Genomic DNA, 49242 nt, shown 5'->3' with positions numbered 1-49242 from the left:
GAGGGTGGAGGCAATGGTCAGGGTCTTGGTCAGCGTGTTCATGATCTTCACTCCTGTTTGAGTGAGGACATATTAGTTTTCATGCAGCTCAAGTTTAATTCTACAGAGGTTTTTTCTTGTAACTCCTGGTTTACTTTGGGCTATCCTAAGGTATGGGATTGATGCGGCTAGGGTGCTGTTGGCCTTGCAGGACGGATCGCATCGGCCTGAGGCCCTGGAAAACGACACCGCGCGCGCGCTCACCGGGACCCGATTATCTCTGGGACCGGCGACCGATGGCCAGGAGAGCCGCTGCGAAGGCGAGCACAGCCAGCATCGCCCACGCCTCATTGATCGACAGGACGAGCGCAGCCTTTTCAACCAGCGGCCTCACCAGTGCCTCGACATCTGGGCTGACGGGAGTCTGCATAGGCGCCTGCACGAGGTCTGGCGGGAGCCCGACCAGGATTGCGGCACCCGCATCGCCGGCGAGCAGCCGTTGCCGGAGCGCCTCCGCATGGATCGGCACGCGCGTGAAGAGCACAGTATCTATCAGGGCGATGCCGATAGCGCCGCCGAGGTTGCGCATGAGGTTGAACAGACTGCTGGCGTCGGGAATGACCTCGGGCCGCAGGGTCCCCAGTGCAAGACGAGTCGGCGGGAGCAGACACAGCATGATTGCTGCGCCCCGTACCACCTGGGGCCAAAACATGCCGGCAAAATCGGTGTCGACGGTCGCAAAGGCGCTCATGGCAAGGCCGACGCCGAACAGGCAGAACCCGCAAACGGAAAGCAGCCGGGTGGAAACCCGCCGCTCAAGAGCAACCGCGACCGGGGACGTGAGCAACTGCGTCACCCCCGTCACCAGCATCACCATCCCGATGCCAAGCGGATTCTTTCCGCTCACAAGCCCGAGAAACGCCGGCATCAGATAGACCGAGCCGTAAAGCCCCATGCCCAGAACGAAGCTGAGGGCGCACCCGGTGGCAAAATCGGCATCGCGAAACGTGTCGAGCCGGAGCACCGGAGCACGCGCTAAAGTGGCCGGCCGCGCCGAGCCGAGCACGAACAGCGCTCCGCAGAGCGCGCTGATTGCGAACAGAGCGAGCACGAGGATGGACAGCCATCCCCGCTCCGGCGCCTCCTTCAAGCCGATTTCCAGCGCAACCAGGCTGAGGAACAACAAGCCAAGCCCGAGCCCATCGAGCGTGCGCAACACCTGGGGCGTCCATTTTTCCCGGTCCAGCAGCGCAAGGCCCAGACCGCAAGCGAAGACCCCTGGGAGCACGTTGATGAGGAACAACCAGTGCCAGGAGTATCGCGCCGTCAGCCATCCTCCGACCACCGGCCCCGCGACCGGGCCGAGAACCGCCAGCATGCCGGCCAGCGTCGTCGCCGGACCCTGGAGCCGATCGGGGAAAAGCAGAAAGACGGTGGAGAAGACCAAGGGGATCAGCATGCCGCCCGAAAACCCCTGCACCACGCGTGAGATGATCAGCATCTCAAAGCCGCCGCTGGCGGCGCAGGCGATGGAAGCGAGCGTGAATACCCCCACGGCGGCGGCGAACAACACCCGAACGCCGAACGCGCGCGTGAACAGGCCGGTAATGGCGATGGCTAGGATTTCGGCGGTGAGATAGGCGGTCTGGATCCAGCTGATCTGTTCGGGGTCGATGGCCAGTGCATCGCGAATGGCGAAAAGAGACGTGCTGACCACCTGAATGTCCAGGATGGCCATGAACATGCCGGTGCACATGGCGGCGAAACCGAGCCATGTGCGAAGCGTCGCGCTGCGTTCCCCGGACGCCGAGGGCCCGCTCACAAAGATGCCTCTACCGGAGCCGCGCCGGCGAGTGCCTCATTCTCCGAGCGGATGCGTACGAAGAGGACAGCCGCATTCGCCAAGGAAAAGAGCAGCGCAAACCAAGGGAGCCCGAAGGCGAGCGGCAGCAGCGCGATCTCGGCGACCACCACGACATAATTGGGGTGTGAGATGAACCGATAGGGGCCGTGCCGCACCAGCGGGGCGCCCGGCAGGATAATGATCCGCGTCGTCCAACGCGGACCGAGCGTCGCCAAGATCCACAACCGCATCGGCTGAAGCAGCAGGTAAGCAACCAACGGCACGGCAAAGACCGACCGTCCGGGCGCCAGGACCCAGAGTCCCGCCAGCCAAGCCGCGTGCATGACCACCATGACGGGATAATGGCCGTGCGCCATTTCCTTAGCACCCATCGCGAGGAGCCGAGACGTGTTGCGCTTCGCCAGCAGAAGCTCGCTCAGCCGCTGCAGCGTGACGAGGGCGAGAATGAGAACGGTAATCACCACGTACCTCAATGGCTGCTGCGGGCGAGGGACAGGACCGACGCGGTGAACCCCGGTCCCATCGAGACCAGCGTTGCTCGGTCCGGCAGGCCTTGCTCGATCACACGTTGGAGAATGAACAGCACCGTCGGGGCGGACATGTTGCCGAAATCGGCCAGCACGCCGCGCTCGTGGTCTAGCGCGCCCTGCTCGAGGCCGAAGGAGCGCTCGATCGCCGTCACAACCTTGGCGCCGCCGGGATGACAGACGAAGCGCCCGACCTCTGCGGTGGAGAGGTCCATGCGGGCAAGGATGCCCTCGACTGCCGGACGCAGCTTGGTGGCGGCGAAGGACGGTACATTCGGGTCCAGAATGACGCCGAAGCCCACGGGGTCGATGCTCCAGCCCATGATACCGAGAGATTCCGGCCAGAGGTGCTCGCCCGCCCCTTCCACAACGGCCAGCCCCTGCTCGCCGGCCCGCAGCACGCAGGCCGCAGCACCATCGCCAAAGAGGGCCGCCGAAATGAGATTGACCTTGTCGGGTCGATCCAAGCGAAACGCGAGGCTGGTCAACTCGACGGTCACCAGCAGCACCGTGGCGCCCGGCCGCGCCTGCGCCAGCCGCGAGGCTACGGCAAGCCCGGTGACCCCGCCTGCGCAGCCGAGCCCGAAGACCGGAAGCCGCTCGATATCGGGACGGAAACCCATGCGCTTGTGAACCACGGCATCGAGGCTCGGCGTGGCGATCCCGGTGGTGGAGACGAACACCACTGCATCCACGTCCTGCGCGGTGCAGCCGGCATCGGCGAGCGCCCGGTTCGCAACCTCAATGAAGAGCCTGCTTCCCTCTTCCGCATAGGCCGCGGTTCGCTCGGCCCAGTCGCGCGGCTGCAGATACCACTCCAGGGGGCGCGCCGTATATCTCCGCTGAATGCCGGTGCGTGCAAACACGCCGGCCATGGACTCCGAGCGTGTGAAGACATCGGCGAAAACATGGCGCATCGCCTCAGCCACATCTCGCTGCGTCACCATATTGGGGGGCACCGACGTAGCCAAGGACAGAAGACCTGGACGCGACCTGGTATCGCCTGCCGCGCGCCAATCACCTGGCCAATACCGCGGCTGAGGAGTGTGCAACATGATATACTCTTTCTGATACACCCCATCGCAAGATTTTCCGGAGAGAAGCCGGAGCTACGGGGGGTCGATTCAAGACGACAAATGCCGCGTGCACGGGCTTGCGGCCGCATATGGGTCGAAGGCGGCCGAGGTGCTCGCCACCCCACCGGCGGGAGGTGCGCCCGTTTCGAACGGCCTGCTGAAAATTAAAGTCAGTATCCGCCCTCAAAATCGCGCAAAAATATTTGGTGCGGCTCTGCGTTTTCTTTGGGTGAGTAGACACCGGCAAGGGCGCTGTGCAGCACCCCGACACCGAGGAAGATCAGCGTGGAGAGCGAGATCAGGATCTTAAGGTGCGCCTTCATGTCGAACCTCCAGCGTTACTAGCTGGGATATTATGAGAGAGCGGAGAACATCGATAAATTGTATCGAGATATTTTTTCAGAATATAATAGTTTAGGTGTAGAAAACCTTCGTATACCGTCTGTTTTTGCCACTGGGAAAGCTGTGGCAGGCGGGCCGAAAGGAAGGCATCGAGAACACTTTCGGAGGCAGCGGGCAAACCCGGAACGTCGGCGTGCAGGCCGGCCCGTGGCAAGCCGTTAAAGCCGAGTGGTAAGCACTCCCCCCGATTGCGCCTAAACTCGGGCAAACCACCGTATGATTCAAATCAAGGGCTTTTCGCTTCATGGTGAGGATAAATACGGGAACCCGAGGTGGAATCGGGCCTCCCCCAACGCAAAGGATCTCCTCCGTGTCCAAGTATCCATTGATCACCATTGTCGATGACGACGATGCCGTGCGCACGGCGATAGAAAGTCTGGTGCGCTCGCTCGGTCTGCGGACCAGCTCGTTCGCGTCAGCAGATGCATTCTTGCATTCGGATCGGGTGGAAGACACTGCCTGCATCATCACCGATGTGCAGATGCCGGGCATGTCGGGCGTGGAGTTGCAGTCACATCTGCGTCACATCGGCAATTCCGTGCCGCTTATCTTCATCACCGCATTTCCCGAGGACCGCATTCGTCGGCAGGTGATGGCGGCGGGCGCCGTTGGATTTTTAAGCAAGCCATTCGACGGCAGCGCCATGATCGACTGCATCGATCTCGCTCTGTCGACGGCCTCGTGACCACCCGCGGCTCCCTCGGTGCCTCAGGCAGCGAGGCCGACATGCCGAGTGCCGCCTTACCCTGTCGTTGCGTCATACCTCCCAGCGCAACGATGCACGTCCGCAATAGCCTCAGTCAACGAACAGAATAAACTAAACAATTTCTTCATTCTATATAATAAACCACTCTGGGGCCATACCAGAATGTCAAATATGTGGCCCGCCCAATTCATATACTTCTGTATATATTTCTTATCCAAATATGCGGCAGATGAATACTGCTGAATAATATCGAGGGTCGACGACCCGCCGCATGATTAGCGGCATAACAACCCCTCGGAGACACTCCAGTGAACAAATATGCACTTGCTCTTTCCGCAGCTCTTATCGGCGTGGTCGGAGCCACCAGCCTCGCCTCGGCACAGCCCATGTCCTACGGCGCAGCCGCGGCCGCCCACCAGCGTCAGGCTCAGCGAGCCCAGCAGGCGCCTCAGGATAATGCAACGGCCAATTACAGCACCGACGAATACTCTTTGCTGCGCGGCACACCGATGGACCACGATCCCCACTGGGGCCCGGCTCAGGACGCTAACCAGTACTGACCTGACGTCCTGACCCGAGCAGAGGCCCATCAGGCTGAGAACGAGGCGTCTCGTTCTCAGCCTGATTTTTTGCGCCACAATAATCGATATTATTCGCGAATCATTTCAAGAATTAAAAGTACGACACACTTGAATGTGAGCTGATTTTTGGAACGAATAATGCGGTAATATTAGTATATATATAGTACATCCACCTGCAAAAATATAACCGGTCCGCAGGGCGCCGGATCGCGCGACGCGACCTACGCATGTCACTGAACGCACATGCCACTGGAGAAGGAGACGCAAGATGGCCGAGCAGGACGGCGCACAGCGCTACCGATTGTGGCCGCTCAGAGGTCGCCTGCTGGCCGGTGTCGCAGCAATTGGCCTCCTCACCGCGGGCCTCGTCGCGGGCTTTGGCTATGTCGGCGGCTATTTTTCCCCGCGCCGCCTGACCCAGACCAAGATCATCGACACGTTCGAGACGGTAAACGGCGTCAATCCCGGATTCCGACGCAATCACGCGAAGGGCGTGTGCTTCGAGGGGCATTTCGACAGCAACGGCGCGGGAGCGGCACTCTCCAAGGCGACGGTCTTCGCCGGTGGCAGCGTGCCTGTGATCGGACGGTTTGCTGTCGCCGTGGGACGCCCGTTCGTGCCCGATAACGAGACCCAGGTCCGCAGCATGGCCGTGAGCTTCCGCCCGCCCGGCGCAGAAGAATGGCGCACCGGGATGAACGACATCCCGGTCTTTTCCGTCAAGGATGCCGAGGGCTTCTACCAGCAATTGGCCGCCGCTGAGCCGGATTCAGTCACCGGCAAGCCTGATCCCGAGAAGATGAAGGCGTTCCTTACCGCGCATCCCGAGACGGTGCGTGCGGTAAAACTGATCCGCGCAAGACCTTTTTCTACCGGGTTTGAGAATGCCAGCTATAATAGCCTTGATGCATTTCGCTTCGTGAACGCCGATGGCGTATCTACACCGGTGCGCTGGGCAATGGTCGCCGTCGATCCTTTCGTCCCCGAAACGCAGCACCCGCAGGCGACCGCCGACAAGAACTTTCTCTTCGATGGATTGATCGCCCGCCTGATGCGCGGTCCCCTCCAATGGCATCTGGTGGTCACGGTCGGCCAGCCGGGGGACCCCACCAACGACGCGACCCTGCCCTGGCCGAACGAGCGGCAACGCATCGACGTAGGAACCCTGAGCGTCGATCACCTTGAGGCCGAAGGCCCAGGCAATTGCCGCGATGTGAATTTCGACCCCCTGGTTCTGCCCTCCGGCATCGAACCGTCTGATGATCCGCTGCTGAGCGCCCGGTCGGCGGCCTATTCCACGTCCTTCACGCGGCGAGCCGGCGAGGCGAAGACACCGAGCGAAGTCCATGTTCCCTCGCAGCAGAAAGGCAGCTGACCATGGAGCAGATGCGGTTTTCAATTCCCTCGCGGATCCTGCACTGGGCGATGGCAGCGATGATCCTGGCCATGCTCTTCATCGGCATTGGCATGGTCGCCTCGCTGGCGGATTATCATTGGCTGGTTTCGATCCATCGCCCGCTCGGGATCGCGATCCTCATCCTCGTCACCATCCGCCTGGTGAATCGGCAGGTCAACCGGCCGCCGCCGCTGCCGCAGGACATGCCCGCCTTTCTGCGCATCGCCGCGCACGGCTCGCATGTTCTGCTGTACGGGCTGATGTTCGCCGTCCCGCTGGTCGGCTGGGGCATGCTGTCGGCGGCGCGCTATCCGATCGTGCTGTACGGAGCCTTCGAGCTACCGCCGATCCTGCCGCAGAGCGATCTGCTCTTCGCCTGGCTGAGGACCGCCCACACCGTGCTCGCCCTGGCGCTGTTTGTGACCTTCCTGGTCCATCTCGGCGCAGCGCTCATGCACGCCCTGGTGTTCCGCGACGGCGTGTTCGGGAGCATGTCTCCGCTTGCCTCGCGGGAAGCGGCCGGCGCGGAACCGCGCGTCCAGCAGTCCCAGGGCGGGTAAATGCATGACATTTGCGGCGTCTTGCTGCCGCAAGGACGCGCCGAGACGGGCATGAGACGCGGCACCGACGCTCTCCGGAAGGACCTCAATCAGCTGTTGCAGGCGACGACATGATTGGCGCGGTTGGCACACCGCCACTGATAGGGTGTATCGCCGACAAAACGGCGAAAGACGGTCGTGAAATGCGCCTGGGTCTGAAACCCGACGCTGAGTGCGATCTCGACCAGAGAGGTCGAAGTTTCGGTCAGCATCTCCTGCGCCCGCTCGATACGGCAGCGCAGGAGGAATTCGTGCGGACGCATCCCGGTGGTCGCGCGGAACTGAGCCGCAAAATGCATGCGACTGAGGCCCGAGGCGGCTGCCATATCGGAGAGGGTGACGGTTTCGGACAGATGTTCGTCAACAAACGTGGAGACACGCTTGAGCCGCCATTTCGGCAGGCCCGTCTTGGGCCGGCACGACGGCTCCGCCGGCGGGTCTTGCAGATCGCTTCTCGCCTCTCCCTGCGCCTCAAGGAGGCGGGTCAGGATGGAAAAACGAATAGCCTCGGCATAGGTACCGGCGAACTCCCCATCGCTGTGCTCGGCAGCTTCAAGGGCGCGCGAAAGGCGCTGCAGGGTTGGGTCGGTCGCTGCAAGGCGGACCGAATTCAGGTTGTCGGCAGGAAAGTCCAATGGCTTCGGGACGCCGTTGAAGGAAACGGAACCTTCGGCATTGGCCCAATCCAGGCGATCCGCGAACGACGACAAGATATCAAGCGACATAGCAGCGGGCCTCTATTCTCGGAGTTCAAGAAGCCGCTGCCTGATATCGTCGCACGCCTCCCGTTGCGTGAGCGAGCTGAAAGTATTCGCCCCCATTCGCATTGGGCCGCATGGTGAATCGACGCACCAAGGCATCGGCCGGCTGTACAAAGGAGTTTAATCGCCCGCCCGACAGGCTCCATTCTACCTGAGTTTGCGGGGTCATATGCTGGGGTCGGCCCGCACATACCTTCGTATATGAGCCGCTTCTTGGCATTCCTGCGCGGTGAAGAAGCAAACATCCGGCTTTCCTGAAAGAGAAGGCTGCGAACCTGTGGCAATGAAGATCAAACGTTCCTCCCCTGAAGGCTCGTCAACCATGTCGAACGCAAAAGCGCGGCGGCTCACACTCACGATCCTGGCCGCGGCGGGCATCGCTGCCGCGGCCTATGCCGGCCTATGGCGTACCGACCTGCAGGGCGCGACACCCAAGGGCCCTCCCCCGGCGCCGCCGGCGGTGCCGGCCGAGGTTTCCACCGCGCAATTGCGCTCCGTTCCGATCTATCTGACCGGGATCGGAACGGTCGAACCGTTCAACACCGTCACCGTCCATTCGCGCGTCGACGGCGAGCTCCAACAGGTGCTGTTCCATGAAGGACAGGACCTGAAGAAGGGCGACCTGCTGGTGGTGATCGATCCACGCACCTTCGAAGCAGCCCTGGACCAGGCAAAGGCTCGCCTGGAGCAGGACACCGCCTCGCTCGACAATGCGCAATTGGACCTCACCCGGGACGTTCGGCTCGGGAAGAGCGATTTCGTGAGCGAGCAGACCACTGACAGCCAGCGCAGTACCGTTGCGCAACTCACCGCACAGATCGCCCAGGATCGGGCCATGATCAGCACGGCCCAGACGCAACTCTCTTACACTCAGATCGCCTCGCCCATCGACGGGCGCGCAGGCCTGCGCCTCATCGACCAAGGGAACATCGTCCACGCCACCGACACGACCGGCCTCGTGGTCATCAACCAGCTTCATCCCATCACGGTAATCTCGACCCTTCCCCAGGCTCAGGTCCCGGCGATCCGGGCGGCGCTCGCCGCCGGCAAGGTGGAGGCCCAGGCCATCTCGCGCGAGGATCGCACGGTCCTCGACGTGGGCATCGCCGAACTCACCGACAATCAGATCGACCCGCAAAGCGGGACATTGCGCGTGAAATCGGTATTTCCAAACAAGACGGATCGGCTGTGGCCGGGGCAGTTCGTGGACGTCAAGTTGCGTGTCGCGACGCTCGCCGATGCCCTGACCGTGCCTTCGGATGCAATCCAACGCGGCCCCGACGGAGAATTCGTCTTCGTCGTCGACAAGGATGAAAAGGTCACCGACGTGCCGGTGAAAGTCGCAAACATCTCCGACGGCATCGCGGTCATAGACAGCGGGTTGAAAGCTGGGCAGCGGGTCGTCGTTCGCGGGCAGTACCGGCTCGCTCGGGGTACGCGCATCGCCCCGACACCGATGGCCGGGGGCTGATCGCCATGTCACTCTCTTCCTGGTTCATCCGCCACCCCATCGGAACCTCGCTGCTGATGGCCGCGCTCTTGGCGGTGGGTGCGACCTGCTTTCCCCGCTTGCCCGTGGCTCCCCTGCCCTCCGTCGACTTTCCCACCCTGCAGGTTTCCACGCAGTTGCCCGGCGCCAGCCCGGACATCATCGCATCGTCCGTGACCCAGCCGCTTGAGCGTCAGTTCGGCGAGATCCCCGGCGTCTCGCAGATGACCTCGGTCAGCACCCTCGGCAACAGCTCCATCACCCTGCAATTCAACCTGGACGTGAATATTGATGGTGCCGCCCAGGACGTGCAGACGGCGATCAACGCGGCAGGCGGCCAGTTGCCAACCAATCTCCCTGCTCCCCCTACTTACCGTAAGGTTAATCCCGCTGATCCGCCGATTCTCGTACTGGCACTGACCTCGCGCACGCTGCCGATCACCGAGGTGGACGATTTCGCGGAGAACGTGTTGGAGCAGCATATCAGCCAGGTCGACGGCGTCGGCCAGGTCCTGGTATTCGGCCAGCAGAAACCCTCGGTCCGAATTCAGGTGGACCCGGCCAAGGTGGCCAATCTCGGCCTGTCGCTGGAAGATCTGCGGCAGGCCATCATCTCGACCACCGTGAATGACCCGAAGGGCTCGATTCAGGGCGCCCACCGAACTTTCACGCTGTTCGACAATGATCAGATCACCGCAGCCGGTCCCTGGCTCGATACCATCCTTGCGTTTCGCAACGGCGGTCCCGTGCGGGTCCGCGACATCGGCACCGCCGTCGATGCCCCGGAAAACGAACAGGTGGAAGCCTGGGCCAACGGCAAGCAAGCTATCGTGCTGCCGGTATTCAAGCTCCCGGGGGCCAACGTCATCGACACGGTGGACCAGATCAAGGCGCAATTGCCCGCTTTGCTCGCCAACGCGCCGGCGGGCATCGACCTGCAAGTCCTGAGCGACCGCACCGAAACCATCCGGGCATCGGTTAGCGATGTGGAGATGACCCTGGTCATCACCGTCGTGCTCGTGGTCGCCGTGATCTTCGTGTTCCTGCGCAATCTCATGGCGACCCTGATCCCCGGCATCGCGGTGCCGCTCGCCGTGGTCGGCACCTTCGGGGCCATGTATGTGCTCGGCTACAGCCTCGACAATCTCTCGCTCATGGGGCTCTCGATCGCGGTCGGCTTCGTCGTCGACGACGCCATCGTCATGCTTGAAAACATCGAGCGGCACCTGGAGATGGGGAAGACGCCGCTCCAGGCCGCGCTCGACGGCTCGGCGGAAATCGGCTTCACCATCCTGTCTATCAGCCTGTCCCTGATCGCGGTCTTCATCCCGCTGCTGCTGATGGGGGGCATCGTCGGTCGACTGTTCCGCGAGTTCGCGATCACGGTAACGATCACCATCGCCGTGTCGGCAGTGGTCTCGCTAACGCTGACACCGATGCTGTGCGCTCTGTTCCTGAAGCCGAAGAGCGCCGAGCGGCACGGGCGGCTGTATCGGTGGTCCGAACGGGGCTTCGACGCGCTGCTGGCGGGTTACCGCACCACGCTCGATGTCGCCCTCGACCACCGACGGACCACGCTCGCCATCTTTATCGCCGCGATCGCAGCCACCGGCTGGCTGTTCTACACCATACCGAAGGGCTTCTTTCCCCAGCAGGACACCGGGCTGATCGTCGGTGTCTCGGAAGCGGCGCAGGACATTTCCTTCGCCGACATGGTGAAGCGACAACTCGCACTCGGCAAAATCGTCCAGGCGGACCCCGATGTCGCGACCGTGGGCATGGCGGTCGGCTCAAGCGGGGGCCAGACGGTCAACAATGGCCGGATGTTCATCACGCTGAAGCCGCGCGAGCAGCGCACCGCCTCTGCATTCCAGATTATCGATCGGCTGAACGCCAAGCTCGCGAGCGTCGAGGGAGCCGCGCTGTTCCTCCAGGCCTCGCAAGACCTCAATGTGGGCGGGCGGATCTCGCGCACCCAGTTCCAATACACGCTGCAGGACGGCAATATCGACGAATTGAATACCTGGGCGCCGAAGATGCTGGCGAAGCTTAAAACACTGCCGGAGCTGACCGGGCTCGCCAGCGACCAGCAGACCGGCGGAGCAACGCTGACCCTTACGATCGACCGCGACCAGGCGTCCCGGCTCGGCATCAGCCCGACGGACATCGACAACACGCTTGAAGACGCCTTCGGCCAGCGACAGGTGACCCAATACTTCTCCCAGCTCAACAGCTACCATGTCATCCTGGAACTTCTGCCGGAACTGCAGAATTCGCCGAAGGCGCTGGACGAAATCTATCTGCGGTCACCGCTCACGGGACAGCAGGTGCCGCTACGGGTGTTGGCAAAATGGACGTCGCAGCCCACCACCTTCCTGTCGATCAATCACCAGTCGCAGTTTCCCGCCGTCACCCTTTCGTTCAATCTCGCGAGCGGAGTTGCGCTCGGTGATGCGGTGGCGGCCATCCACACCGCAGAGACGCAGATCGGGAAGCCGCCAACGTTGACGGGGACGTTCCAGGGCAATGCGCAGGCATTCCAGGACTCCCTCGCCAGCGAGCCCTACCTCGTCGCGGCGGCGCTGCTGGTGATCTATGTCATCCTCGGGGTCCTCTACGAGAGTTATGTCCACCCCCTGACCATCCTCTCGACTTTGCCCTCGGCCGGCCTCGGCGCATTGATCATGTTGTGGATGTTCGGCTTCGACTTCTCGATCATCGCGTTGATCGGAGTGATCCTTTTGATCGGGATCGTGAAGAAGAACGGCATCATGATCGTCGACTTCGCCATCGAGCGGGAGCGCAACGAGGGGATGTCGGCCCACGATGCTATTCGCGAAGCCTGCCTGCTGCGCTTCCGGCCGATCCTGATGACAACCTTCGCCGCGCTGCTGGCCGGCATTCCGCTGATGGTCGGGCATGGCACCGGCTCGGAGCTACGCCAGCCGCTGGGCTATGCCATCGTCGGGGGGCTGGTGGTGAGCCAGCTGCTGACCCTCTACACCACGCCGGTAATCTATCTCTTCCTCGACAAGCTCGGCCAACGCCGCCGCACCCCGCCCGCCGAGGCAAGGCCGGCCCCCGAGGCTTCATGACGCCCGCGAGGCGAGCCTGCGTTTGGGAAACCAGCGTGGCGATGGAAAATACCTGCGCCCTCCTTGGGGGCATGCTCGATCCCACATGATCGGCCATGCCCCGAGGGCGAAATGAACATCACGACGGATCCTGCAAAGCTCAAGTCTTCGCCCCTCCCCTCCCCCGCGGAGCCGGCGCTGCCCATTCCCAAACGGCAGGGTCGACTTCGGCTCGCGTTAAAGCTGCTTGCAGCGGCGGGGCTCGTCGTCGGCGTGACTTATGCCGGATACGAATATTGGACGTCCTGGCGCTTCGAGGTATCGACCGACGATGCCTATGTGCAGGCTGACATCGTCTCCATCGCCCCTCAAGTCGCCGGATATCTCAGGACGGTCGAGGTCACCGACAACCAGCCTGTGAAGCAAGGACAGGTTCTCGCCACCATCGATCCGCGCGACTATCAGGCGGCGGTCGATCAGGCCGAGGCGGACGTAGCGGAGGCGAAGGCCTCGATCGAAGATCACCGCGCGCAGATCAGCGAGCAGCAGGCGCAGATCGGCGAAGCCCGCGCCCAGATTGATGCCGACCAAGCCACCCTGACATTCGCGCAGCAGAACGAGCAGCGGTTCGGTACGCTGGCGCACGACGGTTATGGCTCGGTGCAGACGGCCCAGCAGGCGACCTCCCAGATCGGCCAGGCGCAGGCGCAGGTGGCGCACGACAAGGCGGCCCTCGATGCCGCCCAGAAGCAAGTGGACATCCTGCAGGCTCAACTCGCCGAGGCGCAGGCGACGCTTGGCCATAACCAGGCCGTTCTGGAAAAGGCCAAGCTCGATCTCGGCTATACCGTGCTGCGCGCGCCCGCCGATGGTGTGGTGGGCGCACGCACGCTGAGGGTCGGCCAATTCGTCCAGCCAGGCACGCAATTGCTTGCGGTGGTGCCGCTCCAGGCGACCTATATCGTGGCCAATTACAAGGAAACGCAGCTCACGCACGTTGGTGCCGGCCAAAAGGTCGCCATCTCGGTGGACACTTTCCCCGGCACGCTCGTACACGGCTCTGTGCAGAGCCTCGCACCAGCCAGCGGCCAGGAATTCGCCCTGCTTCCGCCCGACAATGCCACCGGCAATTTCACCAAGATCGTCCAGCGCATCCCGGTCCGGATCGCGATCGACCCCACCGATCCGCTCGCCGGCCTGCTGAGGCCCGGCATGTCGGTCACCACGACCATCACGCTCGACGCGCAGCACCGCCGCGCCGTCTCAGCCGCGCAATGAGTGCGGCCGTGGACACCCCTCAAAACGCGGCCCAGCCGGAGCTTGAAGAGGGCGCGAGCCTGCACACCTGGATCATCGTATGCGGCTGCATGCTCGGCGCGCTGATCGCGGTGCTGGATATCCAGATCACCAATTCGTCGCTGCCGGAGATCGAGGGCGGCATCGGCACGGGCATCGACAACGGCACCTGGATCTCGACCTCCTACCTGATCGGCGAGATCATCATGATCCCACTGACGGATTATTTCAGCCGCGTGTTCGGCTTCCGCCGCTTCATCCTCGGCTCGATCACGCTTTTCCTCCTGTTCTCGGTCGGCTGCGCATTCGCGACCAACCTCACCCAGATGATCGTCACGCGTGGACTCCAGGGGTTTTTCGCAGGCTGCCTGATCCCGCTCGCATTCACCACCGTGCTGACCCGGCTGCCGCGGCGCCAGCAGCCGATCGGCCTTGCAGCATTCGCGCTGACGGCAACTTTCGGCCCCTCCATCGGTCCCACCATCGGCGGCTATCTGACCGAGCATTACGGATGGCCCTATATCTTTTTCGTAAACCTGATCCCCGGCGCGATCATGCTCTCGCTGCTGTTCGCGACCCTGGAACGCAGTCCGCTGCGGCTGGACCTGCTGAAGGAAGGCGACTGGTGGGGCATCGGCTTCATGACGGTCGGGCTCGCGAGCCTGCAGACCGTGCTGGACGAAGGCAACAAGGACGACTGGTTTGGCTCAAGCTACATCGTGCACCTCAGCCTCGTCGCCGTGGTGTGCCTTACGATCTTCATCGCGATCGAGCTGAAGGTCGAAAAGCCGGCCGTGCAGCTCAGGCTGCTCACGCGCCGCAACTTCGCGCTCGGCACCCTCGCCAATACGTTGGTGGGCTTTGCCCTGTACGGGTCGGTCTACGTGCTGCCGGCCTATCTCGATGAAGTGCAGGGCTATAATGCCGAGCAAATCGGCACGGTGCTGGCATGGGTGGGCCTGCCCCAGTTGCTCATCATTCCATTCATGCCGGCGCTGATGAAGCGCTTCGACGCGCGCGTGCTGGTCTGCGTCGGCCTCGCCATCTTCGCCGCGAGCTGCTTCTTGAACACCCACCTGAGCCTTGATGTCTCGGGTGACCAGCTCATGATGACCAACATCGTGCGCGCGATCGGACAAGCCATCGTCATCTCGCCGCTGGTCAGCCTGACCATGGTGGGTACGCCGCCCGCCCTCTCCGGGCAGGCATCCGGCCTGTTCAACATGATGCGCAGCCTCGGGGGCGCGATCGGCACCGCAGCCCTCGCCACCACCATTTCAAAGCGCGAGCAGTTTCACTCCAACATCATCGGCCAATCGGTTACGCCATTCGGCGAGACGGTGCGTGGCTTCCTTGCTACCATGCAGCAGTATTTCATGGCGCATGGCATCCCGGACGCGTCGCGGGCCTACCACCAATCCGAAATCCTCCTTGGTCAGCTCGTGGCGCAGCAATCGCTTATCATGGGGTTTTCCGACACGTTCGCGCTGCTCGGCGTCATGCTGATTTTGGCTGCATTCTCTGTCGCCCTCATGCGACGCAGCGCCTAGCCGCAGCGCCTCGCTTAGCGACCGAGGGCAAACCTGGCCTCCGAGTGCCGTCTCGGTCGTCGGCCGGCGTGCGATTTGGCAAGGCCCCGGAAAACCGGAAAGACATGACAAGGCGCTTACTCCCACCTTCGCGCAGCTGGGCAATGCGCCTATTGTGCGTGGATATGCGCAGCTCGGCCGCCCTCTCGAAAGGCCCGAGGCCGTATGTTTGATCGATGGAGAACCGTCTTGGAGGAGACCGGTACGGAACCGCAGCCGAAGCGGCTGTTCATGCTCGCGATGGCGATTGCGCTCGCGACGGTGATCTTCGTCCTCGACACCTTTTCGCCGCTCGATATGGCGATCGCCGTGCTGTACGTCGTCGTCGTGCTGTTCACGGCCAATTACGTAGGGCGGCGCGGACTGCTGCTGATCGGCTGGGCCTGTATCGGCCTGACCGTGCTGAGCTTCACGATCATGCACAGCGAAAACTACAATCTTTCCTCCACCATGCGCGGCATGGTGAGTATCGCCGCCATCAGCGTGACGATGCTGCTCTCGCTCAAGAACCAGCGCGCGACCCGCGCCCTGCGCGAGCAAGCGGATCTGCTGGATCTCACCCATGACGCGATCTTCGTGCGCGGGGCTTCGGACAAGATCACCTATTGGAACCACGGCGCGGAACGGCTCTATGGCTGGACCCGCGGCGAGGCACTCGGGCGGAACGCCGCCGAGTTGCTGCACACGGTGTTTCCCGACACCCAGCAGGAGATCGGCGCGAAACTTCACAGCACCGGCCGATGGGAAGGCGAACTGGTTCATACAGCGCGCGAGGGAAGACAGGTCGTGGTCATGAGCCGATGGTCACTCCAGCGCGGCGAGCCCGGGCGTCCAATGGCCATCATGGTGACCAACAGCGACATCAGCGAACGCAAGCGGACCGAGAATGCGCTGCATCAGACCCAGGGGGAACTCGCCCATGTGACCCGGATCACAACCATGGGTGAGCTGACAGCCTCCATTGCCCATGAGATCAACCAGCCGCTCGCGGCGGTTGTGACCAACGGCGAGGCGTGCCTGCGCTGGTTGAACCGCGATGTGCCCGACCTCGATGAGGCAAGATCCGCGGTCGAGCACATGATCCGCAACGGACGGCGGGCAAGTGATGTGGTCGCCCGCCTCCGGTCCCTGGCACGGCGTGGCGAATCGCTTCACACACCGGTCGACGTCAACGAATCCATGAACGAGGCCCTGCTCCTGTTGGAGCGGGAGCTGTCCACTCATCGTGTGGTGCTCGACCTCTCGCTCGATTCCAAGCTTGCGCCGATACTCGGAGATCGGGTGCAGTTGCAGCAGGTCATCATCAATCTGGCGCTCAATGCGGTGCAGGCGATGGATGCGGTCCCCTCCGGAAAGCGGCGCTTGCGGATTTCAACCCGCGCGGCCGATGACCGCCGCGCAGTGCTGATCGAGATCAAAGATTCTGGGCCGGGTGTCGATCCGCAGAGTATTCCGTTGCTATTCAACGCTTTCTACAGCACCAAGAAAGAAGGGATGGGCATGGGCCTGTCCATTTCCCGTTCCATCGTCGAAGCCCATAATGGCGCCGTCTCCGCGACGCTGAATGATGCAAGCGGCATGTGCTTCAGCATCACGCTCCCTGTGCTTGAGGAAACCCCGTCGTGAGCACCCGTTCGCAACTCAGCCCCGCACCTTCCGTTGAACCGCTCGTGATCGTCGTCGACGACGATGCGGCGCTGCGCGACGCGCTCTCCAGCCTGTTCCGCTCGGTCGGAATGCGGGTGGAGCTTTTCGCGTCCGCAGGCGACCTGCTCGCGGCAAAGCTGCCAGACGTGCCGCGCTGCCTTGTGCTCGACATCAGGCTTCCGGGTGTCAGCGGCCTCGACTTCCAGGCCCAGCTGTCAAAATCCACGGTGGAAATGCCGATCATCTTCATGACCGGGCACGGCGACATCCCGATGTCGGTCCGGGCCATGAAGGCAGGTGCCATCGACTTCCTCACCAAACCGTTCCGCGACCAGGATATGCTGGACGCCGTGGCAGCAGCCCTGGAGGCCGACCGCACCCGGCGAGAGGCGCACAAGGCCGTCTCCAATGTCCAGACGCTGTATGAAACGCTCACGACCCGCGAGAAGCAGATCATGGCTCTGGTGACCTCCGGGCTCATGAACAAGCAGGTCGCGGCCGAGGTGGGACTGAGCGAAATCACCGTCAAGATTCACCGTGGCCACGTGATGCGAAAGATGGAAGCAAAATCACTCGCGGATCTTGTGCGGATGGCGGAAACGCTTGGCCTCGCTAAGGACAAGGCCTGACCCGAACCGGGGCCATGGCGCCAACACTGTGCACACGCCTCCCGGCCGTTTGGAAAAATTTGTGCGGGCTCGAAAGACCTGACGGTGCCTTCGCGCTCATGATCCAGACAACGGGCGAAGATTGCGCCTTGCGAAACATCGCCCCGTTCACGAGATCGGAGATCAGCGATGCAAGACCTTTCCCGCCGCAAACTGCTCGCACTAGGGGCAGCCGGTACCGCCGCAGTCGCGGCGACGGCGGCCCATGCGGCGAGCTTTGGCAATCCGGACCAGCCGCCACAGGGCGCGGTCAATTCCTCGCCGGGGGCGCTGTCCAATCCCGGTCCGCGAAATCCGGCGCTGGAAGCCCAGTTCCCCTCGTTCCAGAATCCGCCCGCGACCGATGTCGGCGGCATGCCGATGATGTGGTCCTCGTTCAACAATGCCTCTCGGCGCGTGCAGGCGGGCGGCTGGGCGAGGCAGGTGACCGCGGAAGACTTTCCCATCTCCACCTCGGTGTCGGGCGTCAACATGCGCCTCGGCCCCGGCGGCATCCGCGAACTCCATTGGCACCTCGCGGCCGAATGGGCTCTGATGACCAACGGGCGCTGTCGCGTCACGGTGCTCGACCCGCTTGGCCGACCCTATGTGCGCGACGTCGGCCCGGGTGATTTGTGGTACTTTCCCGCCGGCTACCCGCATTCGCTCCAGGGCCTGGAGGATGGGTGCGAGTTCCTGATCGTGTTCGACAATGCCTTCCAGTCGGAATTCAACACGCTTCTGGTGACCGACTGGCTCGCCCACACGCCTCCCGAAATCCTCGCGCAGAATTTCGGTGTCCCGGCGGAGACCTTCAAGAACATCCCGCTGCAGGATCTCTGGATCTTCCAGGGAAAGGTGCCCCCACCGCTCGCCATCGACCAGCAGTCGGTCGAGGGCGCGGGCGTGCCGCCCGACCCGTTCACGTTCTCCCTGACCGGCACCAAGCCGGTGAAGGAATCGTCGGCGGGCAAGGTACAACTCGCCGACAGCCGGGCCTTCAAGGTGTCGACCACCATTGCGGCCGCCATCGAGACCATCAAGCCGGGCGCGCTGCGGCAGATGCACTGGCACCCCAACGCCGACGAGTGGCAATATTGGATGGCCGGCCAGGGCCGCATGACGGTGTTCAATGCGGGGCCGCGCGCTCAGACTGTGGACTTCAAGGCCGGCGACATCGGCTATGTCCCGAAGAGCCAGGGCCATTACATCTTGAACACCGGGACCGAAGACCTCCAGGTGCTCGCGGTCTTCAAGGCGCCGGAATACCAGGAAGTGGACCTGTCCGACTGGCTGGCTCGCACCCCGCCCGAACTGGTCGCGCAGCATCTGAACATTGACCCTGCCGTGGTCGCCAAATTCCCGAAGGGTCAGGTCGGCATCCAGGGGGCCTGACCCGCCCGGCGCCAAGACGAGGCCGGCTTGCTCCCGTTCGCGGGATGTGAAGCCGGCCGGCCTTTTTGTGCGGTTTGGCGCGTGTGACGCCTTTCAGTTTTCCTCAGCCCCAGGCGGCACACAGGGCCCGCATCTCGCGCGCGGGATCCTGCGCGCGCATCACCCCACCCATGACGGCGATGCCCGCCACTCCGGCGGCCCGGCATTCCGCAATTTTGTGGCAATCGATGCCTCCGAGCGCGAGCAGCGGCACGCGGCACGCGGCCCTCAGGCGGACCAGCCCCGCGCCGCGAAGCGCCGGCCCATAGCCGGGCTTCGAGGCGGTGTCGAAAGCAGGTCCGGCCACCACATAATCGACCAGGAGCGGGTCGGCGGCGGCCGCCTCGACGTCGCTGTGGATCGACTGGCCGATGAGTGCCGAAGGCCCAAGCGCGGCGCGCGCGGCGCCCGGCACCTCGCCGGCGGGAAGGTGAACCCCGTCGCAGCCGGCGGCCTGTGCCAGGCTGGCGCTTCCGTGTATCGTCACGATGGCTCCAAAAGCCCCCGCCACACGATGTATTTCCTGAGCAAGCGCGACCTGTTCCGCCGCTCCAAGATCCTTCTCACGCACGCTGATCCAACGGGCGCCGCCGCGGCAGGCCGCCGCGACGATATCGGTCAGTGCGTGGCGTGCCTGCGAACGGTCCGTAATCAGAAGCAGCGGCGGGGAAGGAAGCGGGTTCAATCACTTGCACCTTCATTGAGGCTTCGTGGAGCCCCTATATAGACACGCGGCCCGTCCGCCGCATCCGGAGGACGGCTTTGACGCGGCCAGGATCGCAGTTACGGTATAGCGATAGTGCGAACCCCTGACCGCGACGGGTATTGCGTGCGCGCCGCTGGCGAACCTGGAGACTTACGTCTTGGTCGATCGTTCTCATGGTGCCCTGAAGGCTGGACCGGCGCCCGCGGGCGATTTCAGGGAGATGGTCCGCCAATTCACGCCGAACTGGTTCGGAGCGACGATGGGCACGGGCGTTCTCGCGCTGGCGCTCAACCAGTTTCCCGTGGACATCCCCGCCTTGCACCTGATCGGCCGCACGCTTTGGATGTTTAACGTCCTGCTGTTCACGCTGTTCAGTTGCATGTATGCGGCCCGCTGGATCTTCTTTTTCGATGAGGCCAGTCTCATCTTCCGCCATCCTGTCGTGTCCATGTTTTTCGGCACGATTCCCATGGGACTGGCGACCATCATCAACGGGTTCATCGCCTTCGGCATTCCCATGTGGGGCGATCCGGCTCTGGCCATTGCCCATGTCCTTTGGTGGATCGATGTGGCGATGTCGATCGCCTGCGGCCTGCTGGTGCCGTTCCTTATGTTCACACGGCAAGATCACAGCCTGGAAAAAATGACGGCCGTCTGGCTGCTTCCAATCGTGGCGTCCGAGGTGGCGGCCGCGAGCGGCGCCCTCCTCGCAGGCTTGCTCTCGCCCGAGGAAGCCTATGCCGTCCACATCATCAGCTATGCCTTGTGGGCTTTTTCCGTTCCGCTCGCCATGAGCATCCTTGTCATGCTCCTGCTGCGCCTCATCCTCTACAAGCTGCCGACGCGGGACATGGCCGCATCCGGCTGGCTGGCGCTCGGGCCGATCGGCACGGGCGCGCTCGGCCTGCTTCTTCTGGGCGGCAATGCGCCGCAGATCTTCGCACAGCATGGCCTCGCCGCCGTGGGGGAGGTCGGCTTCGGCATCGGCGTCATCGGCGGGCTCATCCTATGGGGATATGGCCTGTGGTGGCTGATGCTCGCCGTGCTGAAAACGGTACGCTATGCCCGCGAGGGCATGCCGTTCAATATCGGCTGGTGGGCTTTCACCTTCCCGCTCGGCGTCTATTCGCTGGCGACGCTCGCCCTGGCGCGCGTCACGCACTTCGGTTTCTTCTCCGTTTTCGGCGGTGTGCTCATCGTCTGTCTCACATGCTTTTGGCTGCTTGTGATGTCGCGAACCCTGCACGGAGCCTGGAAGGGCTATCTCTTCTTCGCGCCCTGCCTCGTCTCCGGTGTGGCACCAATGGAGACGATTGCAAAGAAAGTCTGACGGACGCCCGGCCCGGATCAACTGCCGACGAGGCCGAATTCCGGGCTGGACGCCTCCGCATGCAGCTTCTTGGGGATGCGTCCCGACAGCCGGGCGAGGCGTCCGCCGTCCACCGCATAGCGGAAGGCAGCGGCCATGCGCACCGGATCGTGGGCCTTGGATACTGCCGTATTCAGCAGCACCGCCGCACACCCAAGCTCCATAGCCAGAGCGGCGTCGGAGGCGGTACCAATACCCGCATCCAGCACCACCGGAACCGGCGAGCGGGCGCAGATGAGTTCGATCATGTGCGGATTGGCGATGCCGAGCCCGGTGCCGATCATGGAGCCAAGCGGCATCACCGTCGCGGCGCCGAGATCCGCCAGCTTCTGGCAGGTCACCGGATCGTCATTGCAATAGGGCAGCACGACGAAGCCACGATTAACCAGTTCCTCGGTGGCTTTCAGCAGTTCTTCCACGTTCGGGTAGAGCAATTCGCGATCGCCGATCACTTCCAGCTTCACCCAATTGGTCTCCAGCGCCTCGCGCGCCAGCTCGGCGGTGAGGACCGCGTCCTTTGCGGTCTGGCAACCGGCCGTATTGGGCAGGATGTGGACCCGACCCGAGAGCAGATCGGTGAGGCTTTCCTCATAGCCGGCGAGGCTGATGCGCCGGATGGAGGCGGTGGCCATCTCCGCCCCCGACGCCTCCAGGGCATCAAGGAACACCTTCTGGTTCGGATAGCCCGCCGTACCCAGGAACAGGCGCGACGTGAAGGCACGACCGGCGATCACCAGCGGATCGGTTTTGACATCGGTTACAGCGTTCATGGTCATTCTCTTTGCCCGCGTCTCATGGCGGGCGCTTGTCCGGGCAGAGCGTCAGCCGCCCTGCTTGGCCTGGATGATTTCCACCGCGTCGCCCGCGGCGAGCCGGTACTCGGCCCAGCGGGCGCGCGGCAGGACGGCGCCGTTCAGCGCCACGGCGATGCCCTTGCGGGCGGCATCGACGCCCTTGTGGTCCAGCAGATCGGCGATGGTGGCGACGGCGAGCGTTTCGCGCGCGCCGTTCACCTGCAGATCAAGTTGCGTTTCGGGTTGCATTCCGTTCACTCCGCCGCCGCGCGTGAAGCAAAGCGCTCGGCGCCGAAGGGCGCGATCAGAGGATCGATCCGCCCTTCGAGCATCAACGCGCAGATGGCCGATGTGGTCACCGGCAGCAGCAAAATCCCGTTGCGATGGTGCCCGGTAGCATAGATCAGCCCCTCCACCTCGCTTGCGCCGAGAATGGGGGCATCATCCCGACTGCCGGGTCGGAAGCCGACCCATTGCTCAAGAATGGTCAGTTCCTCAATAGTGGGCACACAGCGCCACGCATGTGTGAGCAAGGCCAATTGGCCGCCGGCGGTGAGATCGGTGTCGAAGCCCTTCTCCTCCACCGTCGCGCCGATGATCAGGCGTCCGTCCTTGCGCGGCACCATATAGGTGCCCGGCCCCCACAGCACATGGGTCAGCAGCGGCGCGGCAGGGTCCATGCGCAGCGCCAGCATCTGCCCCTTGATGGGGCGCACCGGCAGGGGAGCGGCCGGGGCGATGGTCACGCCGCGCGACCAGGCGCCCGCCGCGAGCACCACCTGATCGGCGGGATGCAGCTCGCCATCGACGACGACGCCCCGTGCCCTGCCGTCGCGGGTCTCCACCCGCTCCACCCTGGCATGCTCATGCAGCACCGCACCGGCCGCGAGGGCTGCCACCTTCAGCGCGGCCGCCACCTGGCGATTGTCGGCCTGATGATCCTGCGGGCACCACAGCGCGCCGGCCAGCTTGGTGGCGAGGTGTGGTTCCTTGCGACGGGCTTCAGCGGCGGTCAGCCATTCCACCGGCAGGCCGAGGCTCTTCTGGAAGACGTGCTGGTGACGCAGCTTGGCGGCATCGTCGGCCGTGAGGGCGACCACCAGCGTGCCTTCCTCCCGCAAACCCACATTGATGCCGCTCGCCGCCTCAAGGTCCGCCGCGAAGGCGGGCCACAGGACCTGACTGGCACGGTTCAGCGTCAGGAGCGTCTCCTCGCCGGGCTCTGCCTCGGCGCAGGCCGCGAGCATGCCGGCAGCGGCATGGCTGGCGCCAGAACCGGCAATCCCTGCGTCGAACATCTCCACCTTGCATCCCGCCTGGGCGAGGCGCCAGCCGATGGCGAGCCCGATGACGCCGGCGCCAACGATGGCGACGCGCGTCCCTGCCCCGTCATGGGTGGACTGTCGAGGCTTCGAAACAACATGATCTTGGGACGATAAGCGCGTGCTCATCGGCTCCTCCCTACGCTGGAATGACCCAGACAGGTTCGATGGGTATGATCTCAGCCGCACGTGACGCGCGGCACCCCAGGCCGTCTGACAGTATCACCGCTCGGCGTCCCGGCGGCAAGAAAAACTCGAAAATCCATATCGAAGCGTCACGAAACGACGCAACGTGTTCCGTCCCATAGCTTTTTCGTGACCCGCCCGCAATCGCACCGCTTGCCCAGGGTCACAAGGACGCGCCCCCTGAGCGTGAAGGCCTTTGGGCGGCGCAGATGACACAGCGAAGCGCCCCGACTCTCGCAGCCCTCACACCCGGTCGTTCCGCGCCTGAAATAGGGGCCGGAAGGAGAGGGGCTGCCTGCTGTCAGGCGGGCGCCGACGCGCTATAAGGCGGCATGCTGCCTCTGCTTCCGCTCATCCGGCGCGTGCGCCACGGTCTTACCCTCGGCGTGCGGACCATCCTCATTGATGCGGACCGGCGCGTGCTGTTGGTGCGCCATTCCTATACCCCTGGCTGGCATTTCCCCGGCGGTGGGGTGGATGTGGGAGAGACCACGGAGGACGCCGCCCGGCGCGAACTGATCGAGGAAGCGGCTGTAACCGCCGAGGGTCCGCTCGTGCTGCACGGGCTGTTCTTCAATCCTCGCGTCGGCGGGCGCGATCATGTGGCCTGCTATCTCGTCCCGCGCTTTTCCTTCGAGGCGCTTCCGCCCCCCAATCTGGAGATCCGCGAGGTGCGCTTCTTCCCGCGCGACGCCTTGCCCGCCGATGTCACGCCCGGCACATTGCGCCGCCTCGCCGAGATCGAAAACGGCGAGCCAGCAAACCCGCGCTGGTGAACCACGCCGGCCGACGGCCCCGCAAGGTGCTGTCGCCCCTTGATCCGTCGCCCTTTGATCCATTCTCCCTGATCCGAGTGTCGTCCCGATGGCCGCCCCCTCAGCTCCCCGCCCCGCCGACGAAATCGCCGCTTTGATGGGCCGATTGGGCGTCGCCCCCGAAGTGCTCGCCGGTGGCACGCTCGCGGCTCGCTCGCCCCTCACCGGGGAACAGGTCGCTTGGCTGCATCCCACCGCCGATGCGGCGGCGCAGATCGGCGCGGCACACACGGCCTTTCTGGCTTGGCGCGCGGTGCCCGCCCCGCGCCGGGGCGAACTGGTGCGCCTGCTGGGCGAGGAATTGCGCAGCGCCAAGGCGGATCTCGGCCGGCTGGTGACGCTGGAAGCGGGCAAGATACTCTCCGAGGGCCTTGGCGAGGTGCAGGAGATGATCGACATCTGCGACTTCGCCACCGGCCTGTCGCGCCAGCTTCACGGCCTCACCATCGCCACGGAGCGCGCCGACCATCGCATGATGGAGACTTGGCATCCCCTGGGCGTGGTGGGCGTGATCTCGGCCTTCAACTTCCCTGTGGCCGTCTGGTCTTGGAACGCGGCTCTGGCGCTCGTCTGCGGCAATGCAGTGGTGTGGAAGCCCTCTGAAAAGACGCCGCTCGCGGCACTTGCCGTTCAGGCGATTTTCGAGCGCGCGGCCCGCCGCTTCGGCGATGCGCCCGCCGCACTGTCCACCCTGCTGATTGGCGGGCGCGAGATGGGCGAGGCGCTGGTGGATGATACGCGCGTGCCGCTGGTCTCGGCCACCGGCTCCACCACCATGGGCCGGGCCGTGGCGCCGCGCCTCGCCGCACGGTTCGCACGGGCGATCCTGGAACTGGGCGGCAATAACGCCGCCATCGTCTGCCCTTCCGCCGATCTCGATCTGACCGTGCGCGCCGTCGCCTTCGCGGCCATGGGCACGGCCGGCCAGCGCTGCACCAGCCTGCGGCGCCTGATCGTGCATGAGAGCGTGTATGACGACCTGGTATCACGCCTGAAGGGTGCCTACGGCTCGGTGCGGGTGGGCGATCCGCGCGAACCAGCGACCTTGATCGGCCCGCTGATTGATGCTGCGGCGGCGCAGGCCATGGCCCATGCGCTCGCGGCCGCCGGGGCCGAAGGGGGCATGGTGACTGGCGGGGGCGCGGTCGAGCCCGCCAGCCTGTCCGGCGGCGCCTATGTGCGTCCCGCGCTGGTGGAGATGCCGGCCCAGAGCGCCATCGTGCGCGCCGAGACCTTCGCGCCCATCCTCTATGTGCTGCGCTACAGGAACCTGGACGAGGCCATCGCGCTGCAGAACGACGTGCCCCAGGGTCTCGCCTCCTCCATCTTCACCACCGATTTGCGCGAGGCCGAGCGGTTTCTCTCTTCGGTCGGCTCCGATTGCGGCATCGCCAATGTGAACATCGGCCCCTCGGGTGCAGAGATCGGCGGTGCATTTGGGGGTGAGAAGGAGACCGGCGGCGGACGCGAGGCCGGCTCGGACAGCTGGAAGGGCTATATGCGCCGCGCCACCAACACCATCAATTACGGCAGCGCGCTCCCGCTTGCCCAAGGGGTAAGCTTCGACATCGGCTAGCACCGGGCGCGAAGGCCATGGGCCGAAGGATTTCTTGTAAGGCATAAACTTTGCTTCATAATCCGCACCATCACCGTGCGGGAGCCTTTTGAATGCCCTTCGTCCACCGCATCGGCCCAAAAAGCTTCGTCTTTGCCGATCTCAAGGACCTGATGGCGAAGGCCACGCCGCCACGCTCCGGCGACATGCTGGCGGGCATCGCGGCGGGAAGCGCGGAGGAAAATATCGCGGCCAAGATGTGCCTCGCCGAGGTGCCGCTGAAGACGTTTCTCTCCGAAGCGCTCATTCCTTATGACGAAGACGAGGTTACGCGCCTCATCCTCGACGGGCACGATTTTGCGGCCTTCGCCCCCGTCGCAAGCCTCACCGTGGGCGATTTCCGCGACTATCTGCTTTCCGACGCTGCGACCTCCGATGTGCTGGTCCGGCTCGCACCAGGGTTGACGCCGGAAATGGTGGCGGCGGTTTCCAAGATCATGCGCAATCAGGATCTGATCCTGGTGGCGAAGAAATGTCGGGTCGTCACGCGCTTTCGCAACACCATCGGCCTGCCCGGCACCATGGCGGTGCGGCTGCAACCCAATCATCCCACCGACGATGCCGCCGGCGTTTCGGCCGTCATATTGGACGGCCTGCTCTATGGCTGCGGCGATGCGGTGATCGGCATCAATCCCGCCTCCGACAGCGTGCCGGTGCTGGACCGGCTGCTGAAGCTGATGGATGCGGTGATCTCACGCTTCGAAATCCCCACGCAAAGCTGCGTGCTCACCCATGTCACCACCTCCATCGATCTGATGAACCGGGGGGCCCCGGTGGATCTGGTGTTCCAGTCCATCGCGGGGACGCAGGCCGCCAACCGCTCGTTCGGCATCGACCTTGCGGTATTGCGGGAGGGCTATGACGCCGCCCGCGCGTTGAAGCGCGGCACGCTCGGCACCAATGCCATGTATTTCGAGACCGGCCAGGGCGCGGCGCTGTCCGCCAACGCCCATCACGGCGTGGATCAGCAGACTTGCGAGGCCCGAGCCTATGCGGTGGCCCGCGCCTTCGAGCCGCTGCTGGTGAACACGGTGGTCGGCTTCATCGGGCCGGAATATCTCTATGACGGCAAACAGATCATCCGCGCCGGCCTGGAAGACCATTTCTGCGGCAAGCTGCTCGGCGTGCCGCTCGGCGTGGACGTCTGCTACACCAACCATGCCGAGGCCGACCAGGACGACATGGACACCTTGCTGACCCTGCTCGCGGCAGCCGGCGTGACCTATGTGATGGGCATTCCCGGTGCCGACGACGTGATGCTCAATTATCAGTCGACCTCGTTCCACGATGCCCTTTATGTGCGCGAAGTCTTCGGGCTGAAGCGGGCGCCGGAATTCGAGGCTTGGCTCCGCACCATGCGTATCACCGGCGATGACGGGCGCCTGCTGCCGGCGGACGGCGGCCATCCCCTGCTCGGCTTCGTCGCGGAGCGCGCGGCATGATCGAGCGCGACCCCTGGCTTTCCTTCGCCCGCCACACCCCGGCCCGCATCGCGCTCGGCCGCACCGGCGCCAGCCTGCCGACGCAGGAGGTGCTGCGCTTCGCCCTCGCCCATGCACGAGCCCGCGATGCGGTCCATACGCCGTTCGATTCCGCCGCCATGGCAGAACAGGTCCGCGCCCTCGGCTTCGAGGCCCTCCAGGTGGCCAGCGCCGCGCCGGCCCGCGATGTCTATCTGCGCCGGCCCGATCTCGGCCGAAGGCTGAGCACGGACAGCCGCGCGTTGCTCGACGCGGCGCCGCATGGGCCGATCGATCTCGCCCTGGTGGTGGCGGACGGGCTATCCTCCGCCGCCGTGGACGCCCAGGCGATCCCGTTCCTGGCAGCGCTGAAGCCCTGGATTTCGCGAGAGAGCTGGCGGATTTCGCCGGTGTGCATCGCCTCCCAGGCGCGGGTGGCGCTGGGTGACGAAGTGGGCGAAGCGCTCAACGCGCGGGCGGTGCTGGTGATGATCGGCGAGCGGCCCGGCCTCTCCTCGCCGGACAGCCTCGGCCTCTACCTCACCTTCGCGCCCCGCCCGGGCCGGACCGACGCCGAGCGCAACTGCATTTCGAACGTGCGGGCCGAGGGCCTGTCCCATGATGCCGCGGCCTTCAAGCTGGCATGGTTGCTGAGGGAAGCCTTTCGCCGGCAGCTCACGGGCATCGACCTCAAGGACGAGAGCGACGGACTTCTGGAAGGGGGACAGCCGCCGCGCGCCCTTTCCGCTGGCAAGGAAACCTGACACCCGGGCACGATCCTTGCTTATGAGAATGCGGTTTGGGCCGGTGACCGGTTTTCCGGTCACCGCTGGGCAGAGGGCAGATTCATGAGTGCTCAAAAATCTTCCGGCGTCAGCTACACCACCGTCGACACTGCCTATTTCGAGCAGCGCGCCCTGAAACGCCATGCGCGGGTCTGGTCGCTCTGGGCACTCGGCGTCGGCGCGGTCATCTCCGGCCATTTCTCAGGCTGGAACCTCGGGCTAGCCTCCGGCGGCTGGGGCGGCATGCTGATCGCTGCCATCCTCATCGCCATCATGTATCTCGGCCTCACCTTCTCCATCGCGGAAATGTCGCCCGCCCTGCCCCACACCGGCGCGGCCTATTCCTTCGCTCGCACCACCATGGGTCCATGGGGCGGCTTCGTCACCGGGCTTTGCGAAAATGTCGAATATGTCATCACGCCCGCCGTGGTGGTGTCGTTCATCGGCTCCTACATGGGCTCGATCTTCGGCACGCCACCGGAGTTCCAGCCGGTCTACTGGATCTTCGGCTACATCATCTTCGTCGGCCTGAACGTTGTGGGGGTGGAACTCTCGTTCAAGGTCACCCTGGTGGTCACGCTGGCGGCGCTCGCCTGCCTCGTAGCGTTCTGGGTCAGCGCCATCCCGGTCATGGATTTTTCGCGCTGGGCACTGAACATGGGCGTCGGCCCGGATGGCAAGGCGATCGAACTGCCCAACGGCGGCGGCCCGTTCCTGCCATTCGGCATCGGCGGCGCACTCGCGGCCATGCCGTTCGCGGTCTGGCTGTTCCTCGCCATTGAGCAATTGCCCCTGGCGGCGGAAGAATCCGTCGATCCCAAGACGGACATGCCAAAGGGCATCATGGCGGGCATGGCGACGCTCATCGTCTCCGCCTTCATGATCTTGTGGCTGAACTCCTCGGTCGCCAACGGCGCGTTCGGCCTCTCGACCTCTCTGGAGCCCCTGCTGGACGGCTTCAAGGCCATCTACGGCACCGGGCTCGCCAGCCTACTGGCCCTGGTGGCCGTGGTGGGGCTGATCGCCTCCTTCCACACCATCATCTATGCCCAGGGCCGACAGATCTATTCCCTGTCCCGCGCCGGCTATTTCCCGCGCAGCCTGTCGATCACCCACGGCAGCCGCAAGACCCCCCACGTGGCCATGATCGCCGGCGCTGTGGTCGGTCTCGTCATCATGCTCGCCATCTGGTTCACGCTGGGCGTGGAAGCGGGAGCGGCGGTCATCGGCGGCACGCTGCTCAACATGGCGGTGTTCGGCGCCATGCTCTCCTATGTGATGCAGGCGCTGTCCTTCATCCTCATGCGCCGGAACATGCCGCAGATCGCCCGCCCCTATGTTAGCCCGTTCGGCATCCCTGGGGCGGTGCTCACCATCGTCATCGCGCTGGTGACGATCTATTTCCAGCTCTCCGACCCGATCTACCGGGCCGGCGTTATCGGCGTCGCCATCTGGTTCGCCGTCGGCATGGCCTATTTCGCCGCCTACGGTCGCCACAAGCTGGTGCTATCCCCCGAGGAGGAGTTCGCCCTCTCCAAGGGCACCGCCGAATACAAGAGCTACTGAGCCCAAGCTAGACGCCCTGGCGCGTCCCAATAAAACGCCCGCGGTCGCCGATGCGACCGCGGGCACCTTCAATTGTCGAACGGCGTTCTCAGCCGAACAAGGCCCTCAAACGTGCTCGACTGAAACCACGCGGTATGTGTGCATCTCCTCATCCTCGCGGATGGAGACATATTCTCCGGGGGCGAAGGCTTCATCGCCGAACCGATAGCCCGACTCGTCATCCTCGTCGCCGGAAACATCGTAGCGGAACGCCCAGCTTCCACCGGGCCGGCGCACGAGATGGCCGACATCGTCCGCCTCGCCCGGCCGGAACCGCACCACCCGGCAGGCATCGCGGTGGGTATGCCAGAGATCGGGATTGATGCGGCCGTTCTCATCCAGCGGCGCCACGAAGGAATAGCCGAAATTGCGCGAGCCTTCGGGATGATCCTTCTCGCGCGCCAGTTCCAGACGGATCTCGCGGAAGGTGTGAGGCAGTTGGCTCATAAACGGTCTCCTCCAAGCTTGCCCGTCGCCGATGCGACTTAGGCGACTTCATGCCGTATCCCAGGACCATGTGCCAGTTAAGGACTTTCACTTACGGGAAAGCCCGCAAAAAATATTTCGCGCGCTTGATCCAGAGCAATGCATCTACCACCCCCGGTGGCATGCTATTCTTAATCAGATATCCGGAGATGGACCTATGAGCGACTCTTCGACTTCCCCCGGCTTCACGACTGGCTTTCCCACGACATGGCCCGCGGGCGCGCAGATGTTCGGCTGGCCCATGGCTGCGGCCCGCGTATATTGGGTCGAACTGCCGGTCGCCATCAACGCGCATCTGCAGCGCTTCGCTACGGCGCAGATTCAGGAGCAGATGCGCCTGATGAGCGAAATGGCCAAACCCGACGCGGCGACATCGGTGTTCAACAAGGAAGCCGCTTTCTTGCAGCAATCCGCTTTCGCCTGGGGCACGGAAATGCTCGAGATCGTGGAATTGTGCAAGGAAAAGATGCTCAACCCCACTGCCCCGACCGATGAGGCCGAGCAGGGCTATCGCAAGGCCGCCTGAGCGGCTGGGGGTCGGGTCGCGCGCATTGCGACTAGGCGACAGGTCAGACCGGTTCTTCGTTTGCGTGAAACGATGAACCGCTCTGGGAAGGCGGGCCGAAATCCGGCCCGTCCCGCATCCCACGGGATTATGCGGCGTCGAAGCCTTCCAGGACGATCTTGCCGAGCGCTCGCCCGCTTTCGATCAGCCGGTGCGCACGGCGCAGGTTGGCGGCATTGATTGTGCCGTAGGATTCCGCAAGCGTGGTGCGGATCTCTCCGGCATCCACCAGCCGGCTCACCTCCATCAGCAGATCGTGCTGCATCTGCATGTCGGCCGTCTCGAACATCGAGCGGGTGAACATCAACTCCCAATGCACCGACACGCTCTTGCGCTTGAAGCCAATCACATCCAGCACCGCGGGATCGTCGATCAGCGCGAACCGCCCCTGCGGCGCGATCAGTTCGGCGATCTGCGCCAGATGATCATCGGTGTTGGTGGTGGAGAAGACAAAGGCGGGCGCGCCTAGGCCCAGCGCCTCCACCTGTGCGGCCAACGGCTTGGAATGGTCGATCACATGATGGGCGCCGAGCCCTTCCACCCATTGCCGCGTTTCCGCGCGCGACGCGGTGGCGATGACCGTGAGGTCCGTAAGCTTGCGGGCGAGCTGGATCGTGATCGAGCCGACCCCGCCCGCGCCGCCGATGATCAGGATCGCCGGTGCGGCGCCGGGCACCGCGCGCCGGACGTCCAGTCGGTCGAACAATGTTTCCCAGGCGGTCACGGCGGTGAGCGGCAGGGCTGCGGCCTGGGCCCAGCCAAGAGTGCGCGGTTTCGCGCCGACCAGCCGTTCGTCCACCAGGTGGAATTCAGCGTCGGTGCCCTGCCGACCCAGCGCACCGGCATAGAACACTTCGTCACCGGGTTTGAACAAAGTGACCTGCGGCCCGGCCTCGATCACGACGCCCGCCGCATCCCAGCCGAGCACCTTCCAGGACCCGGCCTCGGCGGCGGCGCGGCGGCGCACCTTGGTGTCCACCGGGTTCACCGAGACCGCCTTGACCTGAACCAGAAGATCTCGGCCGCTCGCCTCGGGGCGGGGCAATTCGATGTCTGAGAGCGCCGCCACATCATCGATGGGCAGCGAGGCCTGATAGCCGACGGCACGCATGGGAGTCTCCAATTCCATTCGGCGCTAAGATGCTGAGCACCACCCCCAGGCGCAAGAACGCACATAAACCGCCCATAGTATCAAAAAGGATACCGCATCCCGGCTCGACGCTGGCGGGATTGCATAATCCCGCTACCGCGCGCTGGCACGGTGAGCAAAAATTGATGTGACCGGCAGGAATTTCACGGGAGAGGGGTCTCTCCCCGGCTCGATGAGTCAGCACAGGGATCATCTGGTGCGGACGGCGGGACTCGAACCCGCACGCCTTTCGGCGCAAGATTTTAAGTCTCGTGCGTCTACCTGTTCCGCCACGTCCGCCCACACGAGCGGGCGACCTTAGTGTGCCGAGAGGTACAAGGAAAGGGGACAGCCGCCAAAGCCACAACCGATGCGCGGATCAGGCGCGGCCTTCCAGTTCCTCGGCCGGAGCGGGGGTGATGGCGACGGATTCGCCGCATCCGCAGGACGAGGTCTGATTCGGATTGTTGAAGACGAACTGGGCCGACATCTTGTCCGCCTTGAAATCCATCTCGGTGCCGAGCAGGAACAGGATCGCTTTGGGATCGACGATCACCTTCACGCCCTTGTCCTCCACCACTTCGTCGCGCGGAGAAATCTCCTGCGCATAATCGAGGGTGTAGGACATGCCGGCGCAGCCGCCGTTCTTGATCCCAACACGCACGGCTTCGACAGGAGGCTCCATGCGCGCCATGATCTGGCGGATGCGTTCGGCGGCGGCATCCGTGATGCGCATGACGGGCGGGCGGGGGCGAAGGGCGGCCATAGTCTCAAAACTCCGAACCGCGCCGGTTCAAGGCCGGCGGATAGGCCCACCTAAAATGGGGTAGCCCGGCCGCCACGGCAAGTGCCACCCGCGCGGGCCGGCGCGGCGGGCCATGCAACCGAAACCGGTCCCGCGCGTTCAGCTTGGCAATGGCGGAGCTGAAGCATGAAAACCGACGACGCCCCTACGATCGAGGATGAGGCTTCGAACGATCTTTCCGCCGAGGAGAATGCCCAGGTCGAGGAGCATCTCAACCTGCGCCCCCTCGCGGTTTATGAGGTGATCCGCCGCGAGGGCCTGGACGAACTGCGCCGGCCGGTGCCGAGCCTGTGGTGGTCGGGGCTGGCCGCGGGCCTTTCCATCGGCTTCTCGGTGGTCGCGGAAGCGGCCCTGCACGCCCATCTGCCGGATGCGCCCTGGCGCGCCATCATCGAAAGCGTCGGCTATTCCCTGGGCTTTCTGATCGTCATTCTCGGGCGTTACCAGCTCTTCACCGAAATCACCCTCACCGCCGTCCTGCCGGTGCTGGCCGAGCCGTCGCGCAAGGCGTTCGTCGCGCTTGCCCGCATCTGGGGGGTGGTGTTCGCAGCCAATATGGCGGGCACGGCCCTGTTCGCCGCCCTGCTCGCCACTCGCCTCATCCTGCCGCCTGAAATCGATGCGGCCATTCTCTCGCTGTCGAAGGAATTGGCGGCCCTCACCCCCACCGATGCTTTGATCCGCGGCATCGTCGCCGGCTGGCTGATCGCCACCGTGGCCTGGCTGCTGCCGAGCGCGGAGCATTCCCGCGTCATCATCATCGTTGCGCTCACGGGGCTGATTTCGCTGCTCCAGCTCTCCCACGTGGTGTCGGGATCGGTGGAGATCTTCTATCTCGTTGCGCGCGGCGAACTGGGGCCCGGAACGGCGCTCGTCGGCTTCATGCTGCCGCTGCTGATCGGCAATGTGATCGGCGGCTCCGCCTTATTCGCCTTGCTGGCCTATGGGCAGGTGAAGGACGAAATGAAGGAGGACGGCGAGGAGACAGACGCCAAGGCGGCCGGCGAGGCGCCCGGGAAAAAGCGCTCAGGACCTCCCAAAAAGGCCGAACCTGCAAAAAATGTTTCACGTGAAACAAGGGCTTAAGGAAGAAGAACAGCGCAGAACATGTGTTCTTCCCTGAATTTTCGGCCCCGAATTTCGAATTTCCGACGAAGTTCTACGCAAGCGCCGACGCCAAAGCGTGCGCGCCCCGCCGCCCCCGCGGCCCTCAATAATTCGGCCAGAGGCCGGGGGTCGCAAGTTCCAGAAGGGTGCCGTCCGGATCGCGGAAATAGAGGCTCACGCCGCCCTTGGGCCAGGCCATCTCGCCCTCGATGGGGATGGCATGGCGCGCGAGATGGGTGCGCCAGGGCTCCAGCGCCTCGGCGGGGATGGCGAGGGCCACATGGGCGCGCCCACTCGCATCATGGGGCGGGATGGTGCCGCCCGGCAGGGTCAAGGTTTGGTCGGCCGCGCCGCGCTTGAACAGCAGCAGCACCGTACCGCCGAGGGGATAGGCCCGGAAACGCGGATCGCCGAGCATGGGCGCGAGCCCGAGCACGCCCTCGTAAAAGGCGGCGGCGCGCTCCAGATCCTCGACATAGAGGCCGGTTTCCAGCACCGGCCCGAGCGGCGGCGAGACGTGTTCGCCCCCCTGCCCGCTCACTTTCCCACTCACCACAGATTGAGCGTGGCGCGGGCCTCTTCCGACATGCGGCCCTGGTCCCACGGGGGATCGAAGGTGATTTCCACCGTCACGCCGCCGATGCCCTCCACTGTGTTCACGGCGTTTTCCACCATGCCCGGCAGCTCGGCCGCCGAGGGGCAATTGGGGGTGGTCAGCGTCATCTCGACCGCGACCGACCGATCGTCGGCGATGTCCACCTTATAGATCAGCCCCAGCTCGTAGATGTCGACCGGGATCTCGGGATCATAGACGGTCTTCATGGCCGCGACGATGTCGTCGGTGAGACGCGCCAATTCCGCCTCGGGAATCGTCGATTTGATTTCCGGGGTATTGGGGGAGTCGTTGAGCGCCGTTTCCGTCATGCGAACAAATCCTGCGCCTTCAGCAAGGCCGCCGCAAGGCGGTCCACGTCGGCGCGCGTGTTGTAGAGGGCGAGCGATGCCCTGCAAGTGGCCGTGGTGTCATATCGGGCCATCAGCGGCTGAGCGCAATGGGTTCCTGCGCGCACGGCAACTCCATACCGATCCAGCACGGTCGCAACGTCATGGGGATGGGCATTTTTCATTTCGAACGAGATGATCGCGCCCTTGCCCGCCGCCGTGCCGATGATCCGCAGGCTGTTCATGGCGCCGAGCACATCGTGGGCATAGGCGGAAAGGTCGCGCTCGTGCGCTTCGATCCGCTCGCGGCCGAGCGAGGTCATATAGTCCAGCGCCGCGCCGAGGCCGATGGCCTGGACGATGGGCGGGGTTCCGGCCTCGAAGCGGTGCGGCGGGGTGGCGTAGGTCACGCGATCCTCGCTCACTTCCTTGATCATCTCGCCGCCGCCCTCGTAAGGCGGCATCTGGGAGAGCAGATCGAGCTTGCCGTAAAGGATGCCGATGCCGGTCGGCCCATAGAGCTTGTGGCCGGTGACGGCGAAGAAATCGACGTCGAGGTCGCGCACATCCACCGGCATGTGGACCGCGCTCTGGCAGCCGTCCACCACCACTTTCGCGCCCACCGAATGGGCCGCGCGGGCGATCTCCTTGATGGGCGTCACCGTGCCGAGCACGTTGGACATCTGGGTGATGGCGACGATCTTGGTGCGCGGCGTCAGAAGCTGTTCGAACGCCTCGAAATCGAACGAGCCGTCCTCGCGCACCGGCGCCCATTTGATTACCGCGCCCTTGCGCTCGCGCAGGAAATGCCAGGGCACGATGTTGGAATGGTGCTCCATGATGGAGAGCACGATCTCGTCTCCGGCCTGGATCGACTGGCCGAGCGAGCTGGCCACCGTGTTCAGCGACCCCGTGCCGGACCGGGTGAAGATGATTTCATCAATGCTGGCGGCGTTGAAGAAGGCGCGGATGGTCTCGCGCGCCGCCTCATAGGCTTCCGTCGCCGCATTGGCGAGATAATGCAGCCCGCGATGGACGTTGGAATATTCGAACTCATAGGCATGGCGCATCCGGTCCAGCACCTGCACCGGCTTCTGGGCCGAGGCGGCGTTGTCCAGGTAGGACAAGGGATGGCCGTTCACCTCCATCGACAGGGCGCGAAAATCGGCGCGCACCTTCTCGACATCATAGCTGCCGTTGGCCACTGCGGGATGGGTCTCAGTCATGAAAAAGGTCCGTCGCTTTAGAGACCGTCATCCCCGGGCGTGACCCGGGGATCTCCCTCCACCGAGGTGCCGCCAGGCGACCCAGGATGGCCGGGTCAAGCCCGGCCATGACGATTGGGGTCAAGGGCGCGCTCCGCTCACCCCGCCCGTTTCTTCAGCCAAGCCTCGGCGCGGGCGATCAGGCCGTCGCGCAGATCGTCATTTTCCACGAACTCCAGCGCCTCGCCCACGAACGCCTGGATCAGCATCGCCTCGGCTTCTTTCGCCGGAATGCCGCGCGCCTTGAGATAGAACAGCAGATCCTCGTTGAGGTCGCCCGCCGTCGCGCCGTGGCCGCACTGCACGTCGTCGGCGAAGATCTCAAGCTCCGGCTTGTTGTCCATCTCGGCGGTTTCACCGAGCAGAAGCGCCTGGCTCATCATGCGGCCGTCGGTCTTCTGCGCGTCGGGGCGAACCACGATCTTGCCCTGGAACACGCCGTGGCTCTCGTCCGCCAGCACGGTCTTGAACAATTCGCGGCTTTCGCAATGGGCCACCGCATGATCCAGCAGCAAGGTCACGTCGGCATGCTGGCGGCTTTTCAACAAGGTCACGCCGCGCAGACCCGCCTGCGAGCCGGTGCCGGAAAAGCGACCATAGACGCTCAGCCGCGAAACCTGCGCGCCCGAGGTGAGCCCGAAGGTGTGGAACTTCGCGTCCCGGCCGATATCGGCCATGAAGGTGCCGAGGTGAAGCGCCGTGTCGCCCTCTTCCTGGAGGCGGATGTAATCCAGATGGCTGTCGTCGCCGGCGAACACCTCGATGGCATCGTTCTGCTGATAGGGCACGCCGTCGCGCCCCTGGAAGCTCTCGACCAGGGTGATGCTGGCGCCGGCGCCCACATCCAGCAAGGTGCGGGAATAGGTGGCAGCGGGATCGTCCAGCGTGAACACATGGGCGATATGCAGCGGCCGCTCGATCCTGGCGCCGTCGGCCACGTGAATCACCAGCCCCTCGCCGAGGAAGGCGGTGTTGAGCGCCAGCGCGCCGTCATAGCGCTGCGGCGCCAATGTGCCGAGCTTCTCCACCGCCCCCTGCCCCTTGGCGATGGCACTGGAAAGCGGCATGACCGAAAGGCCGGGCTCCAGGCCGAGAAGGTCGGAATGCTGGCGCGCCAGCACACCGTTCACGAACACGATGCGCCGCGCACCCGCGAACGAAACCGCCCGCAAATGGCCTTCCGCCGCCGCGCTATCGCCGAGCGTCGTGATGGGCGCGAACGCGTCCCGCATCAGGGCCCGCAGGTCCGTGTATTTCCACTCTTCCACCCGGCGGTGCGGCAGGCCGTTCTCGCAGAAGGCGGCAAGCGCCGCCGCGCGCACTTCGCCGATGCGGGTGGCGAGCGGGCCCGGCAAAGCGTCCTGCGCCAGGCGCGCGTCCAGGGTGGTGCGCAATTTGTCTTCGGCCGTCGTTCGGACCGGCTGGTTGTGGATGGTCATGATCCGATCCTCACGCCGCGTCCTGGCCGTAGCCCGCGTAGCCGGAGGCCTCCAGCTCGTGCGCCAGCTCCTTGCCGCCGGTCCGCACGATGCGGCCCTTGTGCATCACATGCACCACGTCCGGCACGATATGATCCAGCAGGCGCTGGTAATGGGTGATGACCACCATGCCGCGCTCGGGGGAGCGCAAAGCGTTCACGCCCTCGGAGACCACCTTCAGCGCATCGATGTCGAGGCCGGAATCGGTCTCGTCCAGGATGCAGACCTTCGGCTGGAGCAAGGTCATCTGGAGGATTTCGTTGCGCTTCTTCTCGCCGCCGGAGAAGCCCACGTTCACCCCGCGCCGGAGCATGTCCTGGCTGATGCCGAGGAAGCCGGCCTTCTCCTTCACCAGGCGCAGGAATTCGGGGGTGGAGAGCTCCTGTTCCCCGCGCGCCTTGCGCTGTGCGTTCAGCGCGGTGCGCAGAAAGGTCATGGTGGCGACGCCGGGGATCTCGATCGGATACTGGAACGCCAGGAACAGGCCGGCGGAGGCCCGCTCTTCCGGCGCCATGTCCAGCAGGTCCAGCCCGTCCAGCAGCGCTTCGCCGGCGGTGACCTCATAATCCGGCTTGCCGGCGAGGACATAGGACAGAGTGGACTTGCCGGAGCCGTTGGGGCCCATGATGGCGTGCACCTCGCCGGCATTCACCTTCAGATCGAGGCCCCTGAGGATCTCGTTGTCGTCGATGCGGGCGTGCAGATTCTTGATTTCGAGCAAAGCCATGATCGTTTCCGTTCATCATAATGCGGCGACCGGTTTCCGGGACGGCTCACGAGCCTCGCGCGGAAAGGCGCCGGGACAGTTCGGTTCAGGCAGGCCATGCCCCGCATCCGGGGCACGGCGACCGGCGGGTTCTCGGGCTGGCGTCAGCCCACCGAGCCTTCGAGGCTCACGGAGATGAGCTTCTGCGCCTCCACGGCGAACTCCATGGGAAGCTGCTGGAGCACGTCCTTCACGAAGCCGTTGACGATCAGCGCCACCGCTTCCTCCTGCGAGAGACCCCGCTGGAGGCAGTAGAACATCTGATCCTCGGAGATCTTCGAGGTGGTGGCCTCGTGCTCGAACACCGCGCTGGAATTCTTGGCCTCGATGTAGGGCACGGTATGCGCCCCGCATTTGTTGCCGATCAGCAGGGAGTCGCAGTTCGTGAAATTGCGCGAATTGGTGGCCCGGCGATGGGCCGTCACCTGCCCGCGATAGGTGTTCTCCGAATGGCCGGCGGCGATACCCTTGGAGATGATGCGGCTCGACGTGTTCTTGCCGAGGTGGATCATCTTCGTGCCGCTGTCCACCTGCTGGTAGCCGTTGGAAATGGCGATGGAATAGAATTCGCCCTGGCTGTTGTCGCCGCGCAGGATGCAGCTTGGATATTTCCAGGTGATGGCCGAGCCGGTCTCCACCTGAGTCCAGGAGATCTTGGAATTGTCGCCCCGGCAATCGCCGCGCTTGGTGACGAAATTATAGATGCCGCCCTTGCCGTCCTTGTCGCCGGGATACCAGTTCTGGACGGTGGAATATTTGATCTCGGCATCCTTCAGCGCCACCAGCTCGACCACGGCGGCATGAAGCTGGTTCTCGTCGCGCTGCGGGGCGGTGCAGCCTTCCAGATAGCTCACATAGGCGCCTTCATCGGCGATGATGAGGGTGCGCTCGAACTGCCCGGTGTTGCGCTCATTGATGCGGAAATAGGTGGACAATTCCATGGGGCAGCGCACGCCCTTGGGGATGTAGACGAACGAGCCGTCGGAGAACACGGCGGTGTTCAGCGTGGCGTAGAAATTGTCCGACACCGGGACCACCGAGCCGAGATATTGCTTCACCAGCTCGGGATGCTCGCGGATGGCTTCCGAGATCGAGCAGAAGATCACGCCGGACTTGGCCAGTTCCGCCTTGAAGGTGGTGGCCACCGACACGCTGTCGAACACCGCATCCACGGCGATGCGCGGGGCGGAGCTTTCCACGCCCAGCAGCGCCTCGCGCTCGCGCAGCGGAATGCCGAGCTTGTCATAGGTGGCGAGGATCTCGGGATCCACCTCGTCCAGGGATTGCAGCTTCGGCTTGGGCTGCGAATAATAATAATAATCCTGGAAATCGATCTTGGGATAGCTGACCCGGGCCCAGGTGGGCTCCTCCATGGTCAGCCAGCGCCGATAGGCGTCAAGACGCCATTCCAGCATCCATTCCGGCTCGTTCTTCTTGGCCGAGATATAGCGGACGGTATCTTCGCTCAGGCCCTTTGGGGCCTTCTCGCTCTCGATATCGGTGACGAACCCGTATTTGTACTGGTCCACATCGATCGATCGGGCGAGATCAACCGTCTCCTGAACTGCAGGCATCTTCTCGTCTCCTCTCCCGCGCGGGGTCAAGGCCCGCGGGTCAAGTCCTTCGGCGAGGGGGTGGCGCAAGGCCCTGTCGTAAAGACGGCCGCCACCCTGTTCCCGCCACGCTGTGCTTGGAGCATTTCCAGATCTAAAAAGTCGAGAAACTTTTTCTGGAATTGCTCTAAGCCGCCCGTTCTGGGCGGTTCCTGAGACGCGGGACCGCGTGGCCGATGGCCGCCAGCGCCGCATCGATATCTTCGTCCGTGCTCGACCACCCGAGCGACAGGCGGATCGCTCCGCGCGCCTGATCTTCCGCAAGCCCCATGGCCCGGAGCACATGAGAGGCACCGACCTTGCCGGACGAGCAGGCGGAACCCGCACTTACCGATAGATGGGCAAGATCGAGGGCAATCACCAGGGTTTCGGCGCGAATCCCCGGAAATATGACGCAGGACGTGTTGGCGAGGCGCTCCACGCCCACCCCGAGAATGATCGCATCCGGCGCCAGGGTCAAAAGTCCCGCTTCCAGGCGATCCCGCAGGCCGGCGAGCCTCGGCCCCTCGGCCGACAGATCCGCACCGGCCGCCCGCGCCGCAGCGCCAAAGCCGGCGAGCGCGGCCACATTCTCCGTGCCCGCGCGCCGGCCGCGCTCCTGGCCGCCGCCGCCGATCAGCGGATGGCGCACCATAGTGTCCCCATGTCCGGCGACAAGCGCGCCAGCGCCTTGAGGGCCGCCCATCTTGTGGGACGACACGGTGAGGAAGTCGACGCCAAGGCGCGCCACATCGATGGGCACGCGCCCGGCGCCCTGGACCGCGTCACAATGAACCACCGCCCCATGCGCCCGCGCGCGCGCCGAGGCTTCCGCCACGGGCTGGAGGATGCCGGTCTCATTATTGGCCAGCATGACGGAGACCAGCGCCCGCCGTCCCGCCGCGGCATGGCGAGCGAGGGCGGCGTCCAGGGCCTCCAGATCAAGCCGCCCGTCGGCAGCGAGGGGCAAAAGCTCCACCTGGTCCGGGCCGAAGCGGTGGCCGCTCAGTACCGAGGGATGTTCGCCCGCCCCCGCCAGCAGCACGTCGCAGGTGACGCGGCGGCCTTGGATGTCCAACTCCGGGGACAGCCCCAGCGCATTGGCTTCGCTGGCGCCGGACGTGAACACGATGCCGCGCGGATCGGCGGCGGTGAGCGCGGCGATCTCCATGCGGGCCTGCTCCACGCGCTGACGCGCCGCGCGCCCGTCCGCATGGATGGACGAGGCATTGCCGCCCCGGTCCAGCGCATCGATCATCGCCGCGCGCGCCTGCGGGCGCAGGGGCGATGTGGCATTGTGATCCAGGAATACCCGAGGCTGCGCACCGGCGCTCATGTCAACGCCCCCGCTCGCCCCTGCCCCGACACCGCCTGTGAATGCGCACACGCCGCCAGCCGCCGACCGATCGCGCCGCCGATGCGCGCACCCCGGACCGAAAGCTTGCAATTGGGCATGACATCATCCATATGTCAGACTTCATCCGTCTCTGCCCCGCAGCGTTGTTGTCACCGCGCGGCCGGAAGAGATAAATTAGAATTATTCTAAATAGATAGGGCGCCGTCGAGGCCAAGTCAAGACGTCCTCGCGAAGACGTCTTTGGGCACGTTCGTGTTTCGGCCCGGCCGAAAAGCAACTGCCCCGCCTTTGCTGCTGCCCGCCGAGAGGTCGCGGACGTCCATGCCAGAAGTCATCTTCACCGGCGAGAAGGGGCGGCTTGAGGGTCGCTATCAGCCCGCAAAGACCCGAAACTCTCCCATCGCGATCATTCTTCATCCGCACCCCCAGTTCGGCGGCACGATGAACAATCCGGTCGTGTACAACCTCTATTATCAGTTCGTGAACCGGGGCTTTTCGGTCCTGCGCTTCAATTTCCGGGGTGTCGGGCGCAGCCAGGGCTCGTTCGATCACGGCCCGGGTGAATTGTCCGACGCCGCCGCCGCGCTCGATTGGGCGCAATCGGTGAACCCGGATGCCCGCGCCTGCTGGATCGCCGGCGTCTCCTTCGGCGCCTGGATCGGCATGCAGCTCCTGATGCGCCGGCCCGAGGTGGAGGGCTTCATCTCCATCGCCGCGCCCGCGAACCTGTTCGACTTCTCCTTCCTGGCGCCCTGCCCCTCCTCCGGCCTGTTCGTCCATGGCGACAAGGATGCGGTGGTGCCGACCACCGCGGTCGCGACCCTGGTGGAAAAGCTGAAGACCCAGAAGGGCATCGTGATCGAGCAGCAGATCGTGCCCGGCGCCAACCACTTCTTCGACGGCAAGACCGACGAACTGATGAGCGTTGTCGGCACCTATCTGGACAAGCGCCTCCCCGGCGCCCGCACCACCAGCGCCGCCTGAGGGTTTTCAAGCCCCACGTTGAGACTGGCCCCCCCGCGGACCCCTCGCTCCCTCTCCCTCGCGGGGAGAGGGCTGGGGTGGGGCCATGGAGCCCTATCGGCGGGGCTTGTATCGTTTCAGAAAGGCCCAGCCCCCTCACCCGCCCGCGAGCGGGCGACCTCTCCCCCCAAGGGGAGAGGTGGGTCTCGCGCCTCCCCCACTCGCTCCCCCTGGGGGAGAGGTGTGTCCTCTGGGAGAGGGGCGTGTCGCGCGCCTCCCCTATCGGGGCGAAAACACGACGCCCCCTGTCAAAGGCGCAGGCACGCCCGTCGTGGAGGGAAATGTCAGCGGCAATCCCCGCAGCGCCCGCACCGCCAGAAACCCGAACGCGTGCGCCTCCAGCGCATCGGCGGACCAGCCCACCGCTTCTGCCGGCATTACCGGAACCCCGAGCCGCGCTCCGAGCATGGCAAGAAGGGTGGGGTTGCGCGCACCGCCGCCGCCGACAATCCAAAGGCGTGGCCGCGCCGGGAGCAAGGGCACGATGGCGGCCACCGATGCCGCCGTGATCGCGGCCAGAGTTGCCGCACCATCCTCGGTCGCGTAGGACGCAAGGGCCAGCCGCTCCGCGATGAAGGCCCGAAATTCGTTCCGATCCAGAGACTTCGGTGGCGGCGCGGCGAAGAAGGGATGGCTCAGCACCCGCGCGACGCCCGCTTCGTCCACCTCCCCCGTCCGCGCCAGCGCCCCATCCGCATCAAACGGAATGCCCGTGCGGGCGAAGACGAAATCGTCCAGCAGCGCATTGCCGGGGCCGGTATCGCAGGCGATGGGATCGGCATCGCCATCGATGATCGTGACGTTCGCCACCCCGCCGATGTTCAGCACCGCCACCGGGCCGGCAAGATCGAGGGCGCGCACCAGGGCCTTGTGGAACACCGGCACCAGGGGCGCCCCCTGCCCGCCGGCCGCAACATCCGCCGCGCGGAAATCGGCCACCACCGTGACGCCAAGATCCTGCGCCAGCCTTTCGCCGAGGCCGATCTGCAAGGTCAGGCGGGCGTGTGGGCGGTGCAGCAGGGTCTGGCCATGAAAGCCCACCACATCCAGATCGCCAGGCGCAAGGCGCATCTGGTCGAGCAGCGCGCGCACCGCTTGCCCATGTAGGGCGGTGATCCGCGCCTCGGCCTCGGCAAGCACACCCGGACGTGCCTCGCGCGAATTGACGCCCCGCGCGTCGGCCATGGCCTGTTCCAGCAGGACGCGCATGTCCGGTGCATAGGGATAGGTCGCCGAAGGGCCGAGCCAGAACACGCGGTCCCCATCGGTCTCGATCAAGGCGGCATCGATCCCGTCCATCGACGTGCCGCTCATCAGGCCCAAAGCTCGCATGCGCTTTCCCCCCATGCGCTTCCCCCCGATGCATTCGCGCGTCAGACCTGTTACACCAGCCGCCTTTCCAAAGCCTCCTGTGCGGACCTCAATGACTGCCTTTCGCTCCGATTTCCTGCGCACTCTCGAAGAGCGCGGCTATATCCACCAGTGTTCCGATGCCGAGCGCCTGGACGCCAAGGCGTGCGAAGGGCCGATCACCGCCTATATCGGCTTCGACGCGACCGCCTCTTCCCTGCATGCCGGGCATCTGCTCTCCATCATGATGCTGCGCACGCTCCAGCGCACCGGGCATAAGCCCATCGCGCTCATGGGCGGCGGCACCACCAAGATCGGCGACCCTTCCGGCAAGGACGAAGCCCGCAAGATGCTGACCGACGCGCAGATCGACGCCAATATCGACTCGATCCGCAAGGTGTTCGAACGCTTCCTGGATTTTTCCGCCGGCGCGAAGATGGAGAACAATGCGGTTTGGCTCGACGAGCTGAAATACATCCCGCTGCTGCGCGAAGTCGGGCCGCATTTCACCATCAACCGCATGCTGACCTTCGATTCGGTGAAGCTGCGGCTGGAGCGCGAGCAGCCGCTGACCTTCCTCGAATTCAATTACATGATCCTGCAAGCCTATGATTTCGTGGAGCTGAACAAGCGCCACGGCTGCATTTTGCAGATGGGCGGTTCGGATCAATGGGGCAATATCGTCAATGGCATGGAGCTTGGCCGCCGGATGCACGGCGCCGATCTGTTCGCGCTGACGACGCCGCTGCTGACCACCTCCTCCGGCGCCAAGATGGGCAAGACCGCAGGTGGCGCGGTGTGGCTCGATGCGGACCTGCTGAGCCCTTACGAATATTGGCAATATTGGCGCAACAGCGGGGACGCGGATGTGGTCCGCTTCCTCAAGCTGTTCACCGAGCTGCCGCTGGACGAGATCGCCCGCCTCGGCGCGCTTGAGGGGCAAGAGATCAATTTCGCCAAGGAGGTGCTCGCCACCGAGGCGACGGCCCTGCTCCATGGCCGGGACCGCGCGGAGGAAGCCAAGGCCACCGCCCGCAGCACCTTCGAGGATGGCGCGCTGGCCATGAACCTGCCCACCATCGAGGTGCCGGCCGATCAGTTGAAGACGGGTCTTGCCGCCAATACGGCTTTTGTCTCAGCTTCCTTGGTGGCCTCCACCAGTGAAGCCCGCCGGCAGATCAAGGGCGGCGGACTCAAGGTCAACGATGCCATCGTGACCGACGAGAAGCTGATCCTGACCGATGCGGACCTCACCGCGGAAGGCGTCATCAAGCTATCCCTGGGCAAGAAGAAGCACGTGCTTTTGCGGCCGGTGTAAGTTTGCGCCCACCCAACAAAAAAGGCCCCCTCCCGGGGGCCTTTTTCATGACTGGTGAGGCGATCAGCGCTTCCAGCGACCGTCATACTTGAACTCGGGCGCGCCCTTGAGCTGGTCCTTCGTGGTGTTCATCATCGCCGACCACTTCTTATCTTTCTCGGAATAGGCGATCTTCACGGCACTGGGCCGCACGACCACATAGCGCTCGCCCATTCCCAGGAAGCCGCCGACCGAGATGATGTAGCCGGCCAGATCGCCCTGCGACAGCATCAGATCCTTGATCTCGTCGACCGTCTCGTTCTGGCCGTTGACGACGTTCAGCCCGATCAAATTATAGCTGAGAACATCGGTCGGCTTCGCGGTGACGAAGGTGTCGGATTGAACGGCGACAGCATTCTGCGCCATGACAGATCCGATAGGGGCTGCGATCATGGAAATAGCGGTCAGGGCGATTAGGGTTTTGCGCATTATTATTGCTCCTGCATCGAATTGCACAACAGGAACGCCAACCTGCACAATAAGTTCCCACCCGAGCAACTGAGGCTTGGCACGACAGAACCAAAATCACTTACACGTCGAGAGGTTCACGCCTTCGTTTAGCAATTTTTACCCCGTGTCACCGCACCGGAGGCGTATCGCTGGAATCGCGGAATTCGAACATCTTGCGCAGGAAGCCCGGCGCCACCGCGGACAGCGGGTTCACCCGCAGGGTCGGCCCGCTCATGGGACCTGTGACCTCGAAGGTCACGCCCACCAGACCTTCGTTCGGCCCACCGCCCAGCAGCATGCCGATGACCGGCACCTTGCTGAACAGATTGTTGAGCCCGTAGGCGGGCACATAGGTGCCGCGCATGGAAAGGCGCTCGGCGGCAAAATCGATGGTGCCGTCTACCGTGACACCGGCCACCGGCCCCCAGATCGCGCCTTCGCGGATGGTGACGCTGCCGGGCGTCCGAATGAACTTGGCCTGCGCCTTCTGGAACACGGCCGTGCCCGGCTCCTGGCGGCCGCTGGAATCGCGGGCCGCCGCGCTCAGGCTTTCCAGCCCGGGCTCGCCGCGCACCACGAAATCGCGAATATTGAGGGTGCCTTCCTGGGGCGTGCTGTCGCCGCGCGGCGGGTCCACCACCACCCACATGTCGCCGCCCTCGATCTTGGGATAGATCTCCAGGAAGCGCAGCACCGCGCCGGCGTCCGAGGTGCGCAGGAACAAAGCCCTGCGGCCGGCATCGGTGTTGCGGATCTCGCCCGCAAGATTGCCCTCCCGCCCGATCTTGGCGCTCATGGAGAAGTTGCGCAGCTCGACGCCCCGCCGGCTCACGGTGAGGTCCATCTGGCGCAGAACCTCGCCGTTGTTGCCGGTCAGCGCGCCAATCTTCGCCTCCACGTCCACATCCTGGTTGCGAGGCGACCTTCCGGTCTTGGGATCCTTCGGCGCTGCCGGACTGCCGATGAGGCTCTTCATGATGCCGCGCGCATCCACCACGTCGCCGGTGATGCGGACCCGCAGCACGTCGCCCGAGCGGTCGGCCTTCAGGCTCGCCTTGTCGCCGTCGCTGAGCTGGAAGGTCGGGAAATTGGCGGCGTTCAAGTCGCCATTGTCGGCGAGTTCCAGTGACCCCTTGATCAGCGCTCCGGACCCGTCGAGCACCAATTCGTTGATCTTGATCCGCGAGCCGGTGTCGACGGTGGAGAAGCGGGCCTTCAGCGGCCGGCCGGCCGGCTTCGACAGGCCTGGGATCAGATCCGAGATCCGCGCCGCCGTGAGGTCCAGCTCGATATTGGCCTTGGTTTCCTTGTTGTTGGTCGTGCCGACGAGCTTCAGCAGCACCGGCCCGGACACCGCGGTAAGCCCGATGCCGATCTTGCTGCGGGCGGAATCATCCAGGGTGGCATTGACGCGCAGGTCGGCGTCCGCCTGATCCTTCTTCTTCTCATACTCGAAGGTGGCGGGCGCCCCCGCAAGCTTGCCGTCGCCGCGCAGCAGGATGCCGGCCGGCGTCGCAAACACGGAAACGGTAGCCCCTTCCATGCGTTGGCCGGCGAATACATCGTCCAAACCGAAATCGGTCAATGTCGCCTCGACCGAATAATCGGTGTCGGCGGGATCAGCGACCTTGCGGAAATGAATGTTGATCTGCACCACGGCCGAGAGGCGACCGCGCGTGGTGGCGGGATCATAGGCGGTGCCGGCCGGTCCCTTCAGCGCATCCATGCCGAGCACTTCGATGCCGGCGTCGGCCGGCCCGTCGATCTTCACCCGGATCTGGCTGCGCGGCTCGCGGGGGAAATAATCTGGCATGAAGAACACGCCGTCGCTCATGGCGAGCTTGCGATTGCCGGGCGTGACCACGGTGCCCTCGGGCAGGTTCACGCGGACCGTGCGGCCGGTGACCAGGACATTGAGCTTCGCATCGCGGATCGGCGGCAAGCCCTTGAGCGCCTGGATCGAAAAACCACTGCCGTTCATCTCCAGATGCACGGCATCATCGGGCAGCGGAATTTCCTTCTGGCCGATCAGATCGAGCGGCATGTTGACGACGATGGTGGAGCCATCCACCGTTCCGCCGGTCACGTTTTCCAGCACAAAGGTGCGGGCCGGCGGGGCGATGGACACCGGCCAGAAGCGCCGCACCGTGGTGGAGGGCATGGGCGAGCCCACGGCATTGAGCTTGATCGCCGGCACGTCGATGCCAAAATCCACCATACCGGTGAAGGTGAGGCCCCCGGCGGCGCTGGAGAGCGCGCCGCGCTCGAACAGCAATTGCTTGCTGGACGGCGTATAGCGCCCGCCCACGTCGGCCGTGGTCAGCGCCAGCGGGGGATCGGGCATCTCCGGCCCGGCGAAAATGACATTCTGCTGACGCAGCACGTAGGGCCAGTCCTGCTCCGCCGAGGCCGGGACGGTCACCTCGCCCTGCAGGGCGACCTTGTTGGCATTCTTGCTCGCCGCCAGCGTATCGATGACCACCACCCGCCGTTGCGGGTCGAGGGTCACGGCGAGTTCGGCACCGTCCAGCACGAAACGTTCGGACGTGTCCTCGCCGTTGCCGATCTCCCCGGCCCCGAGCATCACGCGGCCGTTCGCAGCCCGCACGTTTCCGTCCGAGGCCAAGCGGGCGCTGAACGTCGCGGAAAGCGGCATGTCCATGTAGAAGCGCCGCCAATCCTGGCTGAAAGCCTGGACCAGATCGCGCGTCGAGACATCCTTCACGTCCAGCATCACCGAGCGCTCGCGATTGTTCACCGGGCCGATGGTGGCGATCAGGGTCGCAGTGCTGTGCGGGCTCTTGACGGTGAAGGTCAGCACCGCGCCGCCGGAGGGCGGCCGCGCAAGGCGGATCGAGATGTCGTCGAACGATACTTTGCGGCCGCTCGCCTCGTTCAGCACCGTGAGGGTGCCGTCCTTGAGGCCGACGTCCTGGAGCGCCGCGCCGTCAAGGCCGCCACGCTCCAATTGATCGAGCCATTGGGCCAACCCCCTCAGCAGCAGCGGATCCGACGCGCGCTCGCGCACGGAGCCGGCGGGCGCAGTCGGCGTTGTTGCTGGCGCATTGGCGGGGCTCGCCGAACTCGTGCCCGGTACCGGCGGCACCAGGGGATCGCCGCTCGGCGTGGTGGTGATCGCCTTGGCCCCCTTGCCCGTCGCCACGGCGACCGAACCCGAGGCGGCGATCTTCACGGTCATTTCCGCGCCGATGAGGTCGATCCGACGTGCCCGCGGCGACAGTGTCAGCAGGCTGCCTTCCAATTCGACCTCGGCGCTCGGCGCCCCGGCGACGAGTTCGCCGTCGGGTCCGGTCACGCGGATGTCGTGGACGATAACGACCGTGCTCCCCTCCGCGACGGTTTCCATCGTGGTCGAGCCGATCTTCACCTTGTAATTCGGTCCGAGGCGATCCTCTATGGCGCGCTCGATATAGGGCGTGGCAATGTTCGCGGTAACGATGCCCTGCGAGATCAACCCATACAGAGCGAGCGCCGCGAGGCCGCCGATGGCGAACACGCCCACGAGCAGCCACATGGCCAGGCGCGCGAGGCGGCTGCGGGGCACGAGCGCGCCGGCAATGCCTTGCAGGCGCGAACGCCGGGCGTGCCGCTCGCCCGGCTTCGGCTGCCTTGCGTTATCGCTCATCCCTTCGCAACCCTCCGCGTGCCTCAAAGCGCCCCCGCGCCGGCATGGTGCGGCGCCAGAATGTACGATCCAGTTTTCCAAGCAAGGGGATCTGGCTCTGCCGGTAAGACACCCACACGTCGAAAGGAAGGCACTTGACTGAAATTCCCCTCCCGGGTGCACCCGCTCCCGCCTTCACCTTGCCGCGCGACGGCGGCGGC

At 64.5% G+C, this 49242-nt stretch carries 44 protein-coding genes, 1 tRNA gene and 1 riboswitch (1 of these 46 cut by a window edge); of the genes, 22 read left to right on the top strand and 23 right to left on the bottom strand.

Annotation, left to right across the window (positions count from 1 at the left end):
* Window positions 1–253: 253 nt before the first annotated feature.
* From V5F77_RS09805 to V5F77_RS09790, 4 genes are all read right to left on the bottom strand, one after another.
* The gene (locus V5F77_RS09805; RefSeq protein WP_429005159.1) at window positions 254–1801 is read right to left on the bottom strand and encodes a DHA2 family efflux MFS transporter permease subunit; all 1548 of its coding nucleotides are present in this window, start codon (window positions 1799–1801) and stop codon (window positions 254–256) included.
* Window positions 1798–2307, bottom strand: a complete 510-nt coding sequence (locus tag V5F77_RS09800) for an isoprenylcysteine carboxyl methyltransferase family protein (protein WP_429005158.1) — start codon at window positions 2305–2307, stop codon at window positions 1798–1800. Before V5F77_RS09800 ends, V5F77_RS09805 begins: the two co-directional genes overlap by 4 nt.
* A gap of 5 nt (window positions 2308–2312) precedes the next feature.
* Window positions 2313–3425: a type III polyketide synthase gene (locus V5F77_RS09795; RefSeq protein ID WP_429005157.1), complete on the bottom strand. Its 1113-nt coding sequence runs from the start codon at window positions 3423–3425 to the stop codon at window positions 2313–2315.
* A 191-nt stretch (window positions 3426–3616) separates the two neighbouring features.
* Window positions 3617–3769 carry a hypothetical protein gene (locus tag V5F77_RS09790; protein WP_429005156.1) on the bottom strand — a complete coding sequence of 51 codons (153 nt, stop codon included), beginning with the start codon at window positions 3767–3769 and terminating at the stop codon, window positions 3617–3619.
* 389 nt (window positions 3770–4158) lie between these two features.
* Here V5F77_RS09790 and V5F77_RS09785 point away from each other — a divergent pair, with 389 nt between their 5' ends.
* The 4 genes from V5F77_RS09785 (at window position 4159) to V5F77_RS09770 (ending at window position 7091) form a co-directional block, all read left to right on the top strand.
* Window positions 4159–4533 (top strand): response regulator transcription factor, encoded by a 375-nt coding sequence (locus tag V5F77_RS09785; RefSeq protein ID WP_429005155.1) that lies wholly within the window; start codon window positions 4159–4161, stop codon window positions 4531–4533.
* Between the two features lie 329 nt (window positions 4534–4862).
* Complete coding sequence (locus V5F77_RS09780; RefSeq protein WP_429005154.1) at window positions 4863–5114, top strand: hypothetical protein; 252 nt, start codon at window positions 4863–4865, stop codon at window positions 5112–5114.
* Between the two features lie 289 nt (window positions 5115–5403).
* Window positions 5404–6510, top strand: coding sequence for a catalase family peroxidase (locus tag V5F77_RS09775; protein WP_429005153.1), 1107 nt, complete (start codon window positions 5404–5406; stop codon window positions 6508–6510).
* 2 nt (window positions 6511–6512) lie between these two features.
* The gene (locus V5F77_RS09770; protein WP_429005152.1) at window positions 6513–7091 is read left to right on the top strand and encodes a cytochrome b; all 579 of its coding nucleotides are present in this window, start codon (window positions 6513–6515) and stop codon (window positions 7089–7091) included.
* Window positions 7092–7180: 89 nt separating this feature from the next.
* Here the strand turns inward: V5F77_RS09770 and V5F77_RS09765 are convergent, their stop codons facing one another.
* Entirely contained in the window at window positions 7181–7855 is a 675-nt protein-coding gene (locus tag V5F77_RS09765) for a helix-turn-helix domain-containing protein (RefSeq protein ID WP_429005151.1), read from the bottom strand.
* A 358-nt stretch (window positions 7856–8213) separates the two neighbouring features.
* On the opposite strand from V5F77_RS09765, the gene V5F77_RS09760 reads away from it, so the two are divergent.
* The 7 genes from V5F77_RS09760 (at window position 8214) to V5F77_RS09730 (ending at window position 19028) form a co-directional block, all read left to right on the top strand.
* Window positions 8214–9362: an efflux RND transporter periplasmic adaptor subunit gene (locus V5F77_RS09760; RefSeq protein WP_429005150.1), complete on the top strand. Its 1149-nt coding sequence runs from the start codon at window positions 8214–8216 to the stop codon at window positions 9360–9362.
* A gap of 5 nt (window positions 9363–9367) precedes the next feature.
* Window positions 9368–12475 (top strand): efflux RND transporter permease subunit, encoded by a 3108-nt coding sequence (locus V5F77_RS09755; RefSeq protein WP_429005149.1) that lies wholly within the window; start codon window positions 9368–9370, stop codon window positions 12473–12475.
* A 111-nt stretch (window positions 12476–12586) separates the two neighbouring features.
* Window positions 12587–13732, top strand: a complete 1146-nt coding sequence (locus tag V5F77_RS09750) for an HlyD family secretion protein (protein ID WP_429005148.1) — start codon at window positions 12587–12589, stop codon at window positions 13730–13732.
* The gene (locus V5F77_RS09745; protein WP_429005147.1) at window positions 13729–15300 is read left to right on the top strand and encodes a DHA2 family efflux MFS transporter permease subunit; all 1572 of its coding nucleotides are present in this window, start codon (window positions 13729–13731) and stop codon (window positions 15298–15300) included. Before V5F77_RS09750 ends, V5F77_RS09745 begins: the two co-directional genes overlap by 4 nt.
* Before the next feature lie 228 nt (window positions 15301–15528).
* Entirely contained in the window at window positions 15529–16965 is a 1437-nt protein-coding gene (locus tag V5F77_RS09740) for a PAS domain-containing sensor histidine kinase (RefSeq protein WP_429005146.1), read from the top strand.
* A complete protein-coding gene (locus V5F77_RS09735; protein WP_429005145.1) occupies window positions 16962–17615 on the top strand; it encodes a response regulator transcription factor in 654 nt (217 codons plus the stop codon). Before V5F77_RS09740 ends, V5F77_RS09735 begins: the two co-directional genes overlap by 4 nt.
* 168 nt (window positions 17616–17783) lie before the next feature.
* Window positions 17784–19028 (top strand): cupin domain-containing protein, encoded by a 1245-nt coding sequence (locus tag V5F77_RS09730; protein ID WP_429005144.1) that lies wholly within the window; start codon window positions 17784–17786, stop codon window positions 19026–19028.
* Between the two features lie 103 nt (window positions 19029–19131).
* On the opposite strand, the gene V5F77_RS09725 is transcribed toward V5F77_RS09730, so the two are convergent.
* Window positions 19132–19752 (bottom strand): thiamine phosphate synthase, encoded by a 621-nt coding sequence (locus tag V5F77_RS09725; protein WP_429005143.1) that lies wholly within the window; start codon window positions 19750–19752, stop codon window positions 19132–19134.
* 178 nt (window positions 19753–19930) lie between these two features.
* Here V5F77_RS09725 and V5F77_RS09720 point away from each other — a divergent pair, with 178 nt between their 5' ends.
* A complete protein-coding gene (locus V5F77_RS09720) occupies window positions 19931–21103 on the top strand; it encodes a TDT family transporter (protein WP_449317019.1) in 1173 nt (390 codons plus the stop codon).
* 17 nt (window positions 21104–21120) lie between these two features.
* On the opposite strand, the gene thiG is transcribed toward V5F77_RS09720, so the two are convergent.
* The 3 genes from thiG to thiO form a co-directional block, all read right to left on the bottom strand.
* Window positions 21121–21918 carry a thiazole synthase gene (thiG, locus tag V5F77_RS09715; RefSeq protein WP_429005142.1) on the bottom strand — a complete coding sequence of 266 codons (798 nt, stop codon included), beginning with the start codon at window positions 21916–21918 and terminating at the stop codon, window positions 21121–21123.
* Between the two features lie 45 nt (window positions 21919–21963).
* Window positions 21964–22185: a sulfur carrier protein ThiS gene (gene thiS, locus V5F77_RS09710; protein ID WP_429005141.1), complete on the bottom strand. Its 222-nt coding sequence runs from the start codon at window positions 22183–22185 to the stop codon at window positions 21964–21966.
* 5 nt (window positions 22186–22190) lie between these two features.
* Window positions 22191–23387, bottom strand: coding sequence for a glycine oxidase ThiO (gene thiO / locus V5F77_RS09705; protein ID WP_429005140.1), 1197 nt, complete (start codon window positions 23385–23387; stop codon window positions 22191–22193).
* A riboswitch (TPP riboswitch) is annotated at window positions 23376–23475 on the bottom strand. It overlaps the preceding gene by 12 nt.
* A gap of 301 nt (window positions 23476–23776) precedes the next feature.
* Between thiO and V5F77_RS09700 the strand changes: the two genes are divergently transcribed.
* From V5F77_RS09700 to V5F77_RS09680, 5 genes are all read left to right on the top strand, one after another.
* Window positions 23777–24220, top strand: coding sequence for an NUDIX domain-containing protein (locus V5F77_RS09700; RefSeq protein WP_429005139.1), 444 nt, complete (start codon window positions 23777–23779; stop codon window positions 24218–24220).
* Window positions 24221–24308: 88 nt separating this feature from the next.
* Complete coding sequence (amaB, locus tag V5F77_RS09695) at window positions 24309–25835, top strand: L-piperidine-6-carboxylate dehydrogenase (protein WP_429005138.1); 1527 nt, start codon at window positions 24309–24311, stop codon at window positions 25833–25835.
* Between the two features lie 92 nt (window positions 25836–25927).
* Entirely contained in the window at window positions 25928–27316 is a 1389-nt protein-coding gene (locus tag V5F77_RS09690) for an ethanolamine ammonia-lyase subunit EutB (protein WP_429005137.1), read from the top strand.
* A complete protein-coding gene (eutC, locus tag V5F77_RS09685; RefSeq protein WP_429005136.1) occupies window positions 27313–28098 on the top strand; it encodes an ethanolamine ammonia-lyase subunit EutC in 786 nt (261 codons plus the stop codon). Before V5F77_RS09690 ends, eutC begins: the two co-directional genes overlap by 4 nt.
* Before the next feature lie 84 nt (window positions 28099–28182).
* On the top strand, window positions 28183–29685 hold the full coding sequence (locus V5F77_RS09680) for an amino acid permease (RefSeq protein WP_429005135.1): 1503 nt from the start codon (window positions 28183–28185) through the stop codon (window positions 29683–29685).
* Window positions 29686–29790: 105 nt separating this feature from the next.
* Here V5F77_RS09680 and V5F77_RS09675 read toward each other — a convergent pair whose 3' ends face one another.
* Window positions 29791–30171 (bottom strand): hypothetical protein, encoded by a 381-nt coding sequence (locus V5F77_RS09675; protein WP_429005134.1) that lies wholly within the window; start codon window positions 30169–30171, stop codon window positions 29791–29793.
* 196 nt (window positions 30172–30367) lie between these two features.
* On the opposite strand from V5F77_RS09675, the gene V5F77_RS09670 reads away from it, so the two are divergent.
* On the top strand, window positions 30368–30736 hold the full coding sequence (locus V5F77_RS09670) for a hypothetical protein (protein ID WP_429005133.1): 369 nt from the start codon (window positions 30368–30370) through the stop codon (window positions 30734–30736).
* Window positions 30737–30863: 127 nt separating this feature from the next.
* On the opposite strand, the gene V5F77_RS09665 is transcribed toward V5F77_RS09670, so the two are convergent.
* From V5F77_RS09665 to V5F77_RS09655, 3 genes are all read right to left on the bottom strand, one after another.
* On the bottom strand, window positions 30864–31886 hold the full coding sequence (locus V5F77_RS09665) for a zinc-binding alcohol dehydrogenase family protein (protein ID WP_429005132.1): 1023 nt from the start codon (window positions 31884–31886) through the stop codon (window positions 30864–30866).
* 233 nt (window positions 31887–32119) lie between these two features.
* Window positions 32120–32204 (bottom strand) — tRNA-Leu (locus V5F77_RS09660).
* 79 nt (window positions 32205–32283) lie between these two features.
* On the bottom strand, window positions 32284–32670 hold the full coding sequence (locus V5F77_RS09655) for a HesB/IscA family protein (protein ID WP_429005131.1): 387 nt from the start codon (window positions 32668–32670) through the stop codon (window positions 32284–32286).
* 165 nt (window positions 32671–32835) lie between these two features.
* Between V5F77_RS09655 and V5F77_RS09650 the strand changes: the two genes are divergently transcribed.
* The gene (locus tag V5F77_RS09650; protein ID WP_429005130.1) at window positions 32836–33795 is read left to right on the top strand and encodes a formate/nitrite transporter family protein; all 960 of its coding nucleotides are present in this window, start codon (window positions 32836–32838) and stop codon (window positions 33793–33795) included.
* Between the two features lie 124 nt (window positions 33796–33919).
* Here V5F77_RS09650 and V5F77_RS09645 read toward each other — a convergent pair whose 3' ends face one another.
* From V5F77_RS09645 to V5F77_RS09615, 7 genes are all read right to left on the bottom strand, one after another.
* On the bottom strand, window positions 33920–34357 hold the full coding sequence (locus V5F77_RS09645; protein ID WP_429005129.1) for a VOC family protein: 438 nt from the start codon (window positions 34355–34357) through the stop codon (window positions 33920–33922).
* Window positions 34358–34365: 8 nt separating this feature from the next.
* On the bottom strand, window positions 34366–34740 hold the full coding sequence (locus tag V5F77_RS09640) for an SUF system Fe-S cluster assembly protein (protein ID WP_429005128.1): 375 nt from the start codon (window positions 34738–34740) through the stop codon (window positions 34366–34368).
* Complete coding sequence (locus V5F77_RS09635) at window positions 34737–35984, bottom strand: cysteine desulfurase (protein WP_429005127.1); 1248 nt, start codon at window positions 35982–35984, stop codon at window positions 34737–34739. Before V5F77_RS09635 ends, V5F77_RS09640 begins: the two co-directional genes overlap by 4 nt.
* Before the next feature lie 137 nt (window positions 35985–36121).
* Complete coding sequence (sufD, locus tag V5F77_RS09630) at window positions 36122–37462, bottom strand: Fe-S cluster assembly protein SufD (protein WP_429005126.1); 1341 nt, start codon at window positions 37460–37462, stop codon at window positions 36122–36124.
* A gap of 10 nt (window positions 37463–37472) precedes the next feature.
* Entirely contained in the window at window positions 37473–38228 is a 756-nt protein-coding gene (gene sufC / locus V5F77_RS09625; protein WP_429005125.1) for a Fe-S cluster assembly ATPase SufC, read from the bottom strand.
* A gap of 143 nt (window positions 38229–38371) precedes the next feature.
* On the bottom strand, window positions 38372–39841 hold the full coding sequence (gene sufB, locus V5F77_RS09620; RefSeq protein WP_429005124.1) for a Fe-S cluster assembly protein SufB: 1470 nt from the start codon (window positions 39839–39841) through the stop codon (window positions 38372–38374).
* A gap of 166 nt (window positions 39842–40007) precedes the next feature.
* On the bottom strand, window positions 40008–41195 hold the full coding sequence (locus tag V5F77_RS09615) for a cysteine desulfurase family protein (protein WP_429005123.1): 1188 nt from the start codon (window positions 41193–41195) through the stop codon (window positions 40008–40010).
* Between the two features lie 342 nt (window positions 41196–41537).
* Between V5F77_RS09615 and V5F77_RS09610 the strand changes: the two genes are divergently transcribed.
* Window positions 41538–42200, top strand: coding sequence for an alpha/beta hydrolase (locus V5F77_RS09610; RefSeq protein WP_429005122.1), 663 nt, complete (start codon window positions 41538–41540; stop codon window positions 42198–42200).
* Window positions 42201–42458: 258 nt separating this feature from the next.
* Here the strand turns inward: V5F77_RS09610 and V5F77_RS09605 are convergent, their stop codons facing one another.
* A complete protein-coding gene (locus V5F77_RS09605) occupies window positions 42459–43571 on the bottom strand; it encodes an anhydro-N-acetylmuramic acid kinase (RefSeq protein ID WP_429005121.1) in 1113 nt (370 codons plus the stop codon).
* 91 nt (window positions 43572–43662) lie between these two features.
* On the opposite strand from V5F77_RS09605, the gene tyrS reads away from it, so the two are divergent.
* A complete protein-coding gene (gene tyrS / locus V5F77_RS09600; RefSeq protein ID WP_429005120.1) occupies window positions 43663–44907 on the top strand; it encodes a tyrosine--tRNA ligase in 1245 nt (414 codons plus the stop codon).
* Window positions 44908–44970: 63 nt separating this feature from the next.
* On the opposite strand, the gene V5F77_RS09595 is transcribed toward tyrS, so the two are convergent.
* Entirely contained in the window at window positions 44971–45375 is a 405-nt protein-coding gene (locus V5F77_RS09595) for a PRC-barrel domain-containing protein (RefSeq protein ID WP_429005119.1), read from the bottom strand.
* 148 nt (window positions 45376–45523) lie between these two features.
* Window positions 45524–49042 (bottom strand): YhdP family protein, encoded by a 3519-nt coding sequence (locus V5F77_RS09590; protein WP_429005118.1) that lies wholly within the window; start codon window positions 49040–49042, stop codon window positions 45524–45526.
* Between the two features lie 134 nt (window positions 49043–49176).
* Here V5F77_RS09590 and V5F77_RS09585 point away from each other — a divergent pair, with 134 nt between their 5' ends.
* On the top strand, window positions 49177–49242 hold the beginning of the coding sequence (locus V5F77_RS09585) for a peroxiredoxin (protein WP_429005117.1). 408 nt of this gene lie beyond the right edge of the window; 66 of the gene's 474 nt are visible here — the first part of the coding sequence; the start codon lies at window positions 49177–49179; the stop codon falls past the right edge of the window.

Source organism: Roseixanthobacter psychrophilus, assembly GCF_043195195.1.
Lineage (GTDB): Bacteria > Pseudomonadota > Alphaproteobacteria > Rhizobiales > Xanthobacteraceae > NCEH01.
This window is presented reverse-complemented; position numbering and strand designations above follow the sequence as displayed.

Bases quoted from the DNA above. Each gene is read 5' to 3' on its own strand.
- V5F77_RS09795 (WP_429005157.1), bottom strand. From the start codon at position 3,425: ATGTTGCACACTCCTCAGCCGCGGTATTGGCCAGGTGATTGGCGCGCG.
- V5F77_RS09790 (WP_429005156.1), bottom strand. From the start codon at position 3,769: ATGAAGGCGCACCTTAAGATCCTGATCTCGCTCTCCACGCTGATCTTC.
- V5F77_RS09775 (WP_429005153.1), top strand. From the start codon at position 5,404: ATGGCCGAGCAGGACGGCGCACAGCGCTACCGATTGTGGCCGCTCAGA.
- V5F77_RS09770 (WP_429005152.1), top strand. From the start codon at position 6,513: ATGGAGCAGATGCGGTTTTCAATTCCCTCGCGGATCCTGCACTGGGCG.
- V5F77_RS09765 (WP_429005151.1), bottom strand. From the start codon at position 7,855: ATGTCGCTTGATATCTTGTCGTCGTTCGCGGATCGCCTGGATTGGGCC.
- V5F77_RS09760 (WP_429005150.1), top strand. From the start codon at position 8,214: ATGTCGAACGCAAAAGCGCGGCGGCTCACACTCACGATCCTGGCCGCG.
- V5F77_RS09755 (WP_429005149.1), top strand. From the start codon at position 9,368: ATGTCACTCTCTTCCTGGTTCATCCGCCACCCCATCGGAACCTCGCTG.
- V5F77_RS09750 (WP_429005148.1), top strand. From the start codon at position 12,587: ATGAACATCACGACGGATCCTGCAAAGCTCAAGTCTTCGCCCCTCCCC.
- V5F77_RS09745 (WP_429005147.1), top strand. From the start codon at position 13,729: ATGAGTGCGGCCGTGGACACCCCTCAAAACGCGGCCCAGCCGGAGCTT.
- V5F77_RS09730 (WP_429005144.1), top strand. From the start codon at position 17,784: ATGCAAGACCTTTCCCGCCGCAAACTGCTCGCACTAGGGGCAGCCGGT.
- thiG (WP_429005142.1), bottom strand. From the start codon at position 21,918: ATGACCATGAACGCTGTAACCGATGTCAAAACCGATCCGCTGGTGATC.
- thiS (WP_429005141.1), bottom strand. From the start codon at position 22,185: ATGCAACCCGAAACGCAACTTGATCTGCAGGTGAACGGCGCGCGCGAA.
- thiO (WP_429005140.1), bottom strand. From the start codon at position 23,387: ATGAGCACGCGCTTATCGTCCCAAGATCATGTTGTTTCGAAGCCTCGA.
- V5F77_RS09700 (WP_429005139.1), top strand. From the start codon at position 23,777: ATGCTGCCTCTGCTTCCGCTCATCCGGCGCGTGCGCCACGGTCTTACC.
- amaB (WP_429005138.1), top strand. From the start codon at position 24,309: ATGGCCGCCCCCTCAGCTCCCCGCCCCGCCGACGAAATCGCCGCTTTG.
- V5F77_RS09690 (WP_429005137.1), top strand. From the start codon at position 25,928: ATGCCCTTCGTCCACCGCATCGGCCCAAAAAGCTTCGTCTTTGCCGAT.
- eutC (WP_429005136.1), top strand. From the start codon at position 27,313: ATGATCGAGCGCGACCCCTGGCTTTCCTTCGCCCGCCACACCCCGGCC.
- V5F77_RS09680 (WP_429005135.1), top strand. From the start codon at position 28,183: ATGAGTGCTCAAAAATCTTCCGGCGTCAGCTACACCACCGTCGACACT.
- V5F77_RS09675 (WP_429005134.1), bottom strand. From the start codon at position 30,171: ATGAGCCAACTGCCTCACACCTTCCGCGAGATCCGTCTGGAACTGGCG.
- V5F77_RS09670 (WP_429005133.1), top strand. From the start codon at position 30,368: ATGAGCGACTCTTCGACTTCCCCCGGCTTCACGACTGGCTTTCCCACG.
- V5F77_RS09665 (WP_429005132.1), bottom strand. From the start codon at position 31,886: ATGCGTGCCGTCGGCTATCAGGCCTCGCTGCCCATCGATGATGTGGCG.
- V5F77_RS09655 (WP_429005131.1), bottom strand. From the start codon at position 32,670: ATGGCCGCCCTTCGCCCCCGCCCGCCCGTCATGCGCATCACGGATGCC.
- V5F77_RS09650 (WP_429005130.1), top strand. From the start codon at position 32,836: ATGAAAACCGACGACGCCCCTACGATCGAGGATGAGGCTTCGAACGAT.
- V5F77_RS09640 (WP_429005128.1), bottom strand. From the start codon at position 34,740: ATGACGGAAACGGCGCTCAACGACTCCCCCAATACCCCGGAAATCAAA.
- V5F77_RS09635 (WP_429005127.1), bottom strand. From the start codon at position 35,984: ATGACTGAGACCCATCCCGCAGTGGCCAACGGCAGCTATGATGTCGAG.
- sufD (WP_429005126.1), bottom strand. From the start codon at position 37,462: ATGACCATCCACAACCAGCCGGTCCGAACGACGGCCGAAGACAAATTG.
- sufC (WP_429005125.1), bottom strand. From the start codon at position 38,228: ATGGCTTTGCTCGAAATCAAGAATCTGCACGCCCGCATCGACGACAAC.
- sufB (WP_429005124.1), bottom strand. From the start codon at position 39,841: ATGCCTGCAGTTCAGGAGACGGTTGATCTCGCCCGATCGATCGATGTG.
- V5F77_RS09615 (WP_429005123.1), bottom strand. From the start codon at position 41,195: ATGAGCGCCGGTGCGCAGCCTCGGGTATTCCTGGATCACAATGCCACA.
- V5F77_RS09610 (WP_429005122.1), top strand. From the start codon at position 41,538: ATGCCAGAAGTCATCTTCACCGGCGAGAAGGGGCGGCTTGAGGGTCGC.
- V5F77_RS09605 (WP_429005121.1), bottom strand. From the start codon at position 43,571: ATGCGAGCTTTGGGCCTGATGAGCGGCACGTCGATGGACGGGATCGAT.
- tyrS (WP_429005120.1), top strand. From the start codon at position 43,663: ATGACTGCCTTTCGCTCCGATTTCCTGCGCACTCTCGAAGAGCGCGGC.
- V5F77_RS09595 (WP_429005119.1), bottom strand. From the start codon at position 45,375: ATGCGCAAAACCCTAATCGCCCTGACCGCTATTTCCATGATCGCAGCC.
- V5F77_RS09590 (WP_429005118.1), bottom strand. From the start codon at position 49,042: ATGAGCGATAACGCAAGGCAGCCGAAGCCGGGCGAGCGGCACGCCCGG.